At 37.3% G+C, this 48,266-nt stretch carries 42 protein-coding genes and 1 other RNA gene; 6 read left to right on the top strand and 37 right to left on the bottom strand.

Going from position 1 to position 48,266, the window contains the following annotated elements:
* Nucleotides 1–383: hypothetical protein (locus tag WBM60_RS16155; protein WP_424283327.1), on the bottom strand; the 383-nt coding region annotated here is incomplete at its 3' end.
* A 115-nt stretch (nt 384–498) separates the two neighbouring features.
* On the opposite strand from WBM60_RS16155, the gene WBM60_RS16150 reads away from it, so the two are divergent.
* Entirely contained in the window at nt 499–1,647 is a 1,149-nt protein-coding gene (locus tag WBM60_RS16150) for a cysteine desulfurase family protein (RefSeq protein ID WP_424262696.1), read from the top strand.
* Here WBM60_RS16150 and WBM60_RS16145 read toward each other — a convergent pair.
* The 3 genes from WBM60_RS16145 to WBM60_RS16135 are packed head-to-tail and all read right to left on the bottom strand — an operon-like array spanning nt 1,634 to nt 6,471.
* On the bottom strand, nt 1,634–2,296 hold the full coding sequence (locus WBM60_RS16145; protein ID WP_424262694.1) for a hypothetical protein: 663 nt from the start codon (nt 2,294–2,296) through the stop codon (nt 1,634–1,636). The genes WBM60_RS16150 and WBM60_RS16145 overlap by 14 nt on opposite strands.
* A gap of 10 nt (nt 2,297–2,306) precedes the next feature.
* Nucleotides 2,307–4,775, bottom strand: a complete 2,469-nt coding sequence (locus WBM60_RS16140) for a TonB-dependent receptor (protein WP_424262692.1) — start codon at nt 4,773–4,775, stop codon at nt 2,307–2,309.
* A gap of 4 nt (nt 4,776–4,779) precedes the next feature.
* A complete protein-coding gene (locus WBM60_RS16135; RefSeq protein ID WP_424276774.1) occupies nt 4,780–6,471 on the bottom strand; it encodes a M23 family metallopeptidase in 1,692 nt (563 codons plus the stop codon).
* Between the two features lie 209 nt (nt 6,472–6,680).
* Here WBM60_RS16135 and WBM60_RS16130 point away from each other — a divergent pair, with 209 nt between their 5' ends.
* The 4 genes from WBM60_RS16130 to rny all read left to right on the top strand — a co-directional run bounded on the left by WBM60_RS16130 (nt 6,681) and on the right by rny (nt 9,218).
* Nucleotides 6,681–6,971, top strand: a complete 291-nt coding sequence (locus tag WBM60_RS16130; RefSeq protein WP_424262145.1) for a hypothetical protein — start codon at nt 6,681–6,683, stop codon at nt 6,969–6,971.
* A gap of 14 nt (nt 6,972–6,985) precedes the next feature.
* Nucleotides 6,986–7,282 carry a cell division protein ZapA gene (locus tag WBM60_RS16125; RefSeq protein ID WP_299163698.1) on the top strand — a complete coding sequence of 99 codons (297 nt, stop codon included), beginning with the start codon at nt 6,986–6,988 and terminating at the stop codon, nt 7,280–7,282.
* A gap of 54 nt (nt 7,283–7,336) precedes the next feature.
* Nucleotides 7,337–7,444, top strand: a non-coding RNA gene (gene ssrS, locus WBM60_RS16120) — 6S RNA.
* A 205-nt stretch (nt 7,445–7,649) separates the two neighbouring features.
* Complete coding sequence (gene rny, locus WBM60_RS16115) at nt 7,650–9,218, top strand: ribonuclease Y (RefSeq protein WP_424262147.1); 1,569 nt, start codon at nt 7,650–7,652, stop codon at nt 9,216–9,218.
* A gap of 105 nt (nt 9,219–9,323) precedes the next feature.
* Here the strand turns inward: rny and WBM60_RS16110 are convergent, their stop codons facing one another.
* The 20 genes from WBM60_RS16110 to WBM60_RS16015 all read right to left on the bottom strand — a co-directional run bounded on the left by WBM60_RS16110 (nt 9,324) and on the right by WBM60_RS16015 (nt 32,033).
* Nucleotides 9,324–10,646: a DUF3570 domain-containing protein gene (locus WBM60_RS16110; protein ID WP_424262149.1), complete on the bottom strand. Its 1,323-nt coding sequence runs from the start codon at nt 10,644–10,646 to the stop codon at nt 9,324–9,326.
* A gap of 45 nt (nt 10,647–10,691) precedes the next feature.
* Nucleotides 10,692–10,904 (bottom strand): DUF4266 domain-containing protein, encoded by a 213-nt coding sequence (locus WBM60_RS16105; protein ID WP_424262151.1) that lies wholly within the window; start codon nt 10,902–10,904, stop codon nt 10,692–10,694.
* Complete coding sequence (locus WBM60_RS16100; RefSeq protein WP_424262153.1) at nt 10,901–11,887, bottom strand: FAD:protein FMN transferase; 987 nt, start codon at nt 11,885–11,887, stop codon at nt 10,901–10,903. Before WBM60_RS16100 ends, WBM60_RS16105 begins: the two co-directional genes overlap by 4 nt.
* Nucleotides 11,888–12,325 (bottom strand): thioredoxin family protein, encoded by a 438-nt coding sequence (locus WBM60_RS16095; protein ID WP_424262155.1) that lies wholly within the window; start codon nt 12,323–12,325, stop codon nt 11,888–11,890. It lies immediately after the preceding gene.
* Nucleotides 12,326–12,484: 159 nt separating this feature from the next.
* A complete protein-coding gene (locus WBM60_RS16090) occupies nt 12,485–13,048 on the bottom strand; it encodes a cysteine hydrolase family protein (RefSeq protein ID WP_424262157.1) in 564 nt (187 codons plus the stop codon).
* Between the two features lies 1 nt (nt 13,049).
* Nucleotides 13,050–13,925 carry an ABC transporter ATP-binding protein gene (locus WBM60_RS16085; RefSeq protein WP_424276775.1) on the bottom strand — a complete coding sequence of 292 codons (876 nt, stop codon included), beginning with the start codon at nt 13,923–13,925 and terminating at the stop codon, nt 13,050–13,052.
* Nucleotides 13,922–14,593 (bottom strand): molybdate ABC transporter permease subunit, encoded by a 672-nt coding sequence (gene modB / locus WBM60_RS16080; protein WP_424260962.1) that lies wholly within the window; start codon nt 14,591–14,593, stop codon nt 13,922–13,924. The genes WBM60_RS16085 and modB overlap by 4 nt, the downstream gene beginning before the upstream one ends.
* On the bottom strand, nt 14,593–14,994 hold the full coding sequence (locus tag WBM60_RS16075; protein WP_424260954.1) for a TOBE domain-containing protein: 402 nt from the start codon (nt 14,992–14,994) through the stop codon (nt 14,593–14,595). The genes modB and WBM60_RS16075 overlap by 1 nt, the downstream gene beginning before the upstream one ends.
* Complete coding sequence (gene modA / locus WBM60_RS16070) at nt 14,987–15,757, bottom strand: molybdate ABC transporter substrate-binding protein (RefSeq protein WP_424260956.1); 771 nt, start codon at nt 15,755–15,757, stop codon at nt 14,987–14,989. Before modA ends, WBM60_RS16075 begins: the two co-directional genes overlap by 8 nt.
* A complete protein-coding gene (locus tag WBM60_RS16065) occupies nt 15,738–16,502 on the bottom strand; it encodes an SOS response-associated peptidase (RefSeq protein WP_424283326.1) in 765 nt (254 codons plus the stop codon). Before WBM60_RS16065 ends, modA begins: the two co-directional genes overlap by 20 nt.
* A 133-nt stretch (nt 16,503–16,635) precedes the next feature.
* A complete protein-coding gene (locus WBM60_RS16060) occupies nt 16,636–18,033 on the bottom strand; it encodes a short-chain fatty acid transporter (protein WP_424276777.1) in 1,398 nt (465 codons plus the stop codon).
* Nucleotides 18,034–18,172: 139 nt separating this feature from the next.
* Entirely contained in the window at nt 18,173–21,448 is a 3,276-nt protein-coding gene (locus WBM60_RS16055) for a S41 family peptidase (protein WP_424283325.1), read from the bottom strand.
* 161 nt (nt 21,449–21,609) lie between these two features.
* The gene (locus WBM60_RS16050) at nt 21,610–22,908 is read right to left on the bottom strand and encodes an alpha/beta hydrolase family protein (protein WP_424283324.1); all 1,299 of its coding nucleotides are present in this window, start codon (nt 22,906–22,908) and stop codon (nt 21,610–21,612) included.
* Nucleotides 22,909–22,921: 13 nt separating this feature from the next.
* Nucleotides 22,922–23,740, bottom strand: a complete 819-nt coding sequence (locus WBM60_RS16045) for a class I SAM-dependent methyltransferase (protein ID WP_424262732.1) — start codon at nt 23,738–23,740, stop codon at nt 22,922–22,924.
* Nucleotides 23,741–23,743: 3 nt separating this feature from the next.
* Nucleotides 23,744–24,295 carry a GNAT family N-acetyltransferase gene (locus WBM60_RS16040; RefSeq protein ID WP_424279489.1) on the bottom strand — a complete coding sequence of 184 codons (552 nt, stop codon included), beginning with the start codon at nt 24,293–24,295 and terminating at the stop codon, nt 23,744–23,746.
* A gap of 44 nt (nt 24,296–24,339) precedes the next feature.
* Nucleotides 24,340–24,837 (bottom strand): DinB family protein, encoded by a 498-nt coding sequence (locus WBM60_RS16035; RefSeq protein ID WP_424262728.1) that lies wholly within the window; start codon nt 24,835–24,837, stop codon nt 24,340–24,342.
* Nucleotides 24,838–24,907: 70 nt separating this feature from the next.
* Nucleotides 24,908–26,305, bottom strand: coding sequence for a Gfo/Idh/MocA family protein (locus WBM60_RS16030; protein ID WP_424262726.1), 1,398 nt, complete (start codon nt 26,303–26,305; stop codon nt 24,908–24,910).
* 196 nt (nt 26,306–26,501) lie between these two features.
* Nucleotides 26,502–28,826, bottom strand: coding sequence for a patatin-like phospholipase family protein (locus WBM60_RS16025; RefSeq protein WP_424262724.1), 2,325 nt, complete (start codon nt 28,824–28,826; stop codon nt 26,502–26,504).
* Between the two features lie 21 nt (nt 28,827–28,847).
* Nucleotides 28,848–29,429, bottom strand: a complete 582-nt coding sequence (locus WBM60_RS16020) for an O-methyltransferase (RefSeq protein ID WP_424262722.1) — start codon at nt 29,427–29,429, stop codon at nt 28,848–28,850.
* A 114-nt stretch (nt 29,430–29,543) separates the two neighbouring features.
* Nucleotides 29,544–32,033: a mechanosensitive ion channel domain-containing protein gene (locus tag WBM60_RS16015; protein WP_424283323.1), complete on the bottom strand. Its 2,490-nt coding sequence runs from the start codon at nt 32,031–32,033 to the stop codon at nt 29,544–29,546.
* A 354-nt stretch (nt 32,034–32,387) separates the two neighbouring features.
* On the opposite strand from WBM60_RS16015, the gene WBM60_RS16010 reads away from it, so the two are divergent.
* Entirely contained in the window at nt 32,388–33,752 is a 1,365-nt protein-coding gene (locus WBM60_RS16010) for a cyclic 2,3-diphosphoglycerate synthase (RefSeq protein ID WP_424262718.1), read from the top strand.
* Between the two features lie 66 nt (nt 33,753–33,818).
* Here the strand turns inward: WBM60_RS16010 and WBM60_RS16005 are convergent, their stop codons facing one another.
* The 13 genes from WBM60_RS16005 to WBM60_RS15945 form a co-directional block, all read right to left on the bottom strand.
* Nucleotides 33,819–35,405 carry a serine hydrolase domain-containing protein gene (locus WBM60_RS16005; RefSeq protein ID WP_424283322.1) on the bottom strand — a complete coding sequence of 529 codons (1,587 nt, stop codon included), beginning with the start codon at nt 35,403–35,405 and terminating at the stop codon, nt 33,819–33,821.
* Nucleotides 35,395–36,327, bottom strand: coding sequence for a mechanosensitive ion channel family protein (locus tag WBM60_RS16000; protein WP_424262714.1), 933 nt, complete (start codon nt 36,325–36,327; stop codon nt 35,395–35,397). Before WBM60_RS16000 ends, WBM60_RS16005 begins: the two co-directional genes overlap by 11 nt.
* A 64-nt stretch (nt 36,328–36,391) precedes the next feature.
* Nucleotides 36,392–36,691, bottom strand: a complete 300-nt coding sequence (locus tag WBM60_RS15995; RefSeq protein ID WP_424276875.1) for a chaperone modulator CbpM — start codon at nt 36,689–36,691, stop codon at nt 36,392–36,394.
* A 2-nt stretch (nt 36,692–36,693) separates the two neighbouring features.
* A complete protein-coding gene (locus tag WBM60_RS15990; RefSeq protein WP_424276874.1) occupies nt 36,694–37,581 on the bottom strand; it encodes a DnaJ C-terminal domain-containing protein in 888 nt (295 codons plus the stop codon).
* A 406-nt stretch (nt 37,582–37,987) separates the two neighbouring features.
* On the bottom strand, nt 37,988–38,752 hold the full coding sequence (locus tag WBM60_RS15985) for a hypothetical protein (protein ID WP_424259095.1): 765 nt from the start codon (nt 38,750–38,752) through the stop codon (nt 37,988–37,990).
* 176 nt (nt 38,753–38,928) lie between these two features.
* On the bottom strand, nt 38,929–39,486 hold the full coding sequence (locus WBM60_RS15980) for a hypothetical protein (RefSeq protein ID WP_424259096.1): 558 nt from the start codon (nt 39,484–39,486) through the stop codon (nt 38,929–38,931).
* A gap of 172 nt (nt 39,487–39,658) precedes the next feature.
* A complete protein-coding gene (locus tag WBM60_RS15975) occupies nt 39,659–40,042 on the bottom strand; it encodes a nuclear transport factor 2 family protein (protein WP_424283321.1) in 384 nt (127 codons plus the stop codon).
* Between the two features lie 180 nt (nt 40,043–40,222).
* A complete protein-coding gene (locus WBM60_RS15970; RefSeq protein WP_424263296.1) occupies nt 40,223–41,347 on the bottom strand; it encodes a DUF819 family protein in 1,125 nt (374 codons plus the stop codon).
* Nucleotides 41,344–42,393, bottom strand: coding sequence for a succinylglutamate desuccinylase/aspartoacylase family protein (locus WBM60_RS15965; RefSeq protein ID WP_424276445.1), 1,050 nt, complete (start codon nt 42,391–42,393; stop codon nt 41,344–41,346). The genes WBM60_RS15970 and WBM60_RS15965 overlap by 4 nt, the downstream gene beginning before the upstream one ends.
* 174 nt (nt 42,394–42,567) lie before the next feature.
* Nucleotides 42,568–43,572, bottom strand: coding sequence for a PliI family lysozyme inhibitor of I-type lysozyme (locus WBM60_RS15960; protein WP_424283320.1), 1,005 nt, complete (start codon nt 43,570–43,572; stop codon nt 42,568–42,570).
* 54 nt (nt 43,573–43,626) lie between these two features.
* Entirely contained in the window at nt 43,627–45,207 is a 1,581-nt protein-coding gene (locus tag WBM60_RS15955; protein WP_424283319.1) for a M81 family metallopeptidase, read from the bottom strand.
* A 2-nt stretch (nt 45,208–45,209) separates the two neighbouring features.
* Nucleotides 45,210–46,820: a peptidase dimerization domain-containing protein gene (locus tag WBM60_RS15950; RefSeq protein WP_424278671.1), complete on the bottom strand. Its 1,611-nt coding sequence runs from the start codon at nt 46,818–46,820 to the stop codon at nt 45,210–45,212.
* A 72-nt stretch (nt 46,821–46,892) separates the two neighbouring features.
* Nucleotides 46,893–48,266, bottom strand: a 1,374-nt coding sequence (locus WBM60_RS15945) for a S10 family peptidase (RefSeq protein ID WP_424283318.1), incomplete at its 5' end; no start/stop codon positions are given.

Raw genomic sequence — 48,266 nt, 5'->3', positions numbered from 1 at the left:
TCACTTTGCACTGTTGTAATAAATACTTCTCCACCTTGTCCTTCAAACTCCTCAACAACGGTAGGGGTTATTGGCGGTACCGCATCACAAAAATAATTTTTAGACGTATTGTCGGAAAAAGTCCGATATGTTAACATGGATTGCCCTGGGATTGCACTCTTTATTGTGTCGGCAGAAACTTCATTCTTTAAAAGGCCGCTTTGCAATTCAAGAATTAAAGCTTCGGCTGTATTGAGTTTAAAGAATAGCGTGCTGTTAACAGTTGTGGTAGATTCACAGAATGTGATACTGGTATCGTTAAAATCTATCGTTTCAATTATGAGATCACCATCATCGCATGAGCTGAAGAAGCACAAAATAAAAAGTAATAATATCCTGTTCATGCCTCAAATTTAAATGAATTTAAGGCTATTATCCTAGTGCATTGAGTTGATTTTATGAAGAGTTTAAGTTTATTTCGATTATTTTTGGTCTTGTTGCTCAATACACGACTTGTACATGCGAAAGATCTATTTTGATAATGCCGCCACAACCCCCGTTAGGGCAGAAGTAATTGCAAAAATGCAGGACGCCCTGGTCAACTCTTATGGCAATCCTTCTTCTACACACGGATTTGGAAGAAGCGCCAAAACGGAAATTGAGCAAGCGCGCAAGACTATTGCCAAATATTTGAATGCCCAACCTTCTGAGATTATTTTCACATCGGGCGGTACCGAAGCAGATAACATGATCTTAAGAAGTGCAGTCAGGGATATGGGAGTAAAAACTATTATTACTTCAAAAATAGAGCATCATGCTGTATTGCATACGGCAGAGGCCCTGGAGAAGGAGTTCGGTACCAATATTGAATTTGTTGACCTCGATAGTTTTGGTAATGCAGACCTTAAACATTTGGAACAGTTGTTAGTAGCAGATGATTCAAAAAAATTGGTCAGTCTAATGCATGTAAACAATGAAATTGGGAATATTTTAGATATTCATAAGATAGCATTGATATGTAAATCCAAGGGTGCTCTTCTCCATTCAGATACAGTTCAATCTATCGGTCATTTCAAATGGGACGTACAAACCACACCAATTGATTTTATGGTGGCCGCAGCTCATAAATTTCATGGCCCCAAAGGGGTTGGGTTTGCTTTTATAAGGAAAAACTCCAATTTAGAACCTTTAATACTGGGTGGTTCTCAAGAACGCGGATATCGGGCAGGAACAGAACCATTTCACAATATTGTCGGGTTAAAAGAAGCGTTCGTTGCTGCCTATGATAATCTGGAAGAGGAAAAAAAATATATTTGCGGGCTAAAAGAATATTTTATTAAAAAAATCAAAGAAACTATTCCCGAGGTTAAATTTAACGGATATTCGGGAAACTTGGAAATGAGTACGTATACATTGGTGAATGTTTGCCTGCCTTTTAGCAAGGAGAAATCTCAAATGCTTCTATTTCATTTGGATCTTAAAGGGATTGCTTGCTCAGAGGGGAGTGCCTGTCAATCCGGTGCCAATGGTGGTTCACATGTACTTGCAGAAATTTTGTCTGAGGAAGAACTGGAAAAGCCCTCTGTCAGGTTTTCGTTTTCAAAATATAACACAAGCGAAGAAGTAGATTATGTGGTTGAGGTTTTGAAAGAGTTTAATCGGACTTAGGATTTTTATTGATCCTTAACCTTTCCTTGTCATATGGAAATTTGCGCACCAGTCTTTTCATCATTTTATCAATCAGGTCGGCTGTATTTCTTCCTGATTTTTTATTGATTTCATTCTCGTATTTCCAAAGTAATTTACCCGTTTTTCCATCACTTATTTTAATACCGATTCGACCGTAATTAGCATCACCAAGGATATAGTCCATAAAGCTAAATTCAACCGGAATTCCTTTAGAAATCAGGATATTTATGTCCAAATTCCCACTTATAATAGCATCCACCTCCAGTATTTCACAAAGTTCTTTAATGGTATACGTGTCTATATTATGGTAAGTAATGTTATTTTGGGCGAGTATGGCATTGGTGTTTTTAATATTTTGAAAATCTACAGTAAATTTTTTCTTTTTCTTTCCCAGCCCAAAATAAGTCTCCAGGGCATCCTGTACGGCATAGCCTTCTTTTTTTTCTAACTTCTTTGATTCTTCTTTGGTAATATTTTCCTCTAATGAAAGATGGGTGAAAAACGGAATAATAGCCAGCACATGATGATCCTTACTTAGGTCATCAAATTTACTGCTTTCGTAAACATTTTTTTGGGCATTGATTAAAGTGCCGCAGGCAAAAAGGGAAATAAAAAGTAATTTTTTCATTCTAAATTAGCTAAAAACGCATGCTTAATTTCAGGTTGAACACACGGGATGTCATATAATTGGGAACTGCAAACTCCAGTTTACTGTCCACGTCTCTTACCCATGTGTTGGTTATGGAGTTTTGATTATTAAATAAGTTGTAAATCTCAAAACCAATATTTAATTCTTCAAAGCGATATAACCAGTGGCCCTTTGGGTATTGTTTGTTTAATCCTGCAAAAATATAGGAAATACCCAAATCTGCACGTTTATAATCTCTTAATCTATTCTGAAAATTATAAGGATCTGCATAACTTGGTGAACCTCCGGGTACTCCGGTATTGTAGACAAGATTCAAATACATCCTTAAACTGGGTATAGTAGGGATGTAATCCTGCCACAATATGCCTATCTGAAATCTTTGATCTGTTGGCCTTGAAATATATCCTCTGTCATCTATATTTTCTTCAGTTTTAAGGAAACCCAGGCTTACCCAGGATTCTGTTCCCGGAACAAATGCACCATTCATTCTCATATCAAATCCATAAGCATACGCTTTCGCATTATTTGCTGCGGCATAACGAATTCTAACATCATCAAGTGTATATGGATTTACATTGGTCAAATTCTTATAATACAATTCACTTAGCAGTTTAAAAGGCCGGTTCCAAAGTTCAAAGCTATATTCGTTTCCAAGTACAAAATGCACAGATTTTTGAGCTTTTACGTCTGGTTGAATTGTACCAGTGGGATCTCTTAATTCACGATAAAATGGGGGTTGCTGATATACCCCTGCGGCAATTCTAAATAACATATCGACCTTCCATGAGGGTTTGATTGCAAACTGTCCTCTTGGGCTGAAAATAATCTGAGAATTACTGGAAAATCCTTCCCCGCTAACTGTCCAATATTGGGTTCTTAAACCTAAGTTATAATAAATGTTATTGGTATTCCACAATGTTCTTCGGCTATATTGAAGATATCCGGATAAACGATTAGTTTTTACAAAATTCAAAGCAGAAACGGATGTGTAAGGAACTATTGCTGTGTTAAAAGGTTCTTGCGGTTGGTTGTTTATAAACTCATCAGTGGGTGGCCTTACAGAATAGCCTAAAGAGTCTAAAAACTCAGATTCACGAATCTGATCTCTAAAGTCCTCATGGGTATATTTAATACCCCATTCCCAGGATTCCCCGTTATTACTCAGTTTGCCATTGTGTGCCAGATTCACTATGAGTGCGTCAAGGTCATTTCTTGCCCTGTTAAACTGGGTGCCCAATCCCCTTGTGGAAGTTACCTCACCGAGATTATTGCTGCCAAGATCTGTATCAATCTCACCTAATTCATATTGTGAAATGACATCGGAATACTCTTCTTCCGTCGTATGGTATAGCGAGGTTATAAAACTTAGTGAAACATTATCATTTACATAATAATCCGCCTTTAGTGCCCCAAGGCTGGTTTTATAATTATTATCTTCTTCGCCCTGATAATAGACGACAAGAGCCTTAGGATCTGTAATTGTACCAAAGTTGGTTTGTCTGGAAAGGGGTACATTTTTATAATCATTAACAGAAAGATTTCCTAAAAAGTTAAGACTGAATTTTCTGGAGAAATGGTAAGTAAGATAAGTTTGTAAATCTGCAAAAGCGGGTGTAAAATTAGTGTTGGTTTGCTGGCTATTTACCAGAAGACTATTGTCTCTGTAGCGGAGCCCAGTTACACTGGAAAAATTGCTATTTTTAGATAAAGTTTCAAGTGTAATTCCTCCTCCAAGAAAACTAGCCCCTATATTCAATCCGAATTCAGTTGGATTTTTATATGTAATATCTAAAACGGAAGAGAGCTTATCCCCATAATGAGCCTGAAAACCACCAGCCGAGAATTCCAGATTTTGGACCATATCGCTATTTACAAAACTTAAACCTTCTTGCTGACCAGAACGCACAAGAAAAGGCCGATAGACCTCAATACCATTGATATAAACCAGATTTTCGTCATAATTCCCGCCTCTTACAAAATACTGAGTGCTCAATTCATTATTAGAAGAAACTCCTGGAAGTAGCTTCAGCACATTTTCAACACCTGCATTGGCTCCCGGAATTTTTCGTACAAGTTGAGCGGAAATTGTGGTAATACCTTCTGCGCTTTTTTCTCCGGTTGCCGTAACTTCAACGCCATCTACCTGAATTACATCAGTTTTCATTACCGGGTTGAATTCAAAAGTTTCATTTGTGCTAAGTATTAAGTTCTCAAGGATTACATTTTTATGGCCTAAATGAGTGAAAATTATCGTTATTTCTTTATCGGCAATTACTTCCAATAAATAAAATCCGGTTGAATCCGTGTAGGTGCCATGACCCTCGGTGGTGATATTTACATTGGATAATGGCTCGTCATTAATTCCCAGGACCACCCCTGTAATTGAAGCCTTTTGCCCGCTCACCAAAGTAAGCGAACCCAAAAAAGAAAGAAGGAATAAGAGTTTAGAACACTTCAAAAGTTTATTTTCTGTAAAAACTACTGGTAAAGGTATTTGAATTCCCTACGTTATCTGTAACGATTACTTTAAGTTCACATTGCGTTTGATTTAGGATTTTATCGTCAAAATTATAGGTAAGTGTTTTTGTTTTGGGTTCGTATTCCATTAATATCCATTCATCATTTAATGTAGCGGAATAAGTTTCAATGCCACTTAAGTCATCAGAGACTATTAAACTGAGATAACGGTAGTTATTTAACCACTGCTTTTCTTTAAAGTTTTTGGAACGTATTTTCGGTGGAATTGTATCCTGTGCGAGGGTATAGGTCCCCAGGCTTCTGGTTCTGGTTGTGAAGGTTGTCCCTCTTTTAAAAGTGGTCATATAATTTGCTTTATTTTTTTTGTCGAGACGGGCTATAAACAATTTTTTTCGTTCCTGCAGAGAGTATTTGGTTACATCAAAAGTTATTGTAAAGTTTTTGTGTGCCGGGATCCTGTTATTGTGAATTACAACCGTATCCGTACCTTTTTGCAGGTCCATATAAAAATTATCATAAAACGTATTTGCCGGAAAATAGACTTTTGCAGCACCCAGGTCATAATTATTAGGCTGCTTGGCGACAATAAAATAATCTGTCTTCAATTCATCCTCAATTACCAGTGGCGGCTGTCTTTTTCCTTCAACAGGAATAACTAATTTTACAAGATTATCCTGCAGATCCTTTATAAGGATTTCCACCTTGTAAAAAAGTCCTTCGTCTACATTAATTTTTCCTTCATTATAGACTTGTTTATATATTTCAAGTCGATTTCCAGGAGCAATAAAGCAGCGTTGTATGCGCTCGTTATATTTTCCAAAATGGTCATAATCTATCAGAGTGTTGATATATCGGGTTTCGTTAAATGAAAATGATTCGAAATTGAAATCGGTGTAAATTTTTCCATTCACTAATTGTTGTACAGAATAGATTCCATTCTTGTTGGCCGCGAGATCTTGCCTGTCATAGGTATTTATTCCAAAACCAATTGTTCCGGAGGCGTATACATTATCTGCCAGATAAGATCCATCCTTTTGTTTGTTGAATTTAATTTGAATCTTTTTGCTGCTTCTATTTACCTGTGCGTCTTCAGACAATGGATAAGCAAATAAGCTTACAAGGGTTGGATTGGTAGCATCCCGCACCTCTAAACCATAAAGAAGCGGGTTAGTTGGTTTTTCTGATATACTACTTCTTATTTCAAAATGCAGATGTGGCCCCGAAGATCCTCCGGTGTTCCCGCTATAAGCTATTACCTGATCTTTTAGGACCTTAAGGTCACCGTAATCCGGAAATACTTCAACTTCATATGATTTTTTCTCATATTGAAGCTTCTTAATAAAGGATTCTATTTCCGGAGAAAACTTTTGAAGATGTCCGTATACTGAAGTATAACCATTGGGATGGGCGATGTATATAACTTTCCCATACCCCCAAAGGCCTATTTTTATTCTTGTTACCGTACCATTCCCTATAGCATAAACCGGTAATCCCTGTCTCTGTTGGGTTTTTATGTCAATACCAGAATGAAAATGATTGGATCGTAATTCACCAAATGTACCAGCCAGGACTAAGGGTATGTCCAAAGGAGGCCTGAAAGTGTTTAGGGGGTACTTGTCCTGACTCAATCCTGTAAGAAAGGAAAGAAGAAGGAGACTTAAAATAAGTATTCTCATAGCTGCTAAGTTGATGCGAATTTAATTAATACGAGTTAAACTTGGAAAAAAGGTCTTTTAACTACCATAATTTTCTTTAATATTTATTTTAATTTTCGGAATGGCCCAAATTATTGGATTTAAAGAATCACTTAAAGAATAATTGCAAAAACTATTGCGAAGTCGTTGGAGGTGTGTTAACTTTGTATAGAACGTATTGTAATTTGCATATGAGCGAATTGGTTGAAATCGTTGATTCCTTAGAAAATAAAATTAGCAAGCTTCTGCATAAAATAGAATTGCTAAATCAATCTAAAATAAGATTGGAGCAGGAAATTGTTGCACTTAAAAATGAGGATGAGACAATAAGGAATACCATTTTGGAATGGGAAGAAAGATATAATTCTCTCAAGCTTGCAAATTCAATGCTGGGCAGTGATAATAATAAAACTGAAGCAAAGCTCAAAATAAATACATTAGTTAGAGAGTTGGATTATTGTATAGCTCAACTTGCTGAGTAGTGTTACTAAGAAATATGGGAGAGAAGCTGAAAATAAAGCTCTCTATCGCAGATAGGGTATATCCTTTAACCATTGACCCGAGTCAGGAAGAAGGACTAAGAAAGGCCGCAAAGAATATAGAACAGCTTGCCAAGAAATTTGAGCAAAATTATGCCGTTAGAGACAAACAAGATGTATTGGCTATGTGTGCCTTGCAGTTTGCCTCTAAGATTGAACAAAGAGGCATAGATAATACAGAGGATACCAAAGAAGTTACAGAACGTTTAAGGGCGTTGGATCAGCTGGTAAACTCTAAGCTTAGTATAAAATAAGTTCTTTAACATAATACAAAGTTACTGCCCACATTGGTATTTAATTTTTGACGAACTCAACACTAATTTGTTTGAAAAGGGTGAGTTTAGGTTGTAAAAGCAGGCCTTCTTGTAAAGGATCCTTGATCAACTTGTTAGCCCTAAACCTGTTTATTGGAGTTTGTACAGAACTTCACCAATGTGGGTTTTTTTATTTAAAATTGATTTTATGAATCATTTTGAGGCCTGATCTCGATTTGTTTTTCCCCGTAGGAGATTAGCAATAATAGTTTTAAAGTCAAATTACTTAGTGATTGCGCGGATCTTTTTAAGCGCTGCATTCATGCTTTAACCAGGGGCAGAAAAGTATTAATTATTAAAATAGGTTATGGATATTACAACAATTGCAATAGCAGCTTTAGTTGGTTTGGTGATAGGATTTATTGTTGCAAAGGTCTTGGAGAAAGGTAAGGCATCAAAGACTGTGACGAATGCAAAAAAAGAAGCAAATTCGATCTTAAAAACCGCCAATATTGAAGGCGAGAATATTAAAAAGGACAAGATTTTTCAGGCTAAGGAGAAATTTTTGGAATTAAAAGCAGAACACGAAAAGGTAATCATCAACAAAGACAAAAAGATTGCGGAATCTGAAAAGCGAACGCGTGATAAAGAATCGCAGATTAGTGGAGAACTGGCTAAGAATAAAAAGCTAAATGAGCAGCTTGAAATAAAACTTAAAGATCTCGATCACAAATCTGAATTTTATGATAAAAAACAGTCTGAACTTGAAAAACTTCATAAAAGTCAGATTCAGCAGTTAGAAGTTATTTCGGGCTTATCTGCGGAAGATGCAAAAGATCAGCTCCTCGAATCTCTGAAGGAAACTGCCAAAACAGATGCAATGGCTTATTTGCAGACCACGATGGAGGATGCTAAACTTACTGCTCAGCAGGAAGCTAGGAAAATCGTCATAAATACCATTCAGCGCATTGGAACTGAAGAAGCTGTTGAAAACTGTGTATCTGTATTTAACCTGGAATCTGATGATGTCAAGGGTCGTATTATTGGAAGGGAAGGACGGAATATCAGGGCACTGGAAGCTGCAACTGGTGTAGAAATAATTGTTGATGACACCCCTGAGGCAATTATACTATCTTGTTTTGATTCTGTTCGAAGAGAAGTAGCCCGGCTCTCTTTACATAAGCTGGTCACCGATGGAAGAATTCATCCGGCCAGGATTGAGGAGATTGTACGAAAAACTGAAAAGCAAATAGAACAAGAAATAGTCGAGGTTGGTAAACGCACGGTCATTGATTTGGGCATTCATGGGTTGCATCCTGAATTGATTAAAGCCGTGGGCAGGATGAAGTACAGATCTTCTTACGGACAGAACTTATTGCAGCACTCAAGGGAGGTAGCAAAACTTTGCGGGGTAATGTCTGCAGAATTAGGTTTAAACCCTAAAATAGCCAAGCGTGCAGGTTTGTTGCACGACATAGGTAAAGTACCAAATACGGAAGCCGAAGTAGAAACACCGCATGCCATTTTAGGGATGCAATGGGCCGAGAAATTTGGGGAAAAACCGGATGTATGTAATGCAATAGGTGCCCACCATGATGAAATAGAAATGAAGACTTTAATATCACCTATCGTACAGGTATGTGATGCTATTAGTGGCGCCCGCCCCGGAGCAAGACGACAGGTGCTTGATTCCTATATTCAACGACTAAAAGATCTCGAAGATATTGCCTTTGCTTTTGGAGGTGTGCAAAAAGCCTATGCCATTCAGGCAGGAAGGGAATTGAGGGTTATTGTTGAAAGTGAGAAAGTGAGTGATGAGAAAGCTGCACAACTTTCTTTTGAAATCTCACAGAAAATTCAAACAGATATGACTTACCCGGGTCAGGTAAAAGTTACCGTTATACGGGAAACCCGTTCGGTTAATGTAGCGAAATAAGGAGTTTTCTTATACGAATTTAAAAACGAGCTTAAAGCTCGTTTTTTTGTTTCATATATATTTGGTTGTCCTGGTAAAGGACATTCGTAAATATTGGCAGATATTTTAATCAACGACAAATTTAAAACCGGCGGTAATAATACCAGCACTTAAACCGGTATTTCTTTTGTAATAATTATACCTTAAATCAATACTCTTCAAACCTACTTTCAATTTGTGTTGTTTCATGATAATATTGGTATAATTAATACCAAAACCAAATTGATTCGCATTGTATTCAGACAAGTCATAATCTGAAGTATAGAATTGCGAGGTGGAAAGATGTTCGTTATAAGGGGCAAAATAATCCGCCGCCTTTTGGTTGTAAAAGCGATAAGATGGATATAAAGTGAACTTTTCTGCTATTTTTACAGCAACTTCAATACTTAGTGTATTGGAATTTATCCCCCAATCATCAAAATAATATCTATAAAATGAGCGCACTACCAGATATTCATTGATAAAAAAGTTGAGTCGGCCTCCCAGTGCAACTTTGAACCTGGAATCCGGCAAGCGTTCAATATCATCAGCCAGATGAAAATTATCAATAAAAGAATCTGCGACATCACTAAAATAGACCCGTTGAAAAGGTGTGGAAAGCAAACCTTGCTGCAGGACAAAATCGGCTAAAAAAGCTCCCTGTATGTTTTTGGAAAGAATTTGCGACAAACCAACGCCAAAAGAATAGGAATTTCGATTCTCATCCGTTAAAACAGCAAAAGACGGGTTGTAATCAGGGTTTCCTGTAATGGTATTTTCTAAAAATAAAAAATCATTCAATCCCCTGCCACCCGGGGCAAAAGGACGAAGTTCATAGGGGTATATAGCTTTCCATTTATCAAGAAATACATTTGCACTAAATCCAAGTTCTGTATTTTTCTCATTAAACAACCGGGTATAACTACCTCCAAAACCGAGTGAAGTGTAATCATACTCCGTTGAAAATGAAAGTTTTCCGCTCCAGATAGAATTTCTGTCATCCGAACTATGGCTGTAATTCCCTGTAAGATTAACCCAGGTATCACTCTGTGAAGCGCCAGAGGCAGCGACAAAGGGATCTGCAAAACCTTTGTCAAAAGGATTAATATTACTGGAAGAGGCAGAGGTATATGCCGAAATACCCGCATCCACTGTTATAACGTCGTCATCACTAATTGGGATTGATATTACCAAAGTTCCGGTAAAATCTGTTAATTCTTCCGTTCCAAGGCCTCCTGTCACCGCAGCATTATTACCATCCTGGGAGTAGTAACTAGATAAAATGTCTATTTCAGTAGTTTCCAAAACCCTTTTTTTGTAATCCCCGGCATTTTCTTGCTGATTCTGAGCATGGCAAATACCAAAGAACATGAAGAGGAAAACCGGAAGAATGAATTTATATATGGGCATAGTTTTTCTATAAAAGGATGTCACTGAATTACGCTCATCCCCAAATTAATTGCATCCACAACCTCCACCTGTTTTACCTCCATTTGCACCAACTGCTGCTTCGCGATAGGAATGAAAAATTGTAATATTTCTGTCGCATAACTTTTCGGATAGCTCCATATCAGGATCATTAATATTTACTTTTTCATATCCCTTTACTGCAACGCAGCTACTCAAAGCTATTGGGATACATGCTACTAAAACAATTTTTTTAATCATATCCTGTCTATTTCTATATTATCGGAAGTAAATACTTTCCCTTCTTTGTCGATAATTACGCACTCAACTTTCGGTAATTGATTTATTCTGTTTATTCCCGTTTCAATACCCATGACAAATACAGATGTTGCAAGGGCATCTGCCAATTCTGCTTTTGGAGCAAATACAGTTACACTCAAAATACCGGTTGCGGGATAACCTGTACGCGGGTCGATAATATGCGCGTATCGTATCCCGTTAAATTGCACAAATTTTTCATAATTACCCGAGGTTACTACCGCACCATTGGAAATTGGCAAAACGGCGGCTGCCTTGGTTTTATTTAGTGGATTTGTAATAGCAACGGTCCATTCATTGCCGTTAGGTTGTCTGCCCCATGTATTCATGTCTCCTGAAGCATTAATAATACCTGCCTGTACGTTGTTTTTGAGTAATAAGGCTTTCGCCTGGTCTGCTGCATATCCCTTCCCTATAGCTCCGAATCCAATTTTCATTCCTTTGTCTTTAAGGAAAACCGATTTATTCCTGGAATCCAGAATTATTTTCTGGAATCCCACTTTAGCAACGGATGACTTTATTTCCTCTTTTGAGGGCATTTCCTTCATACTACCGTCAAATTTCCAGATTTTGTCCATAGACGCATAACTTATATCAAAAGCGCCATCGGTTAAACCTGAAAGACCAATAGCCCTTTCAATTAAGTCGTATAATTCTACACTAACTTTAACCGGCTTTATTCCCGCATTTTTATTGATTAAAGAAGTCTCCGAATTAGGATCCCAGGAAGAAATAAGTTTTTCAATTCTTGAAATTTCATTAATGGCAAGGTCTATAACTCTATTGGCCTCCGTTGAATCTTTTACGACCACAGTAATTTGAAAGCCACTGCCCATTAATTTAAGGCTTCGATGAAAAGACTGCTGTGCCGATATGGGAACAGCAATTAAAAGAATAATAAAAAGGGTGCCAATTTGTTTCACCATTTACCCGGAAAAAGATTCTAAAAGACTGATATATTCTTTAACGGATATTTTCTTATAACCAGTTTGTCCCAAAATCTTGCCATCTTTATCCAGGACAACAACCAAGGGAAAGTAACCCTTGCTATTATAAATTTCCGCCAGTTGCTCATTTTTTTTCTGCTGTTCGGCTGGGAGCATATTTTGTTTTTTACGCGGGAAATCTGCCAGCAACATAACAAAATGATCTGAAGAATAATTTTTGAATTCTTCAGAGCTCCATATCTGCTGGTCGAGTTTTATGCAAGGTGCGCACCAATCTGAGCCTTGAAAAACTAAAATTATCGGTTTATTTCCATCTTTAGACATTTCTTTGGCTCTCTCAAAGTCGGTCTGCCAATCCTGGGCAAATACCATTCCTGAACCCAGGAAAAGTGTCAGCAGTACTATTCTTATTTTCATATGTTGTACTAACGATTGTTTTAGAAATTTCGTATTACTTTTTACAAAGTTTACGGCACTTTTATCATAAGTTATGAACTAATGTTTAGAATTGGTATCCGATGGTTTGATAAGGCTTAAAACCAAGGAAACTGAAAGCTACTAAATCTGAAATACTTTTTAGATTATTTTCAATAAATCATCGGTTCCAATTACCGTGGCAAATTCATTATGCAAACTTGCCAATTCTACTTCATGGATCATCTCGGCTGTGAATTTTACTCCATCGACACTTACTTTATCAAATGTCGCCGTCCCGTCTGCCACTAAATAAGCATCGTATCCCAAATTTCCTGCCATTCTTGTACTACTCGATACACAATGATCTGTAGTAAGTCCAACTATCACTACTTTTTTGATTTCCAGTTTATCCAATTGTTGTTTTAAATCTGTGCCTATAAAAGCACTATTCACCTGTTTTTCTATGATAGTTTCATTTGCCAATGGCTTTACAATATCCTTGAATTCGTTCCCCGGCTGGCCTTTGGCCAGTGGGGAATTGGGATTGGTTGAGTTATGTTTAACATGAAAAATGGGAAGCTTTTGATTTCTCCAGAAGTCCAGGATTCTTTTTGCATTGGCTTCGGCCATTAGATTATTTCTGTGACCACCGTAATAGTCAATATCATCTAAACCTTTCTGAATATCGATAAGAAGTAGTGCCGGTTTACTATCAGAGTTCATATTATTCAATTTTATAGAGAATTGGATTGAACGCTTTAGAAGCAACCATTACTTTATCACCAATATTCAGAGCTTGTACTTCAGATTTATCAGCAATTACTTTAACCACATTGTTTTGAATAAGAACCGATACAACAATGACAACATCCTGGGGCTCTATCTTCAATACTTCCCCTATAAATTTAAACTTACCACTGATTTTTTTGTTAGCAAAGATCTCGTTTGGAATCCCTTTTCTGGAAATTTTACCGTTTTCAAGCACAAAAACCCTATCAGACAGTTTCATGATTTCACCTATATCATGACTCACCAATAAAGTGGTCAGGCCATATTCATTGTGAATTCTTGTAATATAATCCTGGAGCTTCAAACGAATTTTATAATCAAGGGCGGCAAGCGGCTCATCCAACAAGAGAATATCGGGTTTACTAACAAGAGCTCTTGCCAGGGCCACCCTTTGTTGTTGACCTCCTGAAAGCGTTTGTGGTTTTCTATTTTGCAGATCACCAAGTTCCATCATTTCTATCAGATCTGTAATTACCATTTTATCCTGTCCCTTGTTAGAGGCGAACTCCAGATTTTGTAGTACAGTCATATTTGGAAATAATGCATAATCCTGAAATACATATCCGATATTCCTATTTTGGGGAGCTAAAAAGATTTTATTTTTAGTATCAACCCAACTTGTGTTATCCAGTGTTATTTCACCCTTATCTGGCTTTAATAATCCGGCAAGGATTCTTAAGGTAGAGGTTTTGCCTGCACCTGATTCACCATATAGTGTTACGAATTCTCCTTTCTCAATTTTGCATTGAATATCAAGGTTCATTGTACCGTCAAAGGCGCTTAACTTTTTATGAATATCAATTTTAATCATTTCCAAAAGCGCTTTAGGTATCCCCCATTAATCAAATAGACCATTAGCAGGATGCAAAAGGTAATAATAAATAATACCGTAGCATAGAAATTAGCCGCACCGTAATTCATCGCTTCTACTTCATCATAAATGGCAATGGAAGCGACTTTGGTTTTGCCAGGAATACTACCTCCTATCATCAAAACAACCCCAAATTCACCTACGGTATGTGCAAATGCCAGCACAATACCAGTTAATAAAGAAGTTTTACAATTCGGCAAGAGGACTTTGAATAATGTGGTCCATTTTGATTTTCCCATTACCTGAGAAGCTTCTGTGAGGGAATGTGGCAGGATGCTAAGTCCCGATTGAATGGGGTGAACCATAAAAGGCAAGCTATAGATTATAGAGGCTAGAACAAGACCACCAAATGAGAATACCAGTTTAAGGCCAAGCCATTCATTTATCCAATTTCCAAATGCGTTTCCCGGACTGAAAGCAACAAGGAAATAAAATCCCAGTACCGTTGGGGGTAATACCAAAGGCATGCTAATAAGAGTTTCAATAAAAGGTTTAGACCGGGATTTTGTATTTACCAACCAGTATGCCATTGGTATTGAAATAACCAATAATATTGCTGTTGTAACAACAGCTAGTTTTAAGGTAATAAAGAGTGGATCCCAATTCATCATTCAGATAGCATAATTTCATTCGTTTTAACCATAGCACTTACAGTTAATTCTTCTTCTAAACTAAGCTCATCTACGGCATTAGTAGTAATGATGGAACTTATGTCTCCCGCTGGTGTACTGATCAGGATATTACTTAATAGTAAACCCCGTTCAATATGCTTAATTACACCTCTAAGTTGGTTTTGAATGCTTATTAAATGCTTTACGTCCTTACCAATAATAACTTCTGTTTCTTTAAATAAAACCTTAACCAAATGACCGGCTGTTAAATACGAAGCCGTTTCCGGAGTTTCTATGATGATGGCCTTAAACAGTATTTGATCAGAAAGTTCGACAGTAACCAGCGACAAACTGCCGTTTACTTGCACTTCCTTTATATGACCTTCTAAACTATTCATCTACCGAATATCCGAAATCTTTTAATATAATCTTGGCCTCATTGGAGAAAAGAAATTTATAAAATTTATCGGCCTGCAAATTATTTCTTTTGGATTGTTTTATGACCACTGCACCCTGCGAAATTGGGGTATAGTCAGAATTATTTATTAAAGCCCAATTACCCTTCCCTTTCATTTCTGGTGAAAGGACCACAGATTGGGCTGTAAATCCGATTTCAGCTGATTTAGAATAAATAAATTGATTGGTTTGGCCAACACTTTCCCCATATACCAATTTATTTTCAAGACTATCTAAAAGCCCGTGCTTTTTTAGTACTTCCAGAGCTGCTAGCCCATAGGGTGCTGTTTTCGGATTTGCCAGGGCAATATGGTTAATAGCAGAATCATTCAATGATTTTATCGATACCGGCAGGCCGTCAACCATGGTCCAGAGTACTAGTTTTCCATAGGCATAGATCTCAGGTGGCGCGGTGGTAAAACCATTGTTATAGAGGTCCGAAGGATATTTCATGTCAGCCGAGACAAAAACATCAAAGGGGGCACCTTCCATAATTTGAGCGGTATGCTTACCCGAAGAACCCATGATCAATTCACAATTTATACCGGTCTTTTCTGTGAATTTTTCTATAATGGGCCCTAAAGCATATTGCATATTTGCAGCAGCAGCGATGGTAACTTTCGAGGATTCTTTATTTGAGCCATTGCAACCATAAACAAGCGCTATTAAAACAATTCCTATTACTTTAAAATTCCAGTTCGGCATAAGCTACTTCTTTAGTGATATCCTCAACATTACCCGGATATTCTTTTCCCCTTAACCGGCTTACTGTGTGAGCTTTAAGTTCATCTTCAGGATATGATTGAATCAGATCCTGAATCGTTTTTTTATCCAAATTGTCCTCTATATGCACAAGCCATTTGTCTGCCAGTTCATCTGGTAAAATTAAAGGCATACGGGGTCCTGCTGCTTTTGGATTATTATGAATCTTGGACATCATAGAATTGCCCACCGTAGTAACAATAGAGAATGTATTGATCAATTCCCCAGTTTCTGTATCCATCCATTCGCTCCAGAGCCCTGCCAGGGGCAAAGGTTCATTATCCTTCCTGCTCACATAAAATGGATAGGTTTTGCCGGCATAATGATGATGTTCATAAAAGCCGTCTACATAAATAATACATCGTTTATTTTTGGCTGAATTTCGAAAAGAGGGCTTCTCAAAAATGGTTTCTCCTCTTGCGTTGAGTGTATTGTTCCACAATTTTTTTAATTGTGTCTTATCTTTTACCCAAAACGGTACCAGGCCCCAGGTTGCAAGAGTTGGTTCATATGGAGAACGATCTGGATACATAAATAATTTTGGGTGATTAAAGCCTGACACATGATAAAGCGGCAGGTCTGATAAGGGCACCAGTTTTTCAATGATCTCCTCAATGGCTTGCTCGTTCCCATAATGCCTGGCCCGTTTTAACTGAGCTTCCAGACTTGCCTTGATATCGTAACACATAGCTTAATTTTTATATCATGGAGAAGAATTAAATTTAAGAAATTTTGTTCAATAATTTAATGATATTGGATTTAGGATAATTTTTGAAATCGCCACAATTATTAAAGACAACATGGTCTTTTGGACTTCAATTTTATAGTGGCATCCATATAAGTAGTGCCGACTGAATGATAAAGAACAAAATAAATGGAATTACAAAATACCCCATAATATCTCTTGCCTGCAATTTGGTCCCGCTAGCCATTACAGGAAAAATTATAAGTAAATAGAAAGGCTGCAGTGCATTACTCAGGCTTTCTCCATAGGCAATGCCCATTGACGCTCTTGCAATCATGGCGGTAACTTCTGATTCACTCAACCCTGCCCCAAGTTCTTTAACTACATTAATAATACCAGGTCCTATTACAGCAAATTCACCACCTGCCGATGGGATGGCAAAATTCACCAGACCCCCTGAAACATAAGCCAAAAAAGGATAATTAGTTAAGGTCGCAATTGATACCTGAAGTTCACCAATTTTTTCACCCAGACCGGTTGAAAGCATTATTCCCATAATACCGGCATAAAATGGATACTGAAAGAGTATACCTGAAATATTTCTACTGGAACGTTTCATGGAGATACTATAACGCAGTGGGGTTTTATGCAGAAACAGGCCCAGGATAAGAAACGTAAATATGATAATATTAAAATTCAGATCAAATCCATTCAGATAAAAGTGATGGCCTATATAAATGAAACCAAAAGCTGCAATTGTCATTTGTAAAAGGGCACTGTTATTAAGTATATCTGAGACGGCACGAAAAGGGAGTTTGAAAGATTGTGCTTCCATTTTTACAGAAGGTTCTTTTGGCAGATTATCGAGAACCAGGAGATCGGATAATTGCTTTTGGTTGTTGTTTTTAGGAATTAAAACATAAAATAGTAGTGGACCTCCCACAACAAAGAGCAGTATCATTAAAATGTTCAGAGATGATCCCAAAGTATAAGAAGTAGGTATCAATTCTGAAAGAATTCCAGCTTCCATTAAAAAATTATTTTCGGTATTTAGTAATAGGGCAATTGAACTGGAAGCACCGGAAACCCAGCTTCCCAAACTAAAATAAACACAGGCGATTAGAAAAGGATAGTTTAAACCCTTTACTCTTACCGCCAATTCCCTGGCTAAAATGGCCACAATCACGATCATTCCAAAACTGATCAAGGCTATCAACGCACCAGAAATAAGAACAAATAAATAGACCTGCCCCGGGGTTTTTATAAAACGGGCTATCCAATTTATCCCTTTTTCAACGGGAGCTGATTGGGCTATGCTATGGGCAGTTACAATTACCAAAATAATTTGCATTCCAAAGGCTAATAAGGACCAAAAGCCATCATACCATCCACCCAGAACGTTGATTAATGAAGCATCAGTCCAAATGAGTGCCAGGCAACCCGTAAATAATGTTAAGACTAAAGCAAAAACATAAGCACTTGGCATGTACTTAATAAAAAGATCTGTGAAAATTTTTCCAAGCGCTGAAATCATATTATTTGCCAATCAGTAGTCTTTGGTTAACACTTAGCTGATAGATCTTCTAAATATAGCAGTTAAATGCTGAACAATAAATCTGAGTCAAAAAAAATGTGCGATGGTCACTTAAGTACATCGCACATTTATAGATTTATCAATTAGATTTTCTAGCCCGAACAGGATATTCCGGTTGCTTTGGAATTACAGGGGGGTTACTCTTGAGCTGCTCCAATATAACTTCAATGGCTTTTTCCAATTGAGGGTCGCCCCCTGAAATAACTTCTTTCGGCCATTGTTCAACCATAATATCCGGGGCAACGCCTTCATTCTCCACCCGGTAACCATCTTCATTCCAAAAGGCGACATTTGGAGCAGTAACTGATCCACCATCTATAAATTCAGGATAGCCTAAGACACCTACAAGCCCGCCCCATGTAGTTTTTCCAATTATAGTTCCCAGTTTAAATTTTCTAAACATCCAGGGAAGATAATCTCCACCGGAGCCTGCTGTTTCATCAGTAATCATAACCTTAGGGCCTTGTATTGAAGCACTTGGAGCTTTGAGGTTGTTACCATATCTGAAATTCCAGGAAGCCTGATATGGTTTCTTGAGAATATCTATATAGTAATCTGCCAATTGTCCTCCGCCATTATGGCGTTCATCAACAATTATTGCCTTTTTATTAGCCTGTGGGAAGAAGTAGCGTTTAAAATATTCATGTCCGGCCCCTGCTGTATTCGGGACATACACATATGCTACCTGCCCGTTTGTAGCCTTGTCTACTTTTTTAATATTTTCTTCAACCCAATCCCTGTTTCTAAGGGAACTTTCACTTTCTAAAGGCACTACCTTCACTTTTCGAGAACCAGACCCATCTGCTGAGGCTGAAACAGTAAGCTCTACTATTTTATTTTCAGTATTTTCAAAGAAACTATAGAGATTTTGATCTGCTGTAACCTCATTACCATTTACAGCTATTAAATATTCCCCGACCACAATGTTCACCCCAGGTTCGGTCAATGGTGAACGAAGCTCCGGTGTCCAGTTAAGACCTCCATAAATCTTCGAAAAGCGATACCTGTTGTTAACGACTTCATAATCTGCTCCAAGCAGTCCTCCACCTACTTTATCAGGGTTATTCATTTGATCACCCCGACTGCCAAACCTATGATGTCCTACTGCCAATTCACTGCACATCCATTGCATAACTCTGTAGAGATCACTTCTGCAAGTTACATCCGGTAGAAAACTTTTATATTTTTCTTTCATGGCATTCCAATCTGCCCCGTGCATTCCAGGGTCATAAAAATAATCCCTGTTCACACGCCAGGCTTCATCAAATATATTGGACCATTCTTGTCGGGGATCTATTTTAACCTGGATGGCACCTGTATTTATTACTCCGTTTTCTGGTTTTTTACCTACCTCTGTGATTCCCCATATTTTCTCTTTCAGGTATAACATTTTTTTACCGGAAGCTGCAATAGAATACCAATTTGCCTCCATAATTTCCTCGTCTTCCCGTTTTTTTAAATCATACATTCTAAGGGACTGAGGATCGCTGTAACTGCTATGCGGCTTGCGTGATAGATAAAACAATTTTCCTTCTTCGGAACAACTTAAACCTGAATACATTCCTGGTGAAATAGGCAGGTCAATAATTCGATTAGAAATTTGCCCCCAATCAATTCTCAATGGAGCAACCGTTTTATTTTCCTTCTTGTCATCTTTGTCTGCGGAATCTTCTTTAGATTTTTCATCGTCCTCATCATCTTCTTCATCATTTTCTTTAGCCAAAGGAGAAATAAGTTCTTTCTGCAACGTTACCAAATAGATGGAATTCGTCATTTCCATATCCTGGTTAGACTGATCAAACCAATTCACAACCGGACCGGCATCTGTAGAGGCAAGCATATAGATATATTTTCCACTTGGATCAAAGACTGGCTCACTTACGTTTGAAAGGCCATCGGAAAGTTCAAAGGATTTATTCTGATCTACAGAATATACGTAGGCCCTTTCAAAATTTGTTTCTGTAATGATGGTGTATGACACCCATTTTGAATCATGGGACCAGGATCCAAAAAGTTCTCTGAAAACCCCTGGAATGTATAACTTGTCTGTTCCAATTTTTGTGATTTTCCCACTGGATGTATCAGCCATAAATAAATTACGTCCATTGTCCACGAAGCATAATTTCTTATTATCCGGAGACCAATGTAAATAGGCGTAAAAACCAGAACCGGAAATGGGAAGCTTTTTTATAGTCCCATTTTCCAATGTTTTAAGATGCAGGCTATATTCACCCGAAGCGTCAGAAAAATAAGCTATTTGTTTACCGTCAGGGGACCATTGTGGGTATTTTTCATGAATCCCCGGAGTTTGACTAATGTTATTTACATCACCTTTTTCAGCAGGTACAGTAACAACTTCCCCTCTGAAATCAAATATTGCCCTGGCACCGGAAGGTGAAATACCAGCACTGCGGATATAACTGTCTCCGGAAACATAACGAGGTCTTAGTTCCAGCAAATCAGTGGCAATTGGAATGGTGATTTTTGTGCTGGCCAGAGAATTGGAATCAAATAAGTGCACATATCCAGCTTGCTCGTAAATTAATTCATTGTTATTTGTATTAAGGCTTAGAACAGGGAAATCGTCATAATTTGTATGTTGGGTGACAACTTTAGAATCCAATTCATAGGCATATAAATTAAATTCGCCATTGCGGTCACTTCTGAAAAACACTTTATTTCCTATCCATTGAGGATTGGTATCATTACTTCCAGATGCAGGTTTTGGGACCTCCGTAACTTCATAGGTCTCAGTATTGTATATCCAAATTCGCGATTGCGTGCCTCCCCTGTAATTTTTCCATTGGTTAAAAACTTCATATAAAGGGGTATAAGCAATGTATTTTCCGTCTTCTGAATAGGATGCGCTAAAAGCAGTAGGAATAGGTAATTCTATAGCCTGTCCGCCCTCTATTGCTATGGTATAAAGCTTGGCATGTCTGTTGGTGTAAGTAGATCTACCGGAAATAAAAAGAACACTTTTGCCATCAGGAGTAAAATCCCTTACCTGATCCCAGCCGGGATGCCATGTTAATCTTTTTGGAACTCCGCCATTTGCAGGAACAATAAATACATCTGTATTTCCATCGTACTCTGCACTGAAAGCAATTGATGAACCGTCCGGGGAAAAGACTGGATTAGATTCTACTCCTTCATCAATGGTAAGGCGTCTGGAGTTAGAACCATTTTTATCAGCAATCCAGAGATCTTCGGCATAAATAAAAGCGATTTTATTTTTGCTAATTGCCGGGCTATTCATCAACCTGGTATCAATAGTATTTTGAGCATTAATTTGGAAAAATCCTATAGTTAGCAAAAGGGTTAGTAACCGGAAACTTTTATGTCGTATTCTCATATGAATGGTATAATAGATTATTTTATATTTTCAACGTTAGCCGGAAGGCACTTTGGTATACTGTACAGTCGTTAAATATAAGGTGGATTTTGGTTATAAGAAATTTAGGAGCAGAATTTTTTGAAACCTTTCAACGAATGCAGAATAGTGCTGAAGCATACCTAGTTGGCTTCTGGAAGATTATTTATCCAATTCTCCAAAAGGCCTATATATCTTGGATGTAATTTAGACCAATAGGGAAAATCAATCTGCCCAACATCATACATGGAGTGTGAAGCACCTTCTAATAGTATTATTTCATATGCTTTGTTTTGGCCTTTCTCAAGGGCTTCTGTAATGATTTCGTAACTATTGGGCGGTATAATTTCATCCAAACCACCCTGTACAATAAGTACCGGTTGTTTAATAATTTCAAAATAGGGGAGAGGGGTATATTTCAATTTTTTATCTATTTCTATTTCATTAAGGTTGGGAACCCATACTTTATCAAACCACTCTTGAGATTTAGCTGCGTTAATCTCTTTCTGAAGGGTTTCTTTGGAAATTTCACCTGCAATAGTTTCAAAAACCTTTCGCTCAAATTTGTATGCCTCTTCAATATTCTCACCCAGTGTTTCTTTGTTTCTGTTCTTCCAATAATTAAGATCACTTTCCAATAAGGTAGAACCGGGACAACTCACGGCAATCCCATATTTCAAATCTTTTAATTCATTCAAAATATATGGGATCTTGCTAGCACCCTGACTGCTGCCTTTAATACCAATGTTTTTAATAGGGATGGTTGTCTTTTCACTAAACCACTTAATAGCATTAATATCATCTGACGCAAGTTCTTCTATGCTGGCCTGTGACCAATTGCCTTCGGAAATTCCTGTTCCCCGTTTATCATAAATAAATGTGGTATAACCTCGTTTGGCAAAAAGCTGAGCTTCCGCTCTGGAAGCACTCCTGTCTGAATTGCCAGAGGAAGTGACAATAACTAAGCCTTTTTTATTGTCTTTAGCGGGATAATATATAGTACCGTTCAACATCAGATCATTAGTTTCAAAGCTTATGTCCTCACTTACGGGAGCACCTTTTATTACAGATAAAGTTTTATAGAGGGTATATGGGACTTTCATAGTATCCACGGTAAGTGAGCCCCGGAGCTCAGAATTATTATTCGTCCATAAATTTTTAAACGAATAGGTATGAAAATCACTTTGAAGTTTAAAGTTAATCGAATCGTCTTTTGCTTCTAGCTCCCTAAATGGAATTCGATTCGCGTTTTGTTCCAGGCTTGAAAAAAAGACTTTCCAGCTTGAAGAATCTCGTTCCATCTCAAATACTATTGAATCTTCAAAACTACCTTTTTTGAACAGGCCTATATATCTGCCACTTCGGTCAGATAAATCTGGCTTCGAATTATTGGTACAGGATATTGTGACCGCGATCATAATTAAATAAAGGAATTTTCTCATGAATGATAATGGTTTAACTGATAGAAACTGATTTCTTTTTTCTGCCTTCTATGCTGTACACCATAGGAAGTTTATTCCCAAGATGCTTAATCCTGAACTTTCCTGGTTCAGATTCAATGGTGAATTTAAAACAATTGTACGGGGAATAGTCATATTCTTCAAAGGATGTGACTTCAATCCCATTTTGCGTCAGGCTTGTAATTACTTCTCCTATACTATGATTCCACATGATGTATTTCAGTGTTAGACTAGCATCTCTTTTGGCATACGTTCCTGTTTCAGTTTCCATTATTGGACCGGAATTAAAATAATTGTATGCTATCTTACTAAATTCATCATCAAACATCCAGACCACAGGATGAAATTCTACGAATATAAACCTGCCTCCTGGTTTTAAAAACCCGGAAATAATTTTACCCCATTTATTTAAGTCGGGAAGCCAACCAATAGTACCATAAGTTGTATAGATAATATCAAATTCCTTATTTAAATGTTTAGGGAGATCATAAATATCACAACAAATAAAGTTTGCGTCTATATTTGTTTTCAAAGCTAATTCTCTGGCTCTGTCTATTGCTTTGTCAGAAAGATCAACCCCGGTAACCTCTGCACCAAGCCTCCCCAATGAAAGCGTATCCTGTCCGAAATGACATTGCAAATGCAAAATCCTCAGGCCATTTATATCCCCAAGGAGATTCAATTCTATATTTTTAAGTGATGTCTCACCATCGAGGAATCCTTTCATATTATAGAATTCAGATTCCATATGAGTATCTGTCTTATTATTCCAGGATGCCTTATTTATTTTAAGGTAATCAGAGTCCGAATCCATATATTAAAAGCTGGTTTTTATATTCTGAAGATACTGTTCTTTAGATATTTTGTAATACAAGGAGTTCTCAATGCCCTTGCAACTATCTCTTTTCCAATATTGCATGGAAAGTTTTTCCAGAACTTTTATAGAGGCTTTGTTCTCCCATGCAACCCGGCCAATTATCTCATTTAAATTAAGATTCAAAAAGCCGTGTTCAAGGCAGGCATTGGCAGCTTCGGTGGCATAGCCTTTATTCCATTCTTTCTTAAAAAAACGAAACCCGATATCAACCATATTTTGTTCATTTAATTTTAGTCCACACCATCCAATAAAGTTGTTGGAGCTTTTTGTAATGACAGCCCATCTGCCAAAGCCGTTTTTTTTATATTCCATGTAATTGTTGAGAAATACCCTGGCCTTTTCAATAGTTTCAAACGGGGGGTCGCCTGTGTATTTTATAACTTCAGGGTCAGAATTTAGTTCCCAAATATTTTCAGCATCATTAAGTAGGAATTCCCGGAGGTATAGTCTGGGAGTTTCTATTACTTTCTTAATACTTTTTGGGTTATCCATTGGACCGCAATTTGCCTTTTATTTCATTTTGGAAGATTGCAATTTTACCGTTCTGTATTCTCTTTAATTAGTTTTATGACCAGCCCCATTTGCCCCAGATGATAAATATCGTGGTGCAGCATACCTTCAATAGCAAAGGAATAGGGGTAAGTGCCTTTAAAATCTATATCGTAATAGTGCTCGTCTAAGAATTGATCATCCTTGCTCTGCAGAAGCATTATTACGTCTGAAAGGCTGTTTTTATATGCTTCCTTAAGTTTTTCCCAGCCAATAGATTCCAATTCCGAATTAGTAAGCCAATTTTCATGACCATCTGTCGTCAAGCTACCCTTGCCGGTTTGGATTTTCAAAATCATATCTTTTCTCCAACTGGTTAAGTGGGCTATTAATTCGGCAACACTATGAATATTAGGTAATGGACGTTCAAAGGCCTCTTTTGCTGTAATTGCTGCAAGTTTTTTATCAAAAGTTCCTCCAACCCAGGGCTTTCCCTTTTGAAGCTCATTTAATTGCCTTATGATTGCTTTAATGTTAGATTTCATTATAAAATGGCCAATCTTTTATCTGCTATCACTAGTCCTTTGAACTAGTCATTAAATTTGTCCCTTTTTTTTATGTTATAATTCCGAGGGGATCGGTTTCTTTCCAATTACCCCGGGTGAAATCGGGAAAAGCCTGGGGAGCCCCTTCGCTGCTCACGGAGCGTTCGCTTAGGGGTGAAACGGCGCTCCAAAAACATCCTTCATAAACATTTTGATCAAGGGGTAAGCCATTTCTAAGACATTCAATAATCCGGAAGACCATCATTCCATCCATGCCTCCATGCCCACTTTCACTGGTAGTAGAGGACAAGCGCTTGTATAAAGGGTGATCATATTTTTCATAAAGAGATGCCAATTGTTCTCCTTGAACCCATTGATGATGACTATCTGTAATACCTTCAATACCTCCCTCTAAGGCAACCCGGGTTGGAAAACCAGCCAAAATCCCTTTTGTCCCCTGTATTAAATTAAGTCTGGAATAAGGTCGGGGACTGGTTTCATCCCATTGCACCATAATTGTTCTTCCAAGACTTGTTTTTATTATCGAGGTATTCATATCACCTCCTTTAAAATCCAGTTGATTCCATTTATGGTCCTGGGGAAAATTTTCTTTTGCATAAAGAGCACGACCCCTTGCTGGAGTGGAATATGACACTAAACTTTTAAAGGTATCTTCTGTACGACCCAGATTCATATATTGTGCTACAGGACCCAGACCGTGGGTAGGGTAGAGGTTCCCGTTTCTTTTGGCATAATGGTAAGTACGCCAGGAACCTGTTCCGCGTTCAACCTCATTCATCTGTGTCCTTAAATCGTGAATATAAGCTGCCTCGCTATGCAATAGTTCGCCAATGACTCCTTGTCTGCACATATTTAAGAATAATAACTCGTCACGACCATAATTGACATTTTCCATCATCATACAGTGCTTTCTCGTCTTTTCTGATGTGTCTACAATCTTCCAGAGCTCTTCAATGCTGATAGCCAAGGGTACTTCCACAAAGGCATGGGCGCCACTGTTCATTACTTCAATGGCCATTGGGGCATGATTGGCCCAGTTTGTGACAATAAAAACCATATCTGGATTTACTTCTTTCAGCATCAATTTCCATGCATTCTCATCCCCAAAATAAGTAGCGATGTTTTGATGTCTTTGACCATTGCCCATTTCGGTAACCACGGAAGCCCATTTTGTAGCAAGATCTTCATAGAGATCACATATCGCTACTATTTCTGTCCCTGGCAGGGCGGCGGCAAATTTTAAATGAGCCGGTCCTCTGGCGCCTACTCCTATTACCGCAACCTTAACGGTTTCTAATTTTGGTGCTGCAAAACCACCCATATAAATGGCGTTAGTTTCCCTACTACTTTGGGCATGACCAGATATAGGCAAGATAGATGCTGCCGCAAGACCTGCAGCAGATAGTGTTGTCTTTTTTATGAAGTTTCTTCGGTCTAGGTATTTCATCTGTAAACTTTTAGAACTTAAAGGGTAATTTACTGTTTTTTGATGAAATAACGAATGGCTTTGATACAAACTTGGAAGGATATTAAATTTGAATTCAGGCCTTCCATATCAGAAAAATCATGAAAGTATAAATGCCTATAACCTGTCTGGAACCCTTATAACTTAATTAACTATTGGTTCAAGGTATTTGTATTTTCTAGTTGGAGCGATTAAATGGAATGCCAACACTAAAGGTCAATCTAACTTTGTTAATATCATTTACCCAGGAGACATCAAAATTAACAGGACCTAAAATGGAATTATATGAAAATCTTGCTCCGGCAGATATTAAGGTGCTTGTTTCAATGGCATCTGACCATTTACCATCGGGAGAAAAGGCATCTTTAATATACTCATCAAAGTTTTCAAAACCAACAGAAGCAATGTTAAAATGTGGAGTGACATATAATTTTTCAAAAGGATTTAGCTGAAGACCAATATTGAGTTTCATAAATTGATTAATATTTAATTCAGCTTCATGTAGTCCGGAAAAAGTATAACTTTCTTTATTAGGGATGACCATATTTCCTCCTAAGAAGTATTTGGAAGAATAGCCATAATCTGTAAACGAAATAGTATTAGCTCCAGGCTGATCCTCAAAAATAAAGCCTGCAGATGCGCTAAATATCCCAGTAATTTTTAGTTGAAACGGCACTCTCTTTTCGTAGGTCAGATTAAACTTGGTAAACCCATTGGTTTTTCCGCTTGCATCCTCAAGATTGTCATCGCTATAGGACAAATCAACATTATTTAATAGGGACCTCCTGATGTTGACATTAAAAAATGCGCCCTCAGTGGGGAAGAACACATCATTTAAAGAATTATATAAATATTGAGTGTATACTTCTAAACTATTGGAAAAATATTCATTCAACAAAAGCACATTTTCGCTGATTTCAGGGTCAACTTTTGGTTGTATTTTGCTGTATTTGTAATTAACCCCTATTCCTAAATAACTCCTAAGTGAATTTAAATTTTTATTTATCTGATTATCAAATAGAAAGTGCCGATATCTAAAATCATCAGCGGTTTCTCCATTAATATAAAATCTTTGTCTTAATTGTTGTGCAAAAGCCTCAGATCTCCACCACCAGTCCTTTAAGCTTCCAAAATTTTTTTGATATTGAAGTCTCAACATTGGTTGTTCGGCAATATCCAGTGATACCAAAAACCTGGAAGCCTTACCTATAATATTTCTACCTGTATAATTCAGAATCAGTCCTACACCCCTGTAGTCATCATAATGCAACGAAGTTTTAGCCTGATGCCGAGATTTTTCCAGGCCTTCGATTTCAAACCCTGTACTATCACCATTTACAATAGCCTTATAATTGATCTCACTAAAAATTTCAGTACCCATGGCTCTATCTATGCCATTTTTGACATCTTCGGTTGTATATGCTACATGTGGTTTAATATTGGTTCTCGCTTTCACCAGGTCCAGATTAGCCCTGCTGATACCCTTATATATAATGGTATCAAAAACGGTCCTATCTTTTGTTTGCGGTAATTCATGTTTTTTTAGCGGATAGTCTTTTAATTGTTCTGCCAAGTCTGCCAGTTCCTTCATATTATTTTTTACGGCTATTTTCCCCTCTTCATAGATTTCCTGGCTTTTTGCAAAATCCCCTGTAGAATAACTCAAATTAGGGATATGATCTATGAGTATATCACATAGCTCCCTATTCTCGGGATTTTTAAGATTACTCGCTAACATTCCGGTTTGAAATAAAATAGTGCCAATATTGTCTAACTTTTCGATAGGTGCCATTCCCCCGCCAACATCACTTCCTAGTATAATATCAGCGCCCATTTTTTTGGCAATATCTGTTGGGAAGTTATCCAGAATACCTCCATCCACAAGCAGGGTGTTGTTATAAGGAACAGGTTTAAAAACGCCGGGAATAGACATGCTTGATCGCATAGCCATAGCTAAAGAGCCTTCTTTTATCACTACTTCTTTGCCATTAACAATATCTGTGGCAACAGCTCTATAAGGGATGGGAAGTTTATCAAAATCATTTATTCTGTATACAGGATAGGTCAGGACAGATAAAAATTCTCTTAAATTCTGATCCCCCAATAAAGAAGAGTTGATCTTTGGTTTGCCATTTGTCAAATCGAATTGTGCTAAATATCTTTTAAATTCACTTTTTTCTTCCATGCTTACATCAGACAAAGCAACCTTTTCCCTAAGGAGCTGATTCCAATTCACATTCAGGGCTATATTGGCAATACTATCACCCGAATATCCCATGGCGTATAGGCCTCCAACAATACTTCCCATACTGGTTCCCACCACGAGGTCCGGGACAATTCCTAAAGAATCCAATAATTGAATAAATGGGATATGTGCAATTCCTTTTGCTCCACCACCACTCAATACCACAACAACTTTTGGTTTTTTTTCCTGTGCTGAAAGAAATGGAGGTAGTCCGATTAATAGGACAAGTAAGATAACTTTTAGGTGTTTTCTGCTCATTTTTATTATTAATAAATATATCTAATATTTCCTGGTTGCAATAATTACGCCTGTTGACCAGTTTAATTTTGTTAGATTAAAATCCTCGCGATTTTCGAGATAGTCAATTAACTTTTTCACCTTTTCCTCATGCCGGTCCGGCCAGTTTGCCTGAAGTATCATGTCGTCAATAATGTAAAATCCACCCGATTTTACAAGATCCAGAGTTTGGTCAATTCGGCTGTATTTTCCCGGCCATGCATCTGCAAATATTAAGTCGAATTTGTCACCACTATACTTTAAGATCCAATCCTCCCCGTCTGCACAGATACTATTTATTCTGTTGTCGGTACCGAAAAATCCTTTGGCAATATCTATAAGGTTTTGATCGTTGTCTATGGTTGTCAATCTCGATTTAGAATCCATCCCATCTAGCATCCAGGATAAGGATAGTCCGATTCCGGTACCCAGTTCAAGCAGGTTTGAATTGGGCTTTGAAGTGATAAGCGTTTTCAGCAAGCTACCTATATATGGGTCAGAAGGCATGGGGAACCCAATTTCTTTACATTTGGCAGCGATTTGCGGCTGTATTTCTGGGATATTAGTGACGTTCCATTCATTCATAACCGATATTTATTTTAATTTTCTCAAAGCCATTGAATAATGGCCTGAGGGTACTTATTGTGTTTAAAAATTACAGCTCAGTTATTTGGAACATTCAGGTTGTATTTAAACAAGTTAGTTGGATTCATTCTTCTCGGGAAAGATTCCTGGGTTATCTGCTTTCTGATTGTCTTTCGGCTCCTGCGGAAAATGAACCACTCGTTGCGGGAAAGGGATTTCTATATCGAGTTCTTTAAATCTGTTGTAAATGGCAACGGATATATCACTTTTTGCTTGTAAGCCATTTTCAAAATTAACCCAAAAAAGCACCTTAAAGTTCAATGCACTTTCACCAAAATCTGTAAAGAGAGCTCTGGCAGGAGGGGTTTTCAGAACATCTTTATGCTCATTAGCTACCTCTGTTAAAACATTAATAATCTTGTTAGGGTCTGATTCATAAGTAGTTCCTACTACTATTTCAATTCGTTTAATAGTGTCAGAAAGTGTCCAGTTTATCAGATCATTTGAAATTAAATTATTATTTGGAACAACTACTTCTGCACCATCATATGTACTTATCCGTGAAGAACGTACCCCTATCTTATTTACGGTACCAAGCAAATTGTTGACTTCTACCGTATCTCCAGGTAAAATTGGCCTTTCAAAAACTAAAATGATACCCGAAATAAAATTTGATATAATGTTTTGTAACCCAAAACCGATACCTAAACCCAGGGCACCAGCCATTAAATTAAATTTACTTAAATCTATACCAAGGGAGGAAAGAGCTAATACAATACCAAAAGCCAGAATAAAATATCGGATTACCAATGATATGGCTGCGGGAATTCCTTTTGGAAGTTTTATTATTTTAAAGTCAACATCTTTGCCGTCTAAGAGAAATGATATGAAACTGGTAATAAGAAACGATATCACAAGGATAGCAATAAATGTAAGTATAACTCCCAGAGTAAAGGTAATACTGCCCACTTTGTAAGGTTCAGTAAGGATACTATTTATAAATTCTGAAAAAGGTCTTAACAGATCTATCATTTTAAGAAAATAGAAAGCCCAAAATATAGAAACACTAACCCTTAATATTTGCAATATTTTGATTTCAATAGACCTTTTTTTAATTGGATCGAAATGCTTTCTTCTACTAAAATTACTATGGATAGCACCCAAGGTAATTCCTTTGATCATTTTCCAAATGGCATAAAAGACGATGGTTAGTTCACTACTCTGGGTACATATTTTTATAGTTAGATCTGTAAGGTTTGTATATCCTAAAATATTTGAGACAATGGAAATGATTAACAAAAGATAGATCGTAGGCGTTAGTCGTATCAAAAAACCACCGAATTGTTTTTGGTATAATTCTCTCGTTTTCAAATAGGGATACGTAAAGTAAAGCACAGTTGCCGCTACTAACGTGGCCTCAATAAGGAGGTATATTCTGTAATTAGGGGATGAAAACCAAAAATAGGTTTTAGCAGTATCCAAAATAAAAAGAAAAATAACAAAGTAGATGATGTTTTTAAACCGTTTATCCATATAGGTCTGCACCAAAGGCATTGCACAAACCAGGATTAAAAATACGAGGATGTCATCAAAAAGTTGTGGGGTATTAATAAAGAAAAATCTTGCACATAAAAAAGAAATAAACATTATACCCCAAACAGTTTTATTTACAATGAGATCTTTTGCTTTTTGCAGATCATCATATGGTTCTTTTATTTCATATTTAAGGTATCCCTTTCTTATATATATGATCCCTGCTATTACCAGGCCAATAACAATAAAAAAGAGGTAAATATCATTTTCACTGGATTTAGCAAAGTTGAAAATATTTCTAATATTTTCCGAAACAGATTCTACACCTGCTTTTTTATCAGAATCTGTCTTTTCAGTTTTAAATGAGGTCTTCCACAAAGGTGGATGTCGTAAGTAAAAGAGCTTATAAACATCCGAATTTTTTAAAGCAATCAATTCCTCAATGACTTCTTCAATGATTAAATTCTGATTGTTAATTTTGGATTCAAGTCTTAGAAAATAAAAGTTTTCATTTTTAATTTTTTTACTGACGCGCAATACTTCGTCCAATACGCTTTTTATATTTGTTAGAAGTTCGGGCGGTACATTTTCCTCTATGGCATTTTGATAAGTTAATTCCCAAACTTGTTCTTTGGGTAATATTTCCTCAGCCAATATTGCATTTCGCTGTTCATAAACATTAATTGTACTTTCCCACCCATTTAAATAATCCCGATAACCGTTCCATTTATTAATTTGATTATCTACTTTTTGCCTATTGGGATTCGCTTTGATAAAATTTTGAACATAACTTTGCCGATCTTTTATCAGTTCTGCATGAACGGGGATAAGAGAATCAATTTCAATGACCTTTTTACTAGGTTCTATTTTGTTCTCAATCTGTTTTAATTCCTTATTGATATTCTCCATTTCCTGTATGATATTAATCACAGGAATGGCCTTTGGTTGAATAGCCAAGGTAGAATCAACTGCTTTTATTAAGGGAGTTTCTTGCGATTGTACAACCACAGGTGTGGTCAGTAGTAGTGTAAAGAGAAATAATCCCAGGAACAAATTAAATTTTCCAAACATAGAAGGTGCTTTTAAATCCAATCCACGAATATAGTATTTTTCTTTAGGCTAAGATAAGTTGGAAGAGGGGTTTGCAACTCGTTAGAGCCAGGAAGCCATGATTATGGGCATCTTTTTTATGTTCATACAGAGTCTTAATTCCAAAGCATAATAAGTCAGGGTTCAGACTATTTAGCCCATAAATACTTATGTTTTAAGATTTACAGTTTAGCAAAAAAAAAACTGCTATTCAATCTTTTTTCTGGATTATCCCGAAACTTTCAATTGATTGAGACTGCAAATGATTTTTATCATTTCGAATATATCAATCTTAGAATATCTTCGAAGGAATAAATGCATTTAAATAAAACTAACATGGTAAAAAAAAGAATTCTTATCATGGGCGCTGCCGGCCGTGATTTTCACAATTTCAATACCGTATACCGGGATAATGAGAGCTATGAGGTTCTAGCTTTTACTGCAGCACAAATTCCTAATATCTTAAATCGTAAATACCCACCTTCACTGGCGGGAGAATTATATCCTTCCGGCATACCAATTTATGATGAAAAAGACCTTACACAATTAATTGTTGATCTCAAAATTGATGATGTTGTTTTTTCGTATTCGGATGTCTCCTATGAACAGCTAATGCATAAAAGTGCCCTGGTAAATACTGCGGGTGCAAATTTTGTCTTACTGGGCAGAAAAGAAACCTCGCTTAAGAGCACTAAACCATTAATTAGTGTTGGCGCAACCCGAACAGGTTGCGGTAAGAGTCAGACTGCCAGGCGATTGATTGAGATCCTTATTGAAAATGGACTTAAAGTTGTGGCCATCCGGCACCCTATGCCTTACGGAGATCTTGAGGCTCAGAGGGTACAGCGCTATGCGCGTCTGGAAGACCTGGAGAAATACAACTGTACCATTGAAGAAATGGAAGAATACGAACCTCATATTGTCAGAGGAAATGTCATTTATGCAGGAGTGGATTATGAAGATATTATAAGGGCGGCTGAGAATGATCCGGATGGTTGTGATATCATTGTATGGGATGGGGGAAACAATGATTTTCCATTCTATGTGTCTGATTTGCATATTACTGTTACAGATCCTCACAGAGTGGGCCATGGAACAAAATATTATCCTGGAGAAGTCACTTTAAGGATGTCTGATGTTGTTATTATAAATAAAATAGATAGTGCACGCCCAAAAAATATTGATAAACTCCGAAGATTAATTACTCAAGTTGTTCCAAACGCAATTGTAATTGATGCTGCCTCACCAATAAGTGTTGCCGATCCTTCTGTAATCCGAAATAAAAGGGTGTTGGTGGTAGAAGATGGGCCAACCTTAACTCATGGAGGCATGAAACTTGGAGCAGGTACATTGGCAGCCGAAAAATTTGGAGCTTCTGAGATCATAGATCCCAGACCATACCTTGTAGGGCAATTGAAGGATACTTTTGAGACTTATCCAAAAATTGGAAAATTATTACCGGCTATGGGATATGGTGTTCACCAGCTTAGGGATTTGGAAGTGACTATAAATAGTTGTGATTGCGATGCAGTAGTTATTGGTACGCCCATAGATTTAAACAGGGTGATAAATATTAGAAAACCAAGCACACGGGTTTTTTATGACCTTCAATCTATTGGGAAACCAAGCCTGGAAGAAGTGGTTGAGGAATTTTTAATAAAGCACAATATTGAAACCGGAATAGAAGAACTGGTAGAATAGGCTTGAAAGACTAAATTTATTTCTCTCAAAAGATTAGTAAAGAGTGCGATCGCACTCTTTACTTTTTTAGGATTCGCTAGGTTCAAATGATAAATAAAGTTGCTGTAATTTCGCTTCTTTTTCAGGGGTTAGTGTAAAAAAGATGTTAATGACTCCGTTTTCTGCCTTAATGCTAAAGCTGCCTCTTAGTTGATTTTCGGGTTTAATTTCATTCGTACTGAGAACTGTACCTGCTTTGTCAAAAATCTCTTTTGCCTCCGCCATCCGGTGTTCACGTGATTTATCCATATAAAAATTTTCTGCCAACAATTCCTCTTCCAAATCAGGACTCCAGGATTGAATTAATTGACTCACTTGTTGCTGTCTTTCCTTTAAAATAACCGATACGGGAAGTTTACGAGGCGCTAAGTCCAGGCTTTCAAATAGTAATTTTTCTATCTTTTTAAGGGGCCATGGAGCCGTATAGGTAAGATTACCAAAGGCCATTATCCCAACGCCATAGTCTGGATAAAATACATAATTACTTCCAAAACCGGGTAGTGCACCGCCATGTCTGACCAATTTTAGGCCTTTACAATTGGTGTGAATCCCTAATCCGTATCCGTATCCGGAAACTGATGCACAAGGTTTCTCGTTGAAGTCTGTGGCTTCAGCATTTAAGCTTGAAAATTGGGGCGTATGCATTTCTCTTAAAGTACTTCTCTGAACGGGTCCGTTTTCCGCATCGCTCCTGGGCGGCCAGGCAGAAAGGTGAAAGCTAACATATTTGCTAAAGTCTTCTATAGAAGTTATTAAACCTCCCATTGCACCGTAAGACCCGTCATGAAGCATAGGTTCCAGTTTCCATTGATCATCTTCCCATCGGTATCCAATCGCCAACAGTTCCTTTGGAATTTTATCATATTCCCAATAGGTATTTTTCATACCAAGTGGCAGTAAAATATTCTCTGTGATATATTGCTGATAAGGCATTCCGGAGACACGGCTTATAATATTACCTAGTAGGGCATATCCCGTATTACTGTACTCAAATGTATAGGAGGGAGGGTTAGAAAATGCAATACCTTCAGCAAGAAGGTTTATGAGCATTTCATCCGGCTCATCTAATTGACGGTCCCCCCAGGGATTATCTTCCGGGAAGCCGGCGGTCATTGTCATGAGGTTTTCAATATCAATTACCGGAGAATCAGAAGTGAGGTATTTCAGTGCTGCCATTTCGGGGATATAATCAGTCGCCGGATCACTGAGTGATAATTTTCCTTCATCCCGAAGTTTCATAATAGCCATAGCCGTAAAGCTTTTACTCATGGATGCTATTCGAAATGCAGCCCCTGTAGTTACAGGTAGTTCCCTGGAAATATCAAGCAGCCCGGCAGCCCCTGCAACAATGAGCTCACTATCTACTACTATGCCGTACGCGACCCCGGGTATTTTGCGCTCTTTTGCATGTTCCTCTATCAGTTGCTGCATTTCGGTAGAAATGCTCTTTATCTTTTCCACACGATTGTCATTGGAGAAAACAGGAGGGCTATAGGATGTGGAGACGGATTTGGAAGCTGAATCAATTTTTTGATCTGCTGTTTGAGGTGAGTTACATGAAATTAGCAGTGAAAGTAAAAAGAAGGGGATGAAATACTGTTTATTAACTATCATTGTTTGTTTGAGTTATACCTTTGTCGTTAATATTTACTATTGGAATTCGCACTATTTCAACGGTTGTAGAAGCCAAAATTACTTTTCCATTGGTTTTTTCAAACTCTTTCCCAATTAATTCATTTAATATATGTTTTGTAAACCGCCTTTTTTTATAATCGACAATATATCTCAGGTTGAACTCAATCCAATTATCGGTCATCCTAATAGCCAGAGTAGGTTCTACTTTTGCATCTTCGATATAGTATCGCTCAACAACATCCTTCCATTTAGCTATGGAATTTGCTACATATTCAGACAAATTTTCAGTAGCTACCTTGATAATAATATCTTTTGCCATTTCAACATCTGACCCATACCTAATAGGTAAATTAAACTCATCCCAAATAAAAGGGAAATCCTTGGAATAGTTATAGATTGGACCTTTGAAAACAAATGCATTACTCAATTTAATTATTCTCCCGCTGTAATTATCACTGCTCACCCATTCCCCAATTTCCATCATAGTGGTATAAATACTATCTACATCAATTACATCACCTTTAATTCCATTAATCTCTATTCTATCACCAGGGATATATACTTTTACAAAGAAAATAAACATAGACCCCGCAATGCTTAAGATCAACTCCTGAAGGGTAATTGCAACCCCCGCTGATAAAAGTCCAATTGCTAATGTAAAGTCCTTAATATTCCCGGTAAAATAGGAGAGCGTAAGAATTACGAGGATCAAATAACCAATTACTTCTATTCCCTTTTGAGACTTATATTTAACCTTAGAGTTTGGTAAATTTTTGCGAATGAATCTTCTCAGGAATTGAATAAACCCAATTATCAATAACACCAGGAGAACGTATTTTATTAATGTTGTCGAAGTTGGATGAGCTAGCATCCATTCTCTTATGAGTTCTATGGATTTCATTATTTTAAAATTGGAATAATACTTTTATTAATAATCTTTCTCAAATGTTGCTCTTAATTTATTTTCAATAATCGTTTTCGTACAAACGCAGCCTGTTATGAAGCTTATTCAATTCATTTTGTAAACTATCAATTTTTTGCAGCAAATTGAAAACTGCATCAATACCTTCAGTATTTATATTTAATTCCCGGTGGATTCTAATCATTTTTTCCACATCACTAATTTTATCCTGATGAAGATAGGAAGTTTGCTCAAGGGTTGTGATACTGATTAAGCCCTCTTCATGGAGTTCATTAAAAAATGAAACCTCTACACTATAATGTTCACATAACTGGACAATTGGTATAAAATCTTTTAGCTCCATATCTATCTTAGTTTTGCCAATTCCTTAAATAATTCCTTTTCTTTATCTGAAAGATTGGTTGGTATTTTTATCTGATACGTAATGTACAGATCTCCAAACTGACCTTCTTTTTTATATATAGGAAAGCCTTTACCCTTTAATTTTGCCTTTGTCAGATTTTTTGTTTCCGGCTTTACTTTTAACTTTACTTTTCCATCAAAGGTATCTACAACAACCTCCCCGCCTAGCAGGGCTTTGTATAGGTCCAGATCAATCGTTGCATAAAGGTTGTCCTTATCACGTTTAAATTTCGAGTGATTGAGGATCGAAAATTTAATGTGTAAATCCCCTTTTGGTCCACCGTTGACTCCTTCTCCGCCATACCCCTTAATTTTGATTACCTGCCCGTTCTTAACGCCTGCCGGAATTGTTAACCTAATATTTTTGCCATTTATAGTAAGGGTTCGTTTATGGGTGCGATAGACATCTTCCAGTTCCAACTGTAATTCCGCATTGTAGTCTTGTCCCCTAAATTGGACATTTCTACCTCGACCTCCTGTAGATCCTCCTCCAAACATGGAACCGAAGAAGTCTGAAAAGTCTTCTTCTGAATATTGGCCAGGACCTCTTTGTTGTGTACTTCTATGATATTGCTGCTGCTGCTGTGCTTTTTCAATTTCGTCGGCATGTTTCCAGTCTTTCCCGTGTTTATCGTATTTTTTGCGATTCTCCGGATTGCTCAGAACTTCGTTGGCTTCGTTTATTTCCTTGAATTTCTTCTCTGCTTCTTTGTCACCCGGATTTAGATCGGGATGGTATTTTCGGGCCATTTTCCGATAGGCTTTTTTAATATCATTTTCAGAGGCTTTCTTATTAATCCCCAATATTTTATAATAATCTATGTAGGTCATTTATTCTTAGATATTAAATTTATACCCGGGTTAAAACTATCCCTTACCGGGAGTTAATCCGATGGTTTGGCATCTCTTAGCATCCATGTTAGACTTGTTAAGATAAGCAGATATTCGGATGAACTCTACCGTTTGATAAACATGGTTTCAAATAGAGGATATTCCGCATGAATACATCTTATAAAAGTAACAAAAAATACACCGTAAAGCCAATAAAAATAGGATTATAAGGGTGTAAAATAAAGGGGTATCAGGGAATTAATTTCTAATTAAAAGGATATCCAGATATTCTTTCAGAATAAGTTATATATGTTTCACAGCGATAAATAAAGTAGCACATTCCTACATAACCTTGAAGGTTTAACCATTTTGAAAATGTCAATTTTCTTCAATAATTTAAGTCAATTTAAAGTGAAAGGATTACTGCTGTCAGAAGGCCTTTTATTTTTTTGTCCAGATCGGATTTAAACCATATCAATTTGAACCCGGATTCAGCAACCGCTACCAATGTATTATCTATAAAAAATTCATATCCTGAGTTACTGTAGGAGCCTTTTGAATTGAATGTCATTTCCTGAGTCTCATAAGTATTAATGGGAACAATCTCAATGAACTGGTATTCGTGAGATAAGAAATTACTTTCTAATTTTTCATCACCTTCAATACTACTAATATACCTCTTAAAGCTCCAGATTTCATTAGATTGATCGTTTAGGATTATATCAGCAGTTATTGTTTTATCCCCTTTTAATACGCCTTCGAAGTTTTCGGTCTGAATTCCGGTAGCTTGTTCTAAAACAAAGCCGGTTATTCCCCCAGATGATAAAACATATCCCTCATCTTCCTGAACTTTGCCTTTTAGTTCAACTTTTACAGAGTCTTTGGTTATTAAATTGACCGAAAATTTATATTTGATTCTTGTATAAGTAACTCCTTTTATATTTTTTTGATCTGTGGAAGTAATACCTGTTTTATATATAGCATTCCCATAATCGCCAAGGCTTATTTTAGATTTTCCAAACCATTCGGTTTTAGGCCATTCGATTGTTATTTGCTGAAATCCCGATAATAGACTATCATTTAAGATTTTTTCATTTGGTTGTGGAATTGCAATATGGCCAAAACCCAGAAAAAATATCAAAACCCATAGTTGAATTTCTACTTTAAGCATGGCTTTACAAAGGTTAACTATTGTAATGTAATTTAGAACAAATAATCATTGGATTAACATCAGTGTTAAAAAAACAATCAGTATAAATTATAATTTTAAAGCAAATTTATTACCGTTTTATTAGAAGGAGTTTATGCCCCACAACCTATATAAATAGTATGGTATAAGTTGAGTGCTTATTTCCATTTTAACCTCCTAACTCCAACAGCTATGATAATCCCAATCAATATTAGAAAGAATAGCGTTGTTGAAAGACTCTTTATAAATGTAAAAGTGTTTGTAATATTTACTTGTGACATTGACAAGTCTGGATAACTATTTAGCATATTTATTATACCAAAATTCTCCAGATAATCTGCGATTCCGGCAACAAGTGGGACCAGGCATAAATAGAAAAAAAGAGTACTTAATTTGTCTAATTTTTTAAGAAAATAGGCAATTAACAGGCAATATGTTATTCCAAAAAGGAATGGATATATCATGTCAATGGGAATTTGATTATATAAATAAACCTCACGGCCTTCTTCTCCAAGCTTGCTGAAAAGTTCATTTACATATTCGGAATTGTATCCCTGTGGCATCATATCCAATAATTTCATTCCACCAGAATAAGCAACTGTTTTTGGAATGGTGACAAAAAGCATAAATGCATAAACAAGATTGGTTAGCAAGAACAGAAAGACGACTTTTTTCCCTGTTAAATTTTCTGATATGATCTTTCTTAGTTTATTCACCGGACATTCAATTTGAACTAATTATGCTTCTATAAATCATTTTTTTTCAGACTTTGATATACATAAAGTACCATAAAACTCAAATTATAGCAATACTAAATTCCTGAGTCAATTGGGTGCTAAATACTACAATTAAAGTTAGAAAAATAGTTTGGTTTATTCGTTCTAATTATCAGTACATCGTATTGTTATTAGCAGAAATCTTGGGTATTTGTTGCATAGAATCCCAATGTTCCACAATTTTACCGTTCCTGTCAAATCTAAAGAAATCCATGGTCACATATTCCTCGTTATCGGGCCAACTTTGATGTGTATGCAGGGCAACCAAATCATCTTCAGCAACAGATCTGACAAATTCGATCGATTTATTGGGGTATTCAATGGCCATGCGATTGAAGTAATCAATAAAGGGTTGAGGTCCATCTCCTACCAGCGGGTTATGTTGTATGTATTCTGCACCTACGTATAACTCTACTGCCTTTTTAGGATTACCATTATATGCCATTTTGTAAAATGCGATGGCATTTTGTTTATTTTGTTTTAAAATATTTTTCATTTAAGAAGGTTTAATTTATTAAAATATAAACTTTGAATTTAAAACTAAATAACCTGGAGGCTTATATAATTCAAGGGGTTACGTAATCTAAAATTAGTAATTTTCCCGCTAGAAGAATCTATACATAGGTCGTAAAAACCTTGTGTTTAAGAATGTATTTTCTGAACTATGCAATGCCATTCAGAAAAAATAACTCCTAAACAGGAAAATGGTCAACATCCCCCAAAAAGTACCGGTAGCCATACTCAGGATGGCCAATATAATTGCATGAGGCATCCATTTAGGTTCATAAGCCGCAGTAACGGCTGGTGCGGTAGCTATGCCGCCCACATTGGCCATACTGGCTATGGGCACCCATGCTGTATTCACATTTAAAAGTTTAGCGACCAATAATAAGATGATAAAATGACTCAACAACCAGACAATCATAAACCCCAGAAAGCCCAACTCAAATTCTACCAGACTAAATTTCAATTTCAGTCCAAGAACAGCCATTACGATAAGGATAAGGATACCACCAAATTTTAGTACAAAACCAAAATTCCAGTTTTTAATTAGACTACTTAATAGCAATCCAATAGCAGACAAAACAATTATTTTTATCACAAAACTGTCAACCAAAGCGTTGATGACAAAAACAAAAGCCGTTAAAATCAGAAAACAGAGCAGAGGACTTAGGCTTTTTCCTTCTCGCTTTTTAATGGCTTCCGGCATGGACAAATTAGTAATTTTTAGTTTCCGGTTTAAAAAATCACTTTCTTTAATGCCCTGAAACATAAGGATTGTCCATATGTTAACCAGAATATTATCCATTACTAAAACCGTTAAAAAAATATTTTCAGGACATGCTACCAACTCTTTAAGCACTAATTGACTTGTACTGCCCCCAATCCATCCGCCTACAATAGGTGGAACACCTTTCCAATACTCCTGATTGATAAATAATTCTGAGATCAGTTCACTATCCAATAGAAATAGTGCCAGAAAAAAAGGGAATACTGCGATCCAAAATGAGCCTGCAACAAACACCGCAATAGGCTTCCATCCAATTGATTTTAATTGGAGGAAAGACAAACTGCTCATTACTGCAATTATGGCCAATGGAATAAAATAGAGCTTACTGTAATCGTGAATCTCGTCTTGAGAAAGATCTATGTCCATCAGGGCGGTAATTCCTGCTGGAATAAGGTATGCAAACAAAATAGCGGGAAACCAATTGAGCAGAGATTTAATGTTCTTATTCTCCCATCTGTTTAAAAGGTAAACTGCTATAACGGTAAAACCGCTGATTAACCATGGGATCATTCGTCAGCGTTTTGAAGAATTCCCAAATGTATAATTCTTCCACCATTCATATTAACGGGATTGCTGCTTCTACCAATTATAATTCCATCTTCGGGACTAAGATATTCCTTGATTGTCGCTCCAAATGGATCCCTTAAGACGGCAATTAAATCATTCTTTTTCACCTTTTGATTCAATTGGGTCTTTACCTCAAGGTAACCGCCTTTATCTACATATATCCAATACGATTTTTTACATACAGTGGCCGTAGTTCCAACTTTAATTTTGTTTTCAGTCATCTCCAGCCAACTCATTATATTTTCAATGCCCTCTATACCCCTTTCAATTATTTCAGGTTGAAAGACCTGCGGGTTTCCATATTCTATGGTAATTGAAGGGATTCCTTTTAATATGGCTTCAGCTCGCATTGTTCTCGTAGCAGATATTTGATCATTGGCACTTGGCACCCCTTTGTTGTTTAAGATGATATCTGCATTCTGAAGCAAAGCCATTTTTTGCATTTTAGGATCGCTAAGATCTGCCCTGACATAAAGGGTATTTTCCCTTCCGAAACTTGCCGTATGCATATCAACCAGGTAATCTATTTTAGAAAGTATTTTTGAATTGATCTGCCAGACATATTGTTGCGATCTGTTTCCTTTTTCTTTCCCGGGAAAATTCCGGTTCAGGTCTTCTTTGTCAATATACCTTCTTTGGTGTAATGGAATACTGACAGCATTTAAACCGGGAATAGCTATAATAGTTCCCTTTAAAGAGTGGATATCTATATCTTCAATTACCTTATGAATTACCATAATACCATTAAGCTCATTCCCATGCAAGGCGGCTGTTAAGCCTAATACAGGGCCGGGATTTTTCCCTTTTGCTATAATAACGGGTATAGAAATGGGCTGAGACAGTCCATTATCTATTATTTTAAGCCAATAGGTTTCTAATTGACCGGGGGCAATGTTTCCTAAATCTATTTCTTCAATGAGCGGTGCGGTAGATTGTGCAGAAAGTGTTACTTGTATTACGAAAAGAAAAAGGAAATACACTGTTCTCATGATGTTAAACGAATTAGGTGGTTTTAATCAAAAAAAGTTCTGTACATAGGGTGTTCAAGGAAAATAGGTGTTATAAAATGGATTTTTTTGTTAAATGCATTCTGTTATCACAACACCTTCTAAATGTAGTAAAATCCGTGATTCAAAAAAGAGGACGTCAAAAAATATTGATTATTAATTTTTTTCAGGAAAATCGGTGCTGTTTTTTATCACAAATTTTCTTGAGGCTTCACCATCGACTAATTGGTATTCAATTTGTCTTATTCCTCCTGTTGGATTTGCATTGGTATCTCCTTCCCTGTATATTGGAAAGCGCTGCGCCAGTGTGGTTTCGATAATTGAAAATTCATCATGGCCCATATACCCTTTTTTAAGCTCATCATTTTCTGAGATAGGAGGAAAATATATAGCACTAATAGATTTTCCATTATTTACAGAATAACCAATAACATCGCCGTAACTTCCACTGCCATCTGAGGACAGATATACCAGAATTTCCGGAAAACCATCAGAATTCAAATCTTCAATTTCCACATCGGCTATTGAACCCTCCAGAGTACGTGTGATAGCACTATTGTCTATTTCGAGTCCATATGGAAGAATTTGAAGTATTTTTTTATTGTTTCTGGCAAAAGACGAAACCGAAAATCCAATTCCCTGTAATTCCAGTGTTTTTGTAAAAAGGGTGGGATCTATCTGGGAGCTGTCTAATTCTCCTTCAATTCTTCCATAATCACCAGTGAAGTTACCGCCTCCTGAACAATAAAACTGCAGGGCATCTGCCTGTTCAGGTATTTCCGTAAGGATTTTTAAGGAGTCCTTTTTAAAGGAAAATAGAATGCCAACACCATTTGAACATGCTCTGTATAAAGAATCATTGACCTTAAAGGCTTTGGAATCAAAAGTACAGGTAGGCCTCTTTTTATCAGCTCGTGATCTAACCGAGATGCCAATAGTATTATCACCCTTGTTTCTAACAGCGACTGATATCCAGTCATATCCTTCAGTCCTTTGGTGGTATTCTTTTGCCACATAATTCCCAAGGAAATCATTTTGCGTTTCAGAAGTAATTGTTTCAGATATTTTTTTTTGAGGATTCTTGTTGGTTTCCTTGCAGGCAACAAGGGTGCCAAGGATAAGAATCGTAAGACTAAATCTCTTAAAGATTAGCATATTCATCGTGGTATTTTGTTCATATATTAATAATAAGTCTAATACTGATCCTATTCGTGTTTATGGAATATCATCCGATAAAGGAACAAATCTTGCCTTCAGATCCGGATCTGGCATATTCCTGTCTAAAGGATACATAGGTCTAATAATGTTTTTATATCCAAGGCGTTCCAGATCCTGATCTACTCCTCCGGGGGTTAGCGCCATAATCCAGTCGCCCCTCATATCGTATAATTCAGGCACTAAATAACCAATTTTGACTATTACTATATCTGTATTTCTTGGGTCCAACCCAAGACTGGTAAAATCTGCTTCTTTATGGTAGGGTTTGCGCTTCTTGGTTACGATTACATGGACACTACCTATTTTAACTACCACTTCTGTTTCTGCGTGAATATCACCTTCCTTAATGGCTTCTATTGTACCAGAAAGCATTACAGGCCCGGCAAAACGGTCATCAATAGCCGCTCCCACGGGAGCCACAATAGAATCTCCAATTTTTAAATTTGAGGCTTTTGCTATTAATTCCGGACCGGGAATGGAAGCATAGATTAAAGAGGGCCCTTGTCCCGACTTAAATTCCTTTCTTTTTAGTATCTCGTTTAAAGTCCAGCTTACATCTCCTGCACCCCCTGCAGTTGGGTTATCTCCCATGTCGCTGATCATGAAAGGTTTCTTTTTACTGGCAATGGCCATATCCAGACTTTCCAATAAAGTGGCGGTAGGGGCTACAAATTCAAATTCTGACCTAACCCGCCAAAAATGCTGTGCTAACTTTTCTGCGGCAGCGCCCACTTCTTCTTTATTATCTCCTGTAACCATTACTACGGCATGGTTACGAGGTTCATCTGCCCAGGCGTATCCTATCCAGATGGCAGCATCAATAACTCCTTCGCTTTTTGTAGCATCAGGGAGCATTGCATACAAGCTTTTTCCCGGTTCTATCCTTGTACTGGTTTTTTCTCCAGGTAACAATATTGGAACTGGTATCCATGCCTTATATGGTGGTTTTCCTTTCCCGTTTTCTAATCTGTTTAAGAGGTTATCAACGGCACGTTTTTTAGATTCAAGTGCATCCTCGTGCGGTGCCATGCGGTAACAGGTAATCAGATCTGAATTTTTGGCCAGGCGAGGGGATACATTGCCATGTAAATCCATTGAAGTAGAAATCAGGGTTTCATATCCAACTACTTCGCGAACACGAAGGATAAAGTCGCCTTCCGGATCTTCGAGGCCTACCACGCTCATTGCGCCATGGATATCAAAAAACAGGCCATCATAAGGTGTATTTTTTTTGAGCATTTCAAGGGTTTTGGAGACCAAAGATTCATAGGCTTCTCTGGTTACGATGCCACCCGGAAGAGCATGGGCCCGTAAAGTTGGGATCCATTCTGCCCGCTTTCGGTTAACTGAATCTTCAGCGAGAAACGGATAAAAGGAGAAAACATCTTCTGCAACCCTGGCATGGAATGCTTCTTCATGGGTTTGAGCGGGAGAAAAAGTACTGGATTCTATAGCCAGGCCCGCTATTGCGATACGCGGTAACTTTATTTCTGGTACCTGTTTTCCTTCACCTTGCTTACAACTACTTGAGAGTATAAAAATCAGGATGTATGGCATTAAACTTTTTAGAACACTCATTTTCACTTCATTTCCTTTTGTTGTTCCAATTGATCGTTTCTTAAGGTTGGATATGATATCCCCAATTGTTCTATATAAGAATCATATTTGGATTCATCGTAATAAAATGGAACTAACATTGGAGCATATATTTCCATAATTTTTTTATTAAGATAGATTGCAGGTTTATCTGTTTCGGAGACCATGGGAACATATTTTTGCTTACTTATCTGTTCTTCATTATAGTATTTCCATGCCTGCTCTACCAGTTCCGGTTTTAAAAGTAAATCAAGAAGCGTCATGGCTTCAACTTTGGCTCCGGCTACTACTCCTTTGTGAGCAATTGGGGTTGCCATCGCAATAGCATTAGACCAATGGTGCCCTTGTAATCCTGGAATATTCGAAGGATACCTAAGTGTAACAGTAGGAACTTTCCAGGAAATATCACCAATATCATCCGATCCGCCACTTACGGGTTCTACAACCGGGAGACCTATGGTATCCAATTTTACGGCTAGTCCGGTTGTGTCTTTAGGGGAGTTTACTTCACGCTGAACTGCTTTTGCCAGCATTTGATCCGCTTCGCTCCACTCAGGTAAGCCTACTTCCAAAATATTGGAATACATGTCTTCTGCAATCGGTTTATTAAAATGTCTTGGCCAGGCGGTTCCCAAAATCTTGCTGCTCATTGTGGTCCTTGTCATCATGGCAGCACCTTTTGCAATTTCGTCAGCCCTTTCATAAACCTCCATAATTTTCGGATAGGTAATTTCCCGGAAATAATACCAGATAGAGGCTTTTGAAGGGACTACATTGGGTTGATCACCCCCATTGTTTATCACAGAGTGAGATCTTCCCAATGGGTGCAGGTGTTCCCGGTTGTATTGCCAGCCAATATTCATTAATTCAACGGCATCAGCCGCACTCCTGGCCCTCCAGGGAGACCCCGCCGAATGTGCGGATTCTCCTTCAAAAGTATACTCCACAGAAATCATACCCGTACCGCTTGCAGGACCGTAAGAGACATTCATATTATTGGAAACATGTGTAAAAATGCAAAGATCAACATCATCAAAATAACCGTCCCTTGTGTAGTACGCTTTAGTTCCTAATTGTTCTTCTGCCACTCCTGGCCATATAATCAGAGTACCCGGAATTTTTTCGCGTTCCATTATTTCTTTTACGGAAAGCACTGCCACGACATTAAGCGGTGTTCCGGAGTTGTGGCCTTCTCCATGTCCCGGGGCACCTTCCACAATAGGATCATGATAGGCTACGCCCGGTTTTTGAGATGCTTTTGGAATACAATCCAGATCACTTCCAATGGCAATAACAGGTTTTCCTGTTCCCCATTTGGCCCACCAGGCCGTTGGAACCCCCGATATGCCATATTCTATTTCGAATCCATTCTCCTTTAAAATATCGGTAATGTATTTGGAAGTTTGTTCTTCCTGAAAACCCAGTTCAGAAAAACTGAATACCTTATCTACCATTACCTGAGCCATTTTAGCCCTTGCCTCTACCTTCTCCTGAACTTCTTTTTTTAACAATGGCAATCGGTCTTCCTGAGTTTGAGCCTTAACTGCATGGAAGCCTGTAAAAAATGTTAAAAATATTATGCAGATTTTTTTCATGGTCAGCTATTAAAAGTGTTAATGATTTAAATGTACAACAGGATTTTAAAAACAGATGAGATGTTTACAAATTCAATTGGATAAAAACTCCCTGATATCAATAGATAATTTTAGGAAATCTGGTTCATGGGTATACATCATATGCCCGGCTTCATAGTAGCCCATTTTAACACGTTCTCTGCTAATTCCATTTCGGGAAAATGTATATTCCGCATCAAAAAATGGACAGATAAGATCATAATAACCGCTGGCTACAAATACTTTCATCTCTGTGTTTCTTTTCATCGTCTCTGCTAACTTTCGTGCAACATTTACGGCTGAGGGTTCCCAAAATTTACCGTCAGGAACAGGTCGCCATCTCCATTTATTTCCAATAGAGTCATTAGAGGTTATATAGGGGTGGTCCATTTTAATTTTAAGTTTATCGGCAAAATAATGATTTAAGGATGCTGTATATGCAGAACTTATCTGATAGTCTGCCGGATCACCAAGATGAGGTGTTTCGGAAACTTTATCAACTTCATCGCCCATAAATCTACCGTCCAGGCGCCCTACAGCAAGTCCGCGATCTAGAAGTAGTTGTTTTTGAAATCGAGGCATTAAAATTCTTAAATCAGATTTTAATATATAGTCTTTATTCAGCCCTGTGAAATAACTGAGCTTTTCGGCTAATTCATTTTTTTCGTTATCGCTTAATAATGAACCTTTGTAAAGTGCGGGACTATAAACATTATAGGTGAAATCCCGGGCTTCATTAAGAAAAGCCTTCAATTCTTTACCCTGCCCCGTTTTTTTATGATACCAGGCCGTTGCAGCCATACTTGGCAGGTAGGTTAAATAGGAGGTAATATTGTCGTGTACTGAGGTAGAACCGGCATAATCTAAGGCCTGGGAAATAAGAATTAAACCGTTCAAAGCCATATTTTGCCCTCCTTTTTCCAGTGCATTCGCAACCGCTGCAGCTCTGGTGGTTCCAAAGCTTTCTCCTGCGATATATTTAGGCGAAAGCCACCTATTGTTTTCAGTAATCCATTGCCTCATAAATTTTGCAATAGAAGCGGCGTCTTCATTTAATCCCCAAAATTGCTCAACTTTACCTTTTCCTACCACCCGGCTGTACCCTGTACCTACAGGGTCAATAAAAACAAGATCTGTCAGGTCCAAAAGACCGTTTTTATTTGTAATCAGATTATATGGAGCTGCACCATCATCTTTTAAGGCATCTGAATTTACCTTTACCAATTGGGGACCAAACATCCCCATATGGAGCCATACAGAAGCCGAACCCGGTCCGCCGTTAAAAATAAAAGTAACCGGTCTTTTTGTAAAATCGCTTATCCCTTCCTGGGTATAAGCAACAGACCAGATAGATGCTACTGGTTTATCCTTCTCATTTTTTAAATAGGTTTCAGAAGCCGTTGCCATATATCTGATGGTTTTTCCACC

The sequence above is a fragment of the Eudoraea sp. genome (assembly GCF_049669105.1).
Classification (GTDB): Bacteria; Bacteroidota; Bacteroidia; order Flavobacteriales; family Flavobacteriaceae; genus Eudoraea.
This window is presented reverse-complemented; position numbering and strand designations above follow the sequence as displayed.

Excerpts from the sequence above, each read along its gene's own strand:
- WBM60_RS16150 (WP_424262696.1), top strand. The coding sequence starts at position 499 with ATGCGAAAGATCTATTTTGATAATGCCGCCACAACCCCCGTTAGGGCA.
- WBM60_RS16145 (WP_424262694.1), bottom strand. The coding sequence starts at position 2,296 with ATGAAAAAATTACTTTTTATTTCCCTTTTTGCCTGCGGCACTTTAATC.
- WBM60_RS16135 (WP_424276774.1), bottom strand. The coding sequence starts at position 6,471 with ATGAGAATACTTATTTTAAGTCTCCTTCTTCTTTCCTTTCTTACAGGA.
- WBM60_RS16130 (WP_424262145.1), top strand. The coding sequence starts at position 6,681 with ATGAGCGAATTGGTTGAAATCGTTGATTCCTTAGAAAATAAAATTAGC.
- WBM60_RS16125 (WP_299163698.1), top strand. The coding sequence starts at position 6,986 with ATGGGAGAGAAGCTGAAAATAAAGCTCTCTATCGCAGATAGGGTATAT.
- rny (WP_424262147.1), top strand. The coding sequence starts at position 7,650 with ATGGATATTACAACAATTGCAATAGCAGCTTTAGTTGGTTTGGTGATA.
- WBM60_RS16110 (WP_424262149.1), bottom strand. The coding sequence starts at position 10,646 with ATGCCCATATATAAATTCATTCTTCCGGTTTTCCTCTTCATGTTCTTT.
- WBM60_RS16105 (WP_424262151.1), bottom strand. The coding sequence starts at position 10,904 with ATGATTAAAAAAATTGTTTTAGTAGCATGTATCCCAATAGCTTTGAGT.
- WBM60_RS16100 (WP_424262153.1), bottom strand. The coding sequence starts at position 11,887 with ATGGTGAAACAAATTGGCACCCTTTTTATTATTCTTTTAATTGCTGTT.
- WBM60_RS16095 (WP_424262155.1), bottom strand. The coding sequence starts at position 12,325 with ATGAAAATAAGAATAGTACTGCTGACACTTTTCCTGGGTTCAGGAATG.
- WBM60_RS16090 (WP_424262157.1), bottom strand. The coding sequence starts at position 13,048 with ATGAACTCTGATAGTAAACCGGCACTACTTCTTATCGATATTCAGAAA.
- WBM60_RS16085 (WP_424276775.1), bottom strand. The coding sequence starts at position 13,925 with ATGATTAAAATTGATATTCATAAAAAGTTAAGCGCCTTTGACGGTACA.
- modB (WP_424260962.1), bottom strand. The coding sequence starts at position 14,593 with ATGAATTGGGATCCACTCTTTATTACCTTAAAACTAGCTGTTGTTACA.
- WBM60_RS16075 (WP_424260954.1), bottom strand. The coding sequence starts at position 14,994 with ATGAATAGTTTAGAAGGTCATATAAAGGAAGTGCAAGTAAACGGCAGT.
- modA (WP_424260956.1), bottom strand. The coding sequence starts at position 15,757 with ATGCCGAACTGGAATTTTAAAGTAATAGGAATTGTTTTAATAGCGCTT.
- WBM60_RS16065 (WP_424283326.1), bottom strand. The coding sequence starts at position 16,502 with ATGTGTTACGATATCAAGGCAAGTCTGGAAGCTCAGTTAAAACGGGCC.
- WBM60_RS16060 (WP_424276777.1), bottom strand. The coding sequence starts at position 18,033 with ATGATTTCAGCGCTTGGAAAAATTTTCACAGATCTTTTTATTAAGTAC.
- WBM60_RS16055 (WP_424283325.1), bottom strand. The coding sequence starts at position 21,448 with ATGAGAATACGACATAAAAGTTTCCGGTTACTAACCCTTTTGCTAACT.
- WBM60_RS16050 (WP_424283324.1), bottom strand. The coding sequence starts at position 22,908 with ATGAGAAAATTCCTTTATTTAATTATGATCGCGGTCACAATATCCTGT.
- WBM60_RS16045 (WP_424262732.1), bottom strand. The coding sequence starts at position 23,740 with ATGGATTCGGACTCTGATTACCTTAAAATAAATAAGGCATCCTGGAAT.
- WBM60_RS16040 (WP_424279489.1), bottom strand. The coding sequence starts at position 24,295 with ATGGATAACCCAAAAAGTATTAAGAAAGTAATAGAAACTCCCAGACTA.
- WBM60_RS16035 (WP_424262728.1), bottom strand. The coding sequence starts at position 24,837 with ATGAAATCTAACATTAAAGCAATCATAAGGCAATTAAATGAGCTTCAA.
- WBM60_RS16030 (WP_424262726.1), bottom strand. The coding sequence starts at position 26,305 with ATGAAATACCTAGACCGAAGAAACTTCATAAAAAAGACAACACTATCT.
- WBM60_RS16025 (WP_424262724.1), bottom strand. The coding sequence starts at position 28,826 with ATGAGCAGAAAACACCTAAAAGTTATCTTACTTGTCCTATTAATCGGA.
- WBM60_RS16020 (WP_424262722.1), bottom strand. The coding sequence starts at position 29,429 with ATGAATGAATGGAACGTCACTAATATCCCAGAAATACAGCCGCAAATC.
- WBM60_RS16015 (WP_424283323.1), bottom strand. The coding sequence starts at position 32,033 with ATGTTTGGAAAATTTAATTTGTTCCTGGGATTATTTCTCTTTACACTA.
- WBM60_RS16010 (WP_424262718.1), top strand. The coding sequence starts at position 32,388 with ATGGTAAAAAAAAGAATTCTTATCATGGGCGCTGCCGGCCGTGATTTT.
- WBM60_RS16005 (WP_424283322.1), bottom strand. The coding sequence starts at position 35,405 with ATGATAGTTAATAAACAGTATTTCATCCCCTTCTTTTTACTTTCACTG.
- WBM60_RS16000 (WP_424262714.1), bottom strand. The coding sequence starts at position 36,327 with ATGAAATCCATAGAACTCATAAGAGAATGGATGCTAGCTCATCCAACT.
- WBM60_RS15995 (WP_424276875.1), bottom strand. The coding sequence starts at position 36,691 with ATGGAGCTAAAAGATTTTATACCAATTGTCCAGTTATGTGAACATTAT.
- WBM60_RS15990 (WP_424276874.1), bottom strand. The coding sequence starts at position 37,581 with ATGACCTACATAGATTATTATAAAATATTGGGGATTAATAAGAAAGCC.
- WBM60_RS15985 (WP_424259095.1), bottom strand. The coding sequence starts at position 38,752 with ATGCTTAAAGTAGAAATTCAACTATGGGTTTTGATATTTTTTCTGGGT.
- WBM60_RS15975 (WP_424283321.1), bottom strand. The coding sequence starts at position 40,042 with ATGAAAAATATTTTAAAACAAAATAAACAAAATGCCATCGCATTTTAC.
- WBM60_RS15970 (WP_424263296.1), bottom strand. The coding sequence starts at position 41,347 with ATGATCCCATGGTTAATCAGCGGTTTTACCGTTATAGCAGTTTACCTT.
- WBM60_RS15965 (WP_424276445.1), bottom strand. The coding sequence starts at position 42,393 with ATGAGAACAGTGTATTTCCTTTTTCTTTTCGTAATACAAGTAACACTT.
- WBM60_RS15960 (WP_424283320.1), bottom strand. The coding sequence starts at position 43,572 with ATGAATATGCTAATCTTTAAGAGATTTAGTCTTACGATTCTTATCCTT.
- WBM60_RS15955 (WP_424283319.1), bottom strand. The coding sequence starts at position 45,207 with ATGAGTGTTCTAAAAAGTTTAATGCCATACATCCTGATTTTTATACTC.
- WBM60_RS15950 (WP_424278671.1), bottom strand. The coding sequence starts at position 46,820 with ATGAAAAAAATCTGCATAATATTTTTAACATTTTTTACAGGCTTCCAT.